Origin of the sequence: Paenarthrobacter sp. CAP02 (assembly GCF_040137855.1) — a bacterium.
In the GTDB taxonomy this organism is placed as follows: Bacteria; Actinomycetota; Actinomycetes; order Actinomycetales; family Micrococcaceae; genus Arthrobacter.
The window spans coordinates 2,666-60,336 of record NZ_JBEEII010000010.1 but is presented as its reverse complement, the minus strand read 5'-3'; the positions used below and the strand labels follow the sequence as shown (position 1 = coordinate 60,336).

The following is a 57,671-nucleotide window of genomic DNA, read 5'->3' as shown; positions in this document are numbered from 1 at the left end:
GATGCCGCGATCCAGGAGTGACAAGCGGGCCACGCCGAAGCCAGGATCCATGCTCATCTCATAGGATCCGTAGCCGTACACCAGTCCGGCGGCCGTGCCGTCCTGCGGAACCGAAGCGTGACGCAGCACCGAGAGCGGGACCCGGATGCCGTCGTCGGCCGTTGCCCATTCGCGGGTGGCGACGTAATCGGTGGACGCATAACCACCGAGGACCGGGCTTTCCTTGCGGAGCTGCAATTGACCGGCGGGCAACCCGGGCGTGGGCAGGACGAAGTCGTACACACGCGAGGGCGTGAAGTAGGAGGTGTAGCCCATGCGAATTACGGGGGCTTCGTAGTCCGAGCCGGAAACGCCCGCGGTGTACAGCTCCTCATCGAAAGCAGGCTCCACGGGGTCGCCCTGCGCCGGCGTACCGAGCCCTGCAAGCGGCAGCACCTGCACCCGTTCGATGGTGTCCTTGCGGATGGACAGCACCAGGTGCGTGGACGTTACGCCCGCGCCGTTGACGCGCACCTGCTCGGAATGCTCGACGACGGTCCGCCAGTCCTGCTGCTCAAGTGGCTTGTCGAGCTCAGCAGGGTCCACCAGGCTCACCATGGAGTTGATGGCGTCCTTGTCGTGGGTTACCAGGAGGGTCTCGCGGCCATCGAGCAGGAATGGCTCTGCCTCGTAAAGAATATGTTCGTCACGGGAGATGACAGTGCTGAGGCCGGCCTCGTAGTCATCGAAGCGGAGCAGCCTTGTTTCGCTGAACTCGGAGCAGCCAATGCTGAGCACCAGGTGGCGACGGTCGGAGGCGAGGTCGAAACCGAGCCACATGGCGACGTCGTCCTCCTGGTAAAGCACCTCGTCCTCGGCGACCGGAGTACCCAGGACGTGCGCTTTGACCTGGTACGGACGCCAGGCGTCGTCCACCACTGTGTAGAACAGGCGGGTGCCGTCGGGGGAGAAAGCCACTCCGTAAAAGATGTTCTCGATGACGTCAGGAAGGAGCTCACCGGTGCGGAGATCCTTGATCCGGAGGGTGAAGCGTTCATCGCCGGCGTTGTCCACGGCATACGCGTAGAGATTTCCGTCCACGGTGACAGCGGCACCACCGACGCTGAAGAACGGCTTGCCCTCGGCTTCAATGTTGCCGTCAAGGAGGATTTCCTCGCCCGGGAGCTCCACTCCGGCCTCCACTGCCGGGGGAGTCCAGTCCGCGATGGGGTCGCCCGAGTTGCTGGCCCGGACGCGGCACTGGATGCTGTACTCCTTGCCCTCCACCGAGCGGCTGTAGTACCACCAGCCGTCTTTCCTGCTGGGCACTGACAGGTCTGTCTCCTGAGTGCGGCCCTTGATCTCACCAAATATGGCTTCGCGCAAAGGTTCCTGGTGCGCAGTGACGGCTTCCTGGTAGGCGTTTTCAGCCTTGAGGTGTTCCACCACCTCTGCCGATTCCTTGTCCCTCAGCCACTCGTAGTTGTCCACGAAGACATCGCCGTGATGCTCGCGGCGAGTGGGCACCCGCTTGGCGACAGGTGGCCCGAGAGGGGTTTCCGGGGCAGTAGCTTCCGGTGCGGAGTTTTCCGGGGCGGCCGAAGGAACGGGAGATGCGTGGCTCATGTGGCAACTCTATAGACGGCCTCCGACAACCAACCAGCAATTTCGCTCAGAGCGCCCGGATGCGTTCGCAGCGAGGTTGGATTCGCGGTAGGGGCCGGTCCACCACGTGGACGGCAAACCGGGATTGGCGTCATGACTTGCAGGGTTCCGCCACTCCATATATTGCGGGCATGTTTTCGTACCCGCTACCTGGATATTTGGAGGCTCAGATGGTTCCGCTGCAATCCCACAGTGTGCACATCGGAAGGAGAGGAGGTCTCCAAGCGCGTCGACATTCAGAGACTTTGCGGCGCTCCCGCGTGGATCTCGAGGTTGTCATCCCGGCTTACAACGAGGCCGCCAGAATTCCAGGCACCCTCCGGCAGACGGCCGATTTCCTGGCTACCCAGCCCTGGTCATCGCGCATCGTGGTGGTGGACAACGGCAGCGTTGATGAAACGGCTGCGGTTGTCCGCAGGATCTCCCGTGAAAAAGGGGGCATGGTACCCATCTCCGTGGTGGGTTGTTCGCGCCGCGGCAAGGGAGCGGCAGTCCGCCGCGGTCTCCTCAGCGGAACGTCCAGGTTCACAGGCTTCTTTGACGCCGATCTGGCCACTCCCCTGGAAACGCTCACTGAAACCATGTCCCATCTGTCCAACGGGGCAGCGGCCGTCATCGCATCCCGCCATGCTCCTGGCTCCACCTTTGTGCGTCCCCAGCACATCGGTCGCCGGATGGGCGGCACGGCATTCCGGGTCCTGACCCGGTCCAAGGTCAAGGGCATCCAGGACACCCAGTGCGGCTTCAAATTTTTTGAACGCGATGCCCTGACAGCTGCCATGGTGCAGTGCCGGAGCACCGGGTTCGCCTTTGATGTCGAGCTCCTTCTTCGGCTCCAGGACAACGACGCCAGCATTATCGAACTGCCGGTGGCGTGGACCGATGGTGCGGAGTCTACGTTCCGCCCTTTCCAGGACGGAGTTGCCAGCTTTGCCTCGGTGCTTCAACTCCAGAAAGCAACACCATGACCTTTGCTCTACCCGACCTGAACTCTCCTTCCCGGCTGGCGGGGAAGCATCTGCTTGTCCTCAACTGGCGCGACATCAAGCACTCACAGGCTGGTGGCGCGGAGCAATACATGCATGAAATCTCCAAGAGATGGGTGCAGCACGGAGTACAGGTCACCTGGTTCACGGGACGCGACGCCGGTCAGTCGGCGGAGGACCTCATTGACGGCATCCGCATTCTGCGCGGAGGCGGAACCCTCTCCATTTATGCGCATTCGGCAATGCGGCTTCTGCGGACCAGTGGGCAGTTTGATGCCGTAGTGGATTGCCAGAACGGAATTCCGTTCTTCTCGCCCTTGTTCCTGCGGCGGGATATTCCGATCATCCAGCTGATCCACCATGTCCATCAGGAACAGTTCCGGACCAAGTTCTCTCCACCCATGGCCGCGGTGGGCCGGTTCCTGGAAAGCTCAGGGGCCAAGTCCGTGTACGGGCAGCGCTCCATCGTGGCGGTCTCTGCCTCCACGCGGTTGGAACTTCGCAAGCTAGGGTTCACCGGACCGATCCACGTGGTGCCCAACGGCACCATTGATAGCCCGCACGAGGTTTCCGCCCGCGCGCTCAGGCCCACCATCGCCGTCGTCAGCCGCTTGGTTCCGCACAAACGGCTGGACCTGCTGCTGGGACAATTCGCAGTGGCCGCAAGGAGCATCCCCAAACTGCGGATGGACATCGTCGGCGACGGGCCGGAACGGGCACGCCTGCAGCAGTTGGCCATGGACCTGGGGCTGGACCATGCGGTGACGTTCCACGGGTACCAGCCCAACGACGTCCGTGACGAACTGCTGGGCAGGGCCTGGCTTACTGCCTCCACCTCGGCCTCGGAGGGCTGGGGATGCTCAGTCATCGAGGCCGCAGCGTGGGGCGTGCCCTGCCTGGGCTTGCGCGTACCCGGTATTAGGGACTCCGTGCTGGACGGCAGGACCGGATGGTTGGCCGATACCCCCAAAGAGTTTGGGGCGGCCTTGGTCGAGGCGTTGTCGGCCCTGGCCGAGCCTGACGCAGCCAGGGACGTTTCCGTGGAATGCAAGGAATGGGCGAGCTGCTTCACCTGGGACCGCAGCACCAGGCTCCTCACCGGTGTCCTGCTGGAGGAGGAAAAGGCACGACGCGAGGGCGGGGACCTGCGCTCCTCGCACTCGGATCTTTCCACGCTGGTTCGTTTCGAACTGCCGGAGGGGGCGGACCTCAGGGCTGTCCTACGGGCAACAGACGAAGTAGCGCTGACGGACGACGGCCATATTTCGGTCATGATGAAAGGCCGTGACGAGTTCGAGGCCTTCGCTGCCCTGAAACAGATTGGCGTGGAGACCGTTGAACTCCGTCCGGCAGGACCCAACACCTTGCTTGCGGGTCCCGGGAGTTCCTTTGCTCCCGTCGATGCCGTAGATGGCCAGTAGCGGGCGGTCCCTACGTGGAGGTGTACCTGGAAAGACCAGTCACTGGCGTGCCCACCAGGCCTAGGGCCGAACGCCGGGACAAAGCGCCCGCTGAGGACGTAAAGATCGCGGAGAACAGCGGCTTCCTTGCGGTCTCGGCGGGGATCGTGGGGGTGGTGAGCTATGCCTGCACCCTTGTCATGGCGAACATGCTGGGGACGGCGGATTACACACTGTTCGCCGCGGCCGCGATGATTCTGGGTGTGGTGGGAATCGTCGCCAATGCGCTGGTCCCGCTGCCCTTGTCGCATGTGGTCGCGGTCCATCCCGAAGGTTCCCGGGAACGGCAGGACGGAGTAGCTTTCTCGGTCTTCGTCTCCTTCCTGGCAGGCCTGCTGGCGGCAATCGTCACCGGGACAGTGACCCTGGCGCTGGCAACGCCTGCGCTGGCGGCCGCAGTGGCTTTGGCTGCCTTGGCAATCTTCATTGTCAATGCGCCCGCCGGATGGTTGCAGGGCGAGCTCCGCTTCAGGTGGTACGCAGCGTCCACCATAGGTGAGGTAGTCCTCAGGCTGCTCTTCAGCCTTCTGGTGATCGTGATGGCGTGGGGTGCCGGGGGAGCAGTCCTGGGCTTCGTCGTGGCGTGTTTCGCGCCCTTGGTGGTGCCACGGTCGTTCTACCGGGACCTCCGTTGGAGGCCACGAGTGCTCCTCGACAAATGGAGATGGGCCGAAACCAGCGATATCGCTTCCGTACTGTGCGTCGTGTCGGTGCTGGTGGGAGTCGATGTCGTGGTGGTGGGGTTCCTGGACAACGGCTCTGCCGCGGCTGCGGGGTTCCAGGCGCTGGCCACCATCGCCAAGGGTCCTGTCTACGTGGCGGCTGGAACGGCTTTGGTGGCATTTCCCCTGTTGCGCACCCCCGGCTCCAGGACAGAGGAGGTGCTGCGTGCATCTTTTGCCTCCTTCGGGCAGCTCGTGGTTGTCGCTTTCGCCATCATCGCCACGGCACCGCCCGTCATGGCGGGCATCATAGTTCCACCGAAATACCACGGTTCCCTCCAGCTGCTGCCGTGGCTTGCCGCCTCGGGCCTTGGCTATGCAGTCCTGATGGTCCTGTCCACCATCCTCCTGGCCATGCGTGCCTATCGCCGTTGCCAGTTGGGATTGGCATGTTCGTGCCTCCTGGTGGTGGGCGGACTATGGGCCGGATGGCAGTTGGATGCAGTCACCGGCCTGGCCGTGGGCTCAGCGGTGGGGGCGGTCCTGTCAGGGGTGGTTTTGGTGGTTTTGGCGTGGCCCGTGCTGACGGAAGCCCGCCCCGCGAAGGGTGCCGGACAGTTCATACTGCTGGCGGCCGGCCTGATCGTCGTCCTGGCAGTTGCTTCCTGGCTGCAGCCCCTGCTGTGGCTCGTCCTGGCCGGAATCAGCGGGGTCGCGGTCCTGGCACACCAACGAAACCTTTTGCCCCACAAGAACGACTTCAGGATGGCCCGGCGTCGTCCGGCCGGTGACCATACCGGTACCTCCGGTCGCCGCTCCACGGTGAAAACACGGCCCACGTGGGCTGCCCGGGCGCTCGCAGGCAACCTGACCGCATTTATCGTGGTGGTTGCCGCAGCGTTCGGGCTCACGTTCAGGTTTGGCGAGGGCATGGAAGCGGCGTTCCAATTTCGCTGGCTGGACGCTGTGATGGGCGCTGTGGGGGTGGGGCTGTGTTTCCTGGTAGCACGCAGGCTGTCGTCAACTGCTGCCGCGTGGCTGGCCGCCGTGGTGGTGATCGTCGAACCGTTGCTCTTGCGCATCGGAAACCCGACATTCCTTGAGGCGTCAGGGATGGTGGCGGCACTCGCGGCGCCTTTGCTCCTCACAGGTCCCGGGGCTGGTGTCCCGGCCGGGTGGCAGTCTTTCCTGAAGCCGGCGGGGGCCGGGGTCTTATTGGGCTATTGCGCCATCAGCCTGGACGTGTCCTTCATCTGGGTCGTGGCCCCCGTGATCGTAGCAACGGTGTGGAAGAGGACCCTTTCGTGGCGCCAGGCCGTGATGGTCACAGGTTTCGCGGTGGTGCTGTACGCGGATTACGTCATGGTGGCGGCCACCCACGGCTACGCCACAGGCCACGGGTTCCAAGGAGTGCCGCGGATTGCCAAAGCGGTGATCGGACTCAGCGGCACGGGGCACGCCCTGCTGGTGTGGTGCGCTTTGGCAGGCGTTGTTTTGTGTTTCAGCGGCCACGCTGGGCGGCGTCTCCTCGGATTGGGTGGCCTGGCGTTGGGGGCATCGGGCGCCTGGTCCGCACTGCTGGGAACGCTCACTGAACAGTTCGTGTACGCAGTTGCGGTGGCTGGTGCAATCTGCGGGGCAGTGATGGTGGTGGAGCTTGCTGCGCGGTTCTCCACGGCCAGCAAGGTCTACAGAACGGAAAGGCAATGATGAGGGTTCTGCATCTGGGTTTTGAGGACCCGCAAATGCCCGGCGCGGGTGGGGGTTCCGTCCGTACCCACGAGATCAACCGCCGCCTTGCAGCGCAAGGTTTCCACGTCACGGTGGTGACCACCCGTTACCCGGGCTGGCAGGAACGGGTCCAGGACGGTGTGCACTATGTACCCATCGGGTTCGGTTCGGGAAGGAACAGGCTGAGCCGCGTGGTGGCGTACGTGGCGCGCTTGCCTTTCGAGGTTCGTCGGCGGCGTGAAATGGCGGATTTGGTGGTGGAAGATTTCTTCGCCCCGTTCTCCACCATGGCCGCGCCGTTGTGGACGGGCCGCCCTACCGTGGGTGTGGTGCAGTGGTTGCATGCCGAGGATAAGGCGCGGCAGTACAAACTGCCTCTGCATTGGATGGAACGCCTGGGTGTCCGGAAGCACCGACGCCTGATCTCCGTTTCGCAAGGAATAGCGGATCGCCTGACAGGCATAAACCCGGACGTCCATGTGGACGTGATTGGTAACGGGGTTGACCCGGCCGCATGGATACCGGAGCCGCGCTTGGGCAAGGATGTTCTCTTCATCGGCCGCTTGGAGTATGGGCACAAGGGCCTGGACCTTCTCTTGGCAGCCTGGAGCCGGTGCTGCGACCATGTCGATGGCGATTTGCTGATTGCGGGTTCAGGCCCGGACGAAGCGCGGCTTCGGGAGGCCATCCGTGATGCGGGGCTCACCCACAGGGTAAGGATGCTCGGCTGGCTTAGTGGCGAGGAGAAGTTCCAGGCGCTCAGCAATGCCCGGCTGGTGGTGGTGCCTTCACGCCATGAGACGTTCGGCCTGGTGGCTATCGATGCGTTGGCCACCGGCACCCCTGTGATCACTTTCAACATCCCTTGCCTCCGTGAAATCGTGCCGCCCGGCGCGGGGTGGCTCGTGGAACCCTTCGATGTGGATGCCTTCGCGGAGGAAATCGCCATCAGATACGCCCAGCCGGGATTGGAACAGGCGGCCGCGCTCGGGCGGGAGTTCGCGACCGGCTACAACTGGGACGCCCTTGCCGCGAAGCAGGCCCAGTCCTACATCGACTCCTTGGCCGCGCTCAGTGACGCCCACACGGATCAGCGCAGACCCACCACCCATGAAAGGGCTTGAATGCCGTACCGAACCAGGATCGAACGTTCGCTGGAAGGCGACGCGCCATGGTTGTTCCTTTCACCCCATCTGGATGACGCGGTGTTGTCCTGCGGTGCGCTCATGGAGGCGCAAGCCCACGGCCGTCAGATCATCGTGGCAACGATTTTCACTGAGGCCGCGCATCGGCCCCATACCAGGGCAGCCCGTTCCTTCTTGCGCCAGTGCACCATCGGCGACGCTGCCCAACTGTACGCGGCCCGGCAAGCGGAGGACAGGGCCGTCCTGGAAGGAATGGGCATCCAGTCCATCCACCTGGGGGAGGTCGACGCCCTTTTCCGGCGCCGCCGCAAGCCCGTACGGCTGGGAAGCAGCGCCTGGGAAAGGCTCCTCCCCGAGTTCACCCACCGCTACCCCACGTACCGGTTCGATATCGCCATGGGCCGGATAGCGAGGGGTGACAGCTCGCTCATCCGGAACCTTCGCTCCGACGTCGCAGAGCTCCTGGTCCGCACCAAAGCCGAGTTGCTCTTTTGCCCTGCGGGAGTGGGCAAGCACGTGGACCATCTCATTACCCGTGAGCTCGGCGAAGGCCACCCGGGCAACCTGGTCCTGTATTCGGATTTTCCTTATGACCTGACCCAGCAACCGGACGAACCCCATATGCAGGGATTGGGCTTCGTGCCGTGGTCGTGGGAGCAGGGGCTGTCCGCGAAGCCGCCTCGAATCAGGGAGTACGCCACGCAAGCTGACGCACTCTTCCCCGACGGCGAAATCCCCGTGAAACCGGAAACGTACTTTGTTCCCGGTGTGATCAACGCTCAGCGGTGAGGGCGCTTGCCAGAGTTACACGGTTCCGGCCGGACGCCTTGGCCGCATACAGGGCGAGGTCAGCCTCGCGCAGGAGCTGCTCAGCGCCGGCCCGATGCCCTTCGTCGAAGGCAGCCACTCCGGCGCTGATGGTCAGGACACCGTCGGGGTCGCCCGAGTGCTCGATCTGTAAACCGTGCACGGCGGATCGGACCCGTTCCAGGATCACGGCGGCGGTTTCCTCTGACTGTTCCCCCAGCACCAGCAGGAATTCTTCGCCGCCAAAGCGGTAGACGCCGTCGGATTCCCGGACTTCGCGGGCCAAGGTGGCGGCGATGGCGACCAGGGCCGCATCGCCTGCTTGGTGCCCGTAGATGTCGTTGTAGCTCTTGAAGTTGTCCACGTCCACCATGGCGAGGCAGTAGTCCTTGGGCGTGTTGCCGGCCGGATTGTGCAGTTCACCGAGGTCTTCGGTCAGCTTGAGCCTGTTGTGCAGCTTGGTCAGGGGATCAGTCCGGGCCTGGTTGCTCAGGGCGGTCCGATACTTGGCCAGGTCGGAGTGCAAGGACGTGATCCGCTGCGCAGCAAGGAGCCGGATGTGCAGGTTGAAGGGGTCCAGGGGCTTGGTGACGTAATCGTCCGCCCCGGCTTCCATTCCCGCCAGCACGTCCTTCCGTGATCCATGCGAGGTCACCAGGATCACGTAGGTGTAGTTGTCATCCTCGGAGGAACGGATCGCCCTGCACAGATCAAGCCCGTTCATGCCGGGCATCATCAGGTCGGTGACTACCGCCTCCGGTGCGTGCGCCAGGTACAGCTCCCAGGCTGAGTCACCGTCCACGGCCACGAGGCATTCGTGGCCCGACTGTTCGACGGCGGCCTTGGTGATCATCCGGGAGATCTGGTCGTCGTCGGCGATCAGTACTTTCATGGAGCTCCCAAGAGTGTGCGCCCAAGGGCATCATTGACCTGGGCGAGTTCCGCCCTGAGTTCGACCAGAAGCCCTGGTCCGGTAGCAGCGATGTCAGGGCCGGCATCGCGCCCGAGCCGCTCCAGGTTCCTGCAAAGATCCGCTGCGCCAACCGCACCAATGTTTGCTGCTGCACCGGCGAGTTTGTGGGCGGCTGCCTCCACGGCAGCGGCTTGTCCGGCGTCTAGGCCGGATTGGAGCTTTTCCAGGGCGCCTTGCGCGTCCTCCCTGAATGCCTTGATCGCGTCGGGCAGCAGGCCCAGACCATCTTCGGGTCCGAGTTCGCGGAGGATCTGCAGCCGTTGCTCATCCAAAACAACAGCGTTCGACGGCGGTGCTGCCGCCGCCTGCAGGGGTTCGGCGTCCGGCACCCAGCGGCCGAGGACTTCCCGCAAGGTGTCCAGGTCTACGGGTTTGCTGACGTAGTCGTCCATGCCGGCGGCGAAGCAGCGTTCGCGGTCCTCATTCAGTGCCCCGGCGGTCATGGCGATGATGGGGATCCGGGAATCGTGGCCCATGCGTGAGCGGATGGCCTTGGTTGCGTCGAAGCCGTCCATGACGGGCATGTGGCAGTCCATGAGGACGGCGGCGTAGGCGCCGGTGAGCGCTGCTTCGACAGCTTGGGCGCCGTCTTCGACGATGTCAACGTCGTAGCCGAGCCTGTTGGCCATGCCGCGTGCCACGAGTTGGTTGACCTGGTTATCTTCTGCCACGAGGAGTCTGCCGGCCCGGTGTTCCTGGGACGGCGATGCCGCAGCTGCATTGGAGGGGGCGGCCGGGGAAGCTGCGCCCATTGTCCTGGTGGACATGACCCGCAGGATCCGGTTGTAGAACTCGGAGCTGCGCACGGGCTTGGTGAGGTATTCCCGGATCCCGGCCGCGACGAGGTCTTGCCTGTCCACCATCATGGTGGATGTCAGCAGGATGATGCCGGGGCCGCCGGAACCGTTGCTTTCATGGTTGATTTGCCGCGCGAGTTCCAGTCCATCGGTGTCCGGCATGCACATGTCCACCACGGCAATGTCGTAGGGTTCGGAGGCTGAGATGGCCGAGCGGTATTCGCGGATGGCGCTGGCGGCATCGGGCACGGCGACGGGCATCATTCCCCAACTGGCCAGCTGGGTTTCCAGCACGAGGCGGTTGGTGGCATTGTCGTCGACCACCAGTACCTTGCGGCCTGAGAGAGAGGCGGGCAGGGCAGCGGTGTCCGACGCCGGGGGCCCGATGGGCAGGTCCAGCACGAACCAGAATTTGCTGCCGTTTCCGGGCTCGCTGTCGAGGCCGATTTCCCCGCCCATGACCTCCGTGAGCCGGCGTGAGATGGCCAGGCCAAGGCCGGTACCACCGTAGCGTCGCGTGGTGGAGGCGTCCGCTTGGGCGAAGGATTGGAACAGTTTGTGGTGGTCTTCGGCGCTGATGCCTATTCCCGTATCCCGGACTTCGAAGCGGAGTGAGGCTTTGTCCTTGTCTTCGCTGAGGACCGAGACCTGGATTTCCACTTCACCGGCCGGGGTGAACTTCACCGCGTTGGAGGCGAGGTTTACCAGGATTTGCCGGATGCGTCCGGCGTCGCCCATGAGCCGTTCCGGAACGGCAGGGTGGCAGTAGGAGATGAGTTCCAGGTTCTTGGCCTGGGCGGCTTCTGCGACTAGTCCGGCCACTTCGTCCACCAAGGCCCGGGGGTCGAACGCATTGACGTCCAGGTCCACCTTTCCTGCCTCCAGTTTGGAGAAGTCCAGGATGTCGTTGATGAGGGTCAGGAGGACCTCGCCGGCGCTCTTCACGCCTTGGGCGTACTGCCGTTGTCCCTCGCTGAGGGGAGTGTCCATCATGAGGGACGTCAGTCCGATCACGGCGTTGAGGGGTGTCCTGATTTCGTGGCTCATGGTGGCCAGGAACTCTGATTTGAGGCGGCTGGCTTCCAGGGCGGCTTCGCGCGCTGCGAGCAGTTCGGCTTCGGCGGCACGGCGTTCGGTGATGTCCCGTGAAATGGTTGCGACGCCCCGGATGCCGGACTCGCTGCGGATGGGGGACAGGGTCACCGAGACGGGGATGGTGGTGCCGTCGCCGCGGAGGCGGAGGGATTCATAGTTGTGCACTTCGCCGCTTTGCGCGGTGTTTTCGAGGGTCATGCGCTCTGTGTCCACCAAGTGCCGTGGAACAAAGAAGTCGCCTTTCCGGCCCAGTGCTTCGGAGGCCGGGTAGCCGAAGATACGTTCGGCGCCGGGGTTCCAGCTGGTGATTACTCCGTCGGGGGTCTCGCCAATGATGGCATCGCCTGAGGAGTTGACGATCGCGCCGAGGCCTTCAAGTTCCGCCGTGCGCTGGGCTACCTTCGTTTCAAGGTCCCGGGTCAGGGTCACATTTTCGACGACGATCAGCACCTGCCGCACGATCACGAAGCCCACCACCACGAGGCCTGTGACCAACAGGATGGGGTCCTCGCCAATGGGGCGGCTGCGGGAGAAGAACACTGCGCTGAAGACGGGCAGGTAGGGGAGGAGTTCCAACGCCGCAGCGTAGATGCGGCCGTCCTTCCGCACGCTGGTGTTTTCGGGGAGGAGCGGGCTGAGTCCTACCAGAAGGAACGCGAGCACCCAGCCGATGGCCAGGGGGGATCCGGTGACACCCGTGATGCCTTCGAGGGTGAAGCGCATGTATGCCAGGTCGGTAATGGCCAGGATCCAGAACCCGAGTCCCATGCTCAGCCAAGGCAGCCTGCGACCGCGGGCGGCCCTCATGGTCAGGACGATTACCACTGACACCATCAGGACGTCGGCAATAGGGTAGGCCATCTGAGTCGCGCGGGCGAAGGCATCCGGGTCTTTGTCGGCCGCCAAAGGCCCCAGAACAGAACTCCATGCGATGAAGAAGGTGGAACTCGCTACGACGCCGGCGTCCAGAATGGTCCGGCGCAGGGGGAGCCGCAGCCCTTGGCTGCGGAGCAGCAGCACCAAGCCAACGGAAACAGGGAGCGCGTACCAAACAAAGCCGATGTCGGCGAGGGACGGGAAAGGATATTCGTGGTTGAGCGTGATGCCGTTGACGGTCCACACGGCCTGGCCGGCTGACCAGAGCGCCAGGCCGGCCACCACGAACCATTGGCCCAGGGTGTTGCCGCGCTTTTTGAGTACGGCGCGGGTGTGGGTGGTCAGCGCGGTGAGTACAGCGAGAAGGATGGCCAGATCGCCGGCGAGTTGCGCCGTCGTCGTGCCTGCTCCGCTGGCCAAACCGACAACCAGCAATGTCAAACACAAAGCGACGGGCACCAGAAAGAGTTGCCATCCCTGCCGCCCGAACGAGCGCTCCTGAAGAACCCCGTGCTTCACTCCTGCCACTGAACCCCTGCCTTCAAAAGTGGCCCCACCAAAAGCGAACAACGCGTCTTGCCTTTGCGCTGAGGAGAGCATACGCCGTACATGCCCAACCAGGCAGCAGGCGAGCGCATTTTGTACGCGCGGGCTGCTCCCTGGTTGGGCTGGCCGGCTCCGGGCAGGGAGTCAGCGCTGTGGCGTGAGGGCTTTCGAATACAGCACTGCGCCCAGGGCGTTGCGCAGGCTCACGGTGAAGACGCCGTCGTTGGCGATCTCGACGTGTCCGAAGTACTGGTTCTCGCCATCGCGCGGTGACTCGCCGGGGAATCGCCCGGCTTTGGAGAACACCACTTCGGGCCCGAACGTTCCGTCCATGTCGTTGGGACCGAACGAACCCGCATTGATGGGGCCGGCAACGAACTCCCAGAAGGGGTCGAAGTCGGTGAAGGATGCGCGTTCGGGGGAGTAGTGGTGCGCAGCGCAGTAGTGGACGTCAGCGGTGAGCCACACTGTGTTCTTTACGCCATGTTTCTTGAAGGCGCTCAGCACGCCGGCGATCTCCAGCTCGCGGCCCAGCGGCGCCCCGTTGTCACGGTTGGACAGGCTTTCCTGGTTCACGGCGCCGTCAGGGACGATGATGCCCAGCGGCAGGTCGGCCGCGATGACTTTCCATGTTGCCTTGGACTTGCGGACCTCCTTGATCAGCCAGTCCACCTGCTCCTGGCCCAGGATGTTGGTGGTGTACGGTTCCTTGCCGTCGGTGTTGGGGGACTTGAAGGTGCGCATGTCCAGGCAGAAGATGTCCAGCTGGGGGCCGCGCGAAATCCTGCGGTAGATGCGCGCGGGCTGGTATTGGCCGGCGTCCACCTTCCCGGGACGCCAGAGTGCAGCGGCGTCGGCGATCGGCATGTTCTCCTGCCATGCTTGGCGGCCCCTGGCGGCAAGGGTGTTGACGTTCCGTTCTGTGTAGCGGGCGTCGTCCAGGATTTGTCCGGGGTACCAGTTGTTGTGGGTTTCGTGGTCGTCCCATTGCGCGATGACCGGGACGTCGGCGAACATGGCGCGCATGTTGGCGTCCAGTGAGTTGTAGCGGTGCCGGCCCCGGAATTCCTTGAGGGTTTCGGCCACTTTGGACACTTCTTCGGTGACGATGTTCCGCCACACCTGGCCGTCTTTTTCGGTGACGGTGGCTGTGATGGGACCGTCGGCGTAGATGGTGTCGCCGGAGTGGATGAAGAAGTCCGGTTTGGTGGCGTGCATGGCTTTGTAGCCGCGCATGCCGCCGAGGTCTTCGTTGATGCCCCAGCCTTGGCCGGCGGTATCGCCGGTCCATACGAACGTTTGGGGGTACGACGACGGGCTGCCGCCTCCGCGGGCGGCTTCAGCGCCGCCGTCGTTCTTTCCGTTCGTTGCTCCGGGTGCCGTGCTGAACGTACCGCGGACCGCTTCGCCGGGCCCGTTCTCGTCTTCGAAAGTGAGCTCCACCGCGAACCGCGTACCCGAGGGAAGGCCGGTGGCTTGGATTTTGGCGGTGAAGTCGCTGGCGTCGGTGGCCAGCGGGCCCCTCAGGGTGCGGCTGAAGCCGTAGGGTCCGCGAAGTATTTCTCCTGCGCTGTCCACGGCCTTGAGGGTGGCTGTCATTCGGCCGGGGCCGGAGGCGCGGGACCAGAGGACGGCGGAGTCGGTGGTGACGTCGCCGGTGGCAATGCCGGTGGGGAGTGTGAGCCTTTTGCGGACCAGGGGGATGGCGGCGTAGGCCGGAGAGGTTCCGCTGGCGAGGCCCGCGAGCGTGAGGCCTGCAAGGGAGGTCTTGACCAGGGTGCGGCGTGTGAAGTCAGTCATGGTCCCACTGTGGCCAGTCCCAGTGAACGGCAGGTGAGTTGGAAGTGGACCTTGACTGAAAACACCCGCTCCGCATATTCTGAACGAACGGTCGGTAATTTATTAGGAGCAACCATGGCATCGCAGAATCTGCAGTCAGTGCCCGCTGAGCTGTCCCCGGAGGAGCAGGAGCGGGAGGCAGCCGGTCAGGCGTATTTTGATCGCATCATTTCGGAGGACTCGCGCATCGAGCCACGCGACTGGATGCCTGCGGCTTACCGCAAGACCCTGCTGCGCCAGATCTCGCAGCACGCGCACTCGGAAATCATCGGCATGCAGCCGGAAGCCAACTGGATCACCAGGGCACCGAGCCTGAAGCGCAAGTCCATCCTCATGGCCAAGGTCCAGGACGAGGCAGGCCACGGCCTGTACCTCTACTCCGCCGCTGAGACCCTGGGCCAGTCCCGGGACCAGATGATGGAAGACCTGATTGCCGGCAAGGCCCGCTACTCGTCCATCTTCAACTACCCCACGATTTCCTGGGCCGACATGGGAGCCATCGGATGGCTTGTAGATGGTGCCGCCATCTGCAACCAGGTGCCCCTTTGCCGCGCCTCGTACGGTCCTTACGGTCGCGCAATGGTGCGCATCTGCAAGGAAGAATCATTCCACCAGCGCCAAGGGTTCGAGATCCTGCTTGAACTCTCCAATGGCACGCCTGCGCAGAAGCAGATGGCCCAGGACGCAGTGAACCGCTGGTACGCGCCGTCGCTGATGATGTTCGGCCCGCCGGATGAGGATTCCCCCAACTCCAAGCAGTCCATGGCTTGGAACATCAAGCGCTTCAGCAATGACGAGCTGCGCAGCCGGTTCGTAGGCATGATGGTGGAACAGGTCCGGGTCCTCGGCCTGACGCTGCCTGACAAGGACATCCGTTTCAACGAAGAAACCAAAAAGTGGGAACACGGACCCCTGGACTGGAACGAGTTCAAGGAAGTCCTGGCCGGCCGCGGTCCCTGCAACTCGCAGCGCATCGAGCGCCGCCGTGAGGCACACGAAGACGGTGCCTGGGTTCGCGAAGCCGCTGTGGCGTACGCCCGCAAGCAAGCACAGAAAGAGAACGCAGCATAATGGCTCCCCACGGAAACCCCGAAGCACCTGCTAGCGCCGCCAGCGACATCAACCGCGAGGCTCCCAAGGTCGCGGCCACCACCGAGCAGCACCAGGAATCGCCGTGGTCGCTCTGGGAGGTCTTTGTGCGTTCCAGCCGTGGCCTGTCCCACGTCCACGCCGGCTCCTTGCACGCCCCGGACGCGGCCATGGCCCTCCGGAACGCGCGTGATCTCTACACCCGCCGCAACGAGGGCGTTTCCATCTGGGTTGTCCCGGCCGAGGCGATCTCCTCCAGCGATCCCGACTCCAAGGGTTCCTTCTTCGAGTCCCCGCAGGGCAAGGACTACCGGCACGCAACGTACTACACCAAGAGCGAAGGCGTGAAGCACCTGTGAGCACTCCAGAGACCACTGACTTCGTCATCGAGGGACACGGCGACATTTCCGTTGGTGTCCACGGAGCCGGCGCATCAGGTGACGGTTCGGCCAGCGCCACCCGCATTACCCCGGGCAACGCCCTGCGCCCCGAGGATATTGCCCTTGAGATCAAAAAGGGCCAGGTCAAGCCCAGCGAGGACGTCGCCCAGTACGCCCTCCGGATTGGCGACGACGGCCTGATCCTCGCCCAGCGTCTGGGGCACTGGATTTCCCGTGCCCCCGAGCTCGAGGAAGACATTGCCCTGGGGAACATCGCCTTGGACCAGTTGGGACACGCCCGCTCGTTCCTGACCTACGCAGGTGCTGCCTGGGGTAAGTCCGAGGACGACCTCGCCTACTTCCGCCGCGAGCACGAGTTCCGCTCGGCGCACCTCTTCGAGCAGCCCAACGGCGACTTCGCGGTCACCATCGCCCGCCAGTTCATCGTGAGCTACTACCATTTTGAGCTCTACTCGGCGCTCGCCGCATCGACCGATCCCACCCTTGCCGCCATCTCCGCCAAGGCCGTTAAGGAAGTGGATTACCACCGCGACCACAGCGCCCAGTGGGTGCTGCGACTGGCCGGTGGCACGGACGAGTCCCGGAAACGCATCATCCAGGGCTTCAAGCTGGTGTGGCCGTACGTGGACGAGATCTTCGAGGACGACGAGCTCACCACCCGTCTCGCCGAGGCCGGCGTCGCTGTCCAGCCGTCCAGCCTCCGGGCAGAATTCGACCGCCTGACCGGCGAAATCATGGCCGAAGCTGAGCTTGAGATCCCTGGCGTTCCGCAGTCCCTGGGCGGCGGCCGCCGCGGCAAGCACTCCGAATTCATGGGCTACATCCTTGCCGAGATGCAGGTCCTGGCCCGCGAACACCCCGGCGCGAGCTGGTGACCAAAATGTCAACGATGGAAAAGACTGAAGAGCAGCGGGCCTGGGACATCGCGTCCACGGTCTGCGATCCGGAAATCCCGGTCCTCACCATCGAGGACCTGGGAATCCTTCGCGGCGTTCAGGTCACCCCGACTGGCGTGACGGGAACGCACGACGGCGGCCCGGCGGGTACCGCCGTCGAGGTCACCATCACGCCCACGTACTCGGGCTGCCCCGCCATGGATGCCATTGGTGACGACCTGCGGAAGGCTTTCGAGCGGGAGGGCTACGCCAGCGTCCACGTGAACCTGGTGTTGTCCCCGGCGTGGACCACTGACTGGATGACCGAGTCCGGCAAAGCCAAGCTGGAGGAATACGGGATCGCCCCGCCCAGCGGCATGGCTGCTGCTGGCGGCCACTCCGGTCCAGTGCGCCTGAGCCTGGCGGTCAAGTGCCCGCAGTGCAACTCGTTGAACACCAAGGAACTCACCCGTTTTGGTTCCACGTCCTGCAAGGCGCTTTTCGTCTGCCAGGACTGCAAGGAGCCGTTCGACTACTTCAAAGTCCTCTAAGGAAGCAGCCATGACCACCGAAACACAGACGGCCAGCCGCCGTCGTGCGTCTTTCCACAACCTGACCGTCGCGGAGGTCCGGCGCCTCACGGACGATGCCATTGAGGTCACGTTCGGTGTACCCGCTGAGCTGGCGGGCCAGTATGACTACCTTCCTGGCCAATACGTCGCCCTGCGAACCACGCTGCCCGATGAAACCGGTGAGCCGCATGAGGTCCGCCGCAGCTACTCGATCTGCGCAGAGCCGCGCAGTTTCGAGGACGGCAGCAGCGAAATCCGGGTGGCCATCAAGAAGGACCTGGGTGGCATCTTCTCCACCTGGGCCAATGCCGAGCTGAAGGCAGGAGACGTCCTGGACGTCATGAGCCCGCAGGGTGCGTTCATTTCACGCCACGGGAAGGACGGCGCGGCCGTCCAGCACAACGTCATGAACTCCATGAACCACCCGGAGGAACTGGCGGGGGAGCCGGGGAACTTCGTGGCGATCGCCGCGGGCTCGGGCATCACCCCGGTGATCGCGATTGCACGCACGCTCCTGGCCGCCAATCCCGAAACAACGTTCGATCTTGTCTACGCCAACAAGGCCGCCATGGACGTCATGTTCCTGGAAGAGCTGGCGGACCTGAAGGACAAGTACCCGTCGCGCCTGGCGCTGCATCACGTCCTGTCCCGCGAGCAGCGCATCGCGCCGCTGATGACCGGCCGGATCGATTCCGAAAAACTGCAGGCCCTCCTTTCGTCCGCGATCCGCTCCGAAGATGTTGACGAGTGGTTCCTGTGCGGGCCGTTCGAACTGGTCCAGCTGTGCCGTGACACCCTCGCCGCCCGCGGCGTTGAGCCAGAGCACATCCGCTTTGAGCTGTTCACCACCGGCCGTCCGGACCGCCCCGAAGGTAACGCCGGCCGACCGGTGGTAGCTGACGAATCTCAGGACACGTACAAGATCACCTTCAAGCTCGATGGCCTGACCGGAGACGTCGCCAGCCCCACGCACGCGCGCGAGTCCATCCTCAACGCTGCCCTGCGGGTCCGCCCGGACGTTCCGTTCGCGTGTGCGGGCGGCGTGTGCGGTACGTGCCGCGCCAAGGTGGTCTCCGGCTCCGTGACCATGGATGAGAATTACGCCCTTGAACAGGACGAGTTGGACAAGGGCTACGTCCTGACCTGCCAGTCCCACCCCACCAGCGAAGAAGTTACCGTCGACTTCGACGTCTAAGGAGTCCCCATTGATCGAGCTCTCCATTGCCAACGGCATCGCCGAAATTGTCCTCAACATCCCGGAAAAGCTGAACTCGCTCAACGAGGACGCGCTTGCCGAACTGGAAAAGGCGTACGACGACGCCGCTGCCGCCGCCGCACGCGGTGAGGTGCGGGCGCTGCTGCTCCGTGGTGAGGGCCGGGCCTTCTGTGCCGGTCGCGATATCGCCGCGGTGACACCCGAATCCGATGATGCGCATGCGTACCTCGGCGGGTTGGTGGAACCGCTGCTGAAGAAAATGGCTGCGTTCCCTGCTCCCACCTTCGCGGCGGCCCATGGGGCGTGTTTGGGTGTCGGGCTGGGGCTCCTCTTGGCCACCGACGTCGTATATGTGGCGGAGAACGCGAAGTTCGGTTCACCCTTTGCCAAGCTTGGCGCCACCCTGGATTCCGGTGGGCACTGGTACTTCACGGAGCGTTTGGGCATGCACCGCACGCTGGACCTCATCTACACGGCTGACCTCATTTCAGGTGCCGAAGCCGTTGCCCAGGGAATGTTCAGCCGGGCGATGCCCGCCGATGTCCTGCTTGAGGAGACGCGGGCAATTGTCTCCCGCGTGGCCTCGGGCGCGACACAGGCCTTCACCGCCTCCAAGGAACTCGTGGCCCACATCCGCGACCAACGCCTGGGCCTCTGGGCGTCCATGGCGGAGGAAAACACCGAGCAGGCCCGTCTCTGCAAGACCGACGACTATGCCGAGGGTTTCAAGGCGTTCCAGGAGAAGCGGGCACCGGTTTTCAAGGGGTAGTGCCGCGGTTCCGCGTTCCGGCGTCGATCCCAGCGGTCTGCTGCAGCCTGTAGCCCGAGATCTTGGTTTCGAGGGAAACCACGGCCATCCCGTTGTCGGTGGTGTTGATGTCCTGGAGTGTTCCGATGGTCAGCGAGGGAGCGATTTTTCCAGTTCCGTTGCAGGGGAAGGACACCGTCGACCCCATGCCCGTGTCACCCCTGGGCATGTCTGCGTAAGGTCCGTTGGGCGGAAGGGCGTACTGGGTGCCTTTCAAGCAAAGGAAGACTTCCGAGGCGGCGACGTCTCGGGAGATTCCATTCCGGGTGTCCACAAGCTTGACGCCGCCGGGGGTTTCAGCCAGGACCGCATCCCCTCGGTTTGACGCTGGAACCAGAGGCTGGTTTTCGTACTCCACGTCGACCGCTTCGGTTTGCCATGCCGCCATCCCGGACAGCGGATCGTACCCCACCGCCTTGGCCTTGGCGTTGGCGAGTTTGCCCGAGGGGTACTCCATGGAACCCTGCGTGTATTCACACCGAACGGGAAGGCCGTCACCGCTGCCGTTCAGCTTGGAGCTGGCTGTGCCTACCAAGTTGGCGCACCAGACATGGGCTGACTTGGCCGTCCAAAGCACTTTGCCGGTGGAAGCTTGGAAGCCCACTGCCTGCTGGTCTGTGAGTTTTACGGAGAATTGCTTGTCCTTCAGCAGGTCGTAGTCATTCTCACCCGTGGGGTTAAGCCCGACCGATCCCACGTAAAGGTCCAGTTTCTCCGAGTACTGAAAATTCCAGCCCAGGTTAGTGGTAGCTCCGCGGCCAAACACCTCTTGGATATCTGCGGACCAGACTTTTTTGCCCTCGTGGACCCTGGCAATGGATTCTATTCCGTTCTCCACCACGGAATAGAGGCCCTCGCCAACCAAACGGTAGTTGCCCGAGAGTGGATTGAGGGTGTCCCCGGAGTCGTCCTGGGCCGTGGCAAGACTGACGCGGTGCTGCCGGGAAAGCTGTGCTTTGGGGTCAAATGCCGTGAAGCACATGTCCTTCTTGTTCTCACACGCGGTAGGGCGGGTTTCGATTAGCTGGGAGTCGCCTCGGTAGACGACCCTTCCGGTTTTGAGTTCCACGGCAACAGGGGTGGTCCACCATGCCATGCCGAAGTTCTCCGCGGGAGTGCCGGCCGGCATCAGGAAGACAGCGGCGGCACTGCCGGAGTCCGTTGTAGTGAGGGCCGGCTCCAGCGGAATACCGGGAGCTCCCAAACCTGGATGAACGGGGTTCGTCCAGAGCTGCCTGCCGTCCGCTGCGGAAAAGGCGTAAGCGGTGATGCCACCCGACGTCTTGCCATAGACCACAGCCACGCCGTCGGCTACCACCGGTTGGCCGATGGGGTCCAAGGGTACTTCCCATGCCGCGACGGTGGCATTGTTGCTGCGTTTCAGGAGTTCGGCGCTGGGCGGTGCCTTCGGGGCTGATGTCATTTTGGGCAGGGGAATGAGGGTGCACGATGCCAGGAAGATGACCACTGCCACTGCTGTGACGGCTAGCCCAACCGACTTGATAAGGGCGAACGGCCGTGAGGTGAGCGAAGAAGTCATGGTTCCCCCAAAAACACGAATGGTTCAGCACCTTCAGGGGGTTCAAAACCAGAAAAGGGCCAGCAAGGCGTGGCTCAGATAGAGAATACAGGGCCAGGTGCCCGCCAGTGCCGATTATCCTTAATTGATGAGTGACATCGCGCATTCCACCATTGCCTTCGAAGGCCATTTCGCCCGCGACTTCCCGGAGCTGGCCATTCCGTGGCGGGCGGAGGAAGCCCCGGATCCTCAGCTGTTGGCGCTTAACGGGCCACTCGCCGTCGAGCTTGGTTTTGATCCGGACTTCCTGCGGAGCCCGGAGGGCGTGCGGCTGCTGCTCGGCAACGCCGTCCCGGAGGACGCGACGCCGGTGGCCCAGGGCTACTCTGGGCACCAGTTCGGCTTTTACTCCCCGCGGCTGGGAGACGGCCGTGCCCTGCTGCTGGGCGAGGTGGTGGCCGCCGATGGGACGCTTCGCGACATCCATCTGAAGGGTTCGGGCCGGACGCCTTTCGCCCGCAATGGCGACGGCCGGGCCGTCATCGGACCCATGCTCCGCGAGTTCATCGTGAGCGAGTCGATGCATGCTTTGGGTATTCCCACCACCCGCTCCCTTGCCGTCGTCGCTACGGGCCGCCCGGTCCAGCGTGAGACGGTATTGCCCGGCGCGGTCCTGACCCGGGTGGCCAGCAGCCATCTGCGGGTGGGAAGTTTCCAGTACGCCCGGGCCTCCGATGACCTGGAGCTGCTGCGGCGGCTCGCCGACCATGCGATCGAACGGCACCACCCGGCGTCGTCCGAGGAGGACAACCGTTACCTTGGCCTCCTGAAAAACGTCATCTCCGTGCAAGCGGAATTGGTGGCCCAGTGGATGCTCGTGGGGTTCGTGCATGGGGTCATGAACACTGACAACATGACGATTTCCGGCGAAACCATTGACTACGGACCGTGTGCCTTCATGGATGGTTTCGATCCCGTGGCCGTGTACAGTTCCATCGATGAGATGGGCCGGTACGCCTACCGGAATCAGCCCGTGGTTGCGGAGTGGAACCTTGCACGTTTCGCCGAAGCAATTGCGCCGCTGATCCACGAGGACCAGGACCAAGCGGTAGCCATGGCCGTTGAGGCCCTGGGTGGGTTCCGGCAGCAGTACAGCGCGGCCTGGTTCAGCGGCATGAAGGCCAAGCTGGGGCTGCCTGAAGAGATTGACGACGGCGTTTCCTCGCCTTTGGTGGACGACGTGCTGAACCTGGTCCAGGAGGCGCGCGCGGATTACACGTCGTTCTTCCGCAGCCTGGGCAAGGCGGCCCGGGGGCAGGCGGAGCCAGCCAGGGGCATGGTGCTGGACTTGCCCGCCTTTGACGCGTGGCTGGTGCGGTGGCGGGCACTTGTGCCAGATGCGGACGCCATGGACGCGGTTAATCCGGTCTACATTCCCCGCAACCACGTGGTGGAGGAGGCACTCGCGGCCGCAACAGCGGGAGACATCGGACCGACGGAGGACTTGCTCGAGGCTTTGGCTTCTCCGTATGAGGAACGTCCCGGCCTGGAAAAATACGCCGCTCCCGCGCCTGACAGTTTCGGGCCGTACCGGACTTTCTGCGGAACGTAGGGGGAAGCGGCGCAGACCCGCTCGCTTCCCCTCACCTGGCAGGGATTGCCTGCTAGCCCCAGATGGCTTTGACCACCATGCCCGGGCCTGCCGCCAAGTGGCTGCCGGTGTGCCCGTCATCCAGGATGCACATGTCTTCCGAGCCTGGGGGGCCCGTCGAGACCAAGCACTCTGTGGCCCTGAAACTCAGGAGGTCTACGGGAAGGTTGTCGCCGATGCGAAGTTCACTCATGATGCCCTTTTCGTTGTCCGGGCGCGGTGTGAGGCTCCGCCCGGTAGCTGGAAATATGGATTTCCCTTGTCGCCGGACTTCATCAGCGAATAACTCCATACTGCCTTGGTCTACCGGGTTCCTCCAAGTGGGCCTTGTGAACCCCTAGTTGATTTTTGTGTCCCGAACGATGGCAATGAGTTCAGCCCGAAGGCTTTCGGAGTCCAGATCGATGCCTTCGAGTACGGTGTTTTCCTGCCCGTGGGACTTGTTCAGCAAGTCCAGTCCCAACTCGGTGATGGACACGAGTTGGCCGCGCCGGTCGAAACGGTTTACCTCGCGATGGATTAAACCCCGGGATTCCAGCCTGGTCAGCAGCGGACCCATGGTTTGGGCTTGCACACGGATGCTTTCGGCCAGCTTGCCCGGTGAGATGGGCCCAGAAGCCGCCAAGGCATCAAGCGTGAGTACCGTTGGATATGTCAGTCCCAAGGGGCGGAGCCGCTCGTTCCACCCAAGTTCCACGAGCCGCGCTGCGGTGGACAGCAACCGGCTTGTTGGCCAATAGTCCATGTCAGGCATTCGGGCCCCCAGCCTCATAAGAATAGTCAGCTTCCTTACTAAGACTACATCCCATGGGCTGGATGATGGATTGTGGGGTCAGGAGAGCTCGAATCCGGAGTGTCCCGTAGTGCGCTCAGCGCTGTGCACATGCAGGGCATGCCGCATCGCCTGGCGGTTTTCTTCGGCCGATTCAAGCTGGCCGGCGACGCGGTAGAGATCGGCGGCCCACTGGAATTCGTCGGCAGCGGAGCGGAAGCGGGCTTCATCAAAGAGCCTCCGACCGATGTGGTGGCGGACGTAGGCTTCCTCTTCCGGTGTCCGCGCTGTCCGGAGTGCCTTCTCATGGAGCACCGCGGCGTCGTGCCAGCGGTACTGGCGCTGCTTCACCTGGGCGAGGATCAGGAGGAGTTCCCGGCGGTCGGGTGAATCGGGGAGAAGCTTGAAGCCCTCGTCCAGGGCCTCGGTGTCCCGTCGGAGCAACGCCAGGTATCGAATGCGCTCCACTGGTGGACACTCGCCTGCCAGGGCCTCGTTCAGGGCGTCGCGGTTGATCACCACGTCGCGGAACGTCGCAGGGTCAGTTCGCCAAAGACTTGCAGTATCTTCCACCGTGATGCCCCCCATAGGACTGTAACGGAGCCAGCTCAGTTGCGGCCTGGGTCATCGGGCCGCAGAAGACTCCATAATCTCACGAACGGTCAGGCCCGCAAGTTCCGGATCAGTGAAGTTGGCTGTCCGGGGGAGTTCTCCGCCATGTGTGGAACGGGACCGTCAGCCCGTCCCGCGTCGGTGAGCAGGCGAATGGTCCGGCCAAGGCGGTCAGTGTCGGCTCCAGCGGCACAACCCGCACCAGTTGGAGTTCCCCGCCGTCAGCCGCGGCCCGGATGGTAAGGGCGTCGCCCGCGCGGCTGATGCGTATGCGTATACGTCCCCCGTTCCAGTCGGGAACGGGTGCCAAGGACCAGTCCGAGAAGCGGTCGGTGACAACCGCGCCCAGCTGCGCGGCGCCGTCGGCGTATTCCACGCCGGCCTTGATCCAGTGTTCCGGGCTGATCCGCACGAAGATGCCCGCCTGATCGAACTGCTGGGAAAACGCGGCCGTGAATTCGACCTCCATGGCACTGTCCTGCGGAAAGGGTGCCAGGAGGGCGTGTTCGGTGTCGTGGATGAAGCCATAGGACGTGATGCGCCAGGCGTCGCTGCCCTCAGCCGCGGTTACCAGAAGGTCCCCTTCCTGTTCGACGACGGCGGCTGGCTGGTTGGTCCACTCGCCGCGGCTCCATGGAATGTCGGTCATCACTGGTCTCCTCGCTGTTGGTTTCGCGCAGCAACCGGCGGGCCCTGGCACTCAAGCCAGGGCCCGCCGTCGTACGTTCCGTTACGGGTGTCCGGGAAGGCTCTGGCAAGCGATCCCGTCACCGTCGCCGTCAAGGCGGGCGATATCACCGTAGTGCGGGTAGTAGTAGTTGAACCAGTCCTGGGCTTGGCGCCACGTGCTGAAGTCCTTGCAGTTCTTTGAGTCGCCAGGATTGGCGGGCTTCGTCGGCGTGACCGGCGGCGGGGGTGTCACCGGGGGCTTCGGCGCGGGCGGCGGCGTCACGACGGGCGGCGGGGGAGGCGAGCAGTTGCTGCCCGTGATCCCGCCAGTGCCACCGTTGACGAAGCGGTACATGAACGCGGCCATCGCATCACGCGCCACCGGCTGGACCGGCTTGTAGGCGCGGCAGCCGTAGCCGATGTCCCAACCGGTGGAGATGCCCTGGGCTGCCAGCCACGTGATCTGCTTGTAGAACTGGCTGCTGACGGGGACATCCTGGAAAGGCGACGTTCCCGGTGCCGTGAAGGCAGGGTTGCCTCCATAGCGGTAGAGGAATGCGGCCATGGCGTCGCGGTTGACGGGGCTGAGCGGACGGAAGGTCTTGGTGCCGTTGGCTTCGGTCCAGCCGGTGGAGATGCCGCTGGCGGCCAGCCAGGTGATTTCCTTGTAGAACTGGCTCGACGGCGTGATGTCACTGAAAGGCGACGTCGCCGGGGGAGTGAAGGCAGGCTTCTTGGCCAGGCGGTAGAGGAAGGCGGCCATGGCGTCACGGTTGACGGCGTTCAGAGGCCGGTAGGTCCGGGTGCCGTTGGCTTCAACCCAGCCGGTTGAGATGCCCTGTGTCGCCAGCCAGGAGATTTCCACGTTGAACTGTGTGGAGGAGTTGACGTCGCTGAAGGTGATCGGTTGCGTGGGGGCCGTGTCAATGGCGATTGCCGGTACGGTGACCTGCGTGGTTCCGCACGAGCCCTGCAGGGTGTTCGAGACCGCCGCGGATTCGGCCGCGTCCATGGTCAGCTGCCAGCGGTATTTCACCAGCACCCAGTCCGTGGCGTACCTGCAGGCGGTTCCGGCCAGCGGCGGCATCCATTCTGCCGGATCACGGTCGCTCTTGGACTGGTTCACGTTGTCGGTCACGGCTTCCAGGCCGACGTCCAGTGTGAGGTCGTTGGCATAGTCACGGCGCTGTTCGGCCGTCCAGGCGCTTGCGCCGGAACCCCACGCTTCGGCGAGTGGGACCAGATGGTCTATGTCGACGTCGGACGCGTTGGTCCACGTCGCCCCGTCGTACCAGGAGTTCCATTGGCCAGTGGCCACTGTGCAGGTTCCGGGATTGAACGTCACCGGCGTGAGCGACTCCTGCTGGAGCACCTCTGACCGGGTGTCGCAGCCGTCGCTGTCAGCGTCCACCCAGTGCTGGAAGAGGTCGCGGTTGTACCCGGTGTTCGTTTCCTGGGTGACAGTCAGTGAAGAGAAAAGTGTGGCGACGCTTGCCGTATTTGAGGCGGTCGCGGTTTGCGGCAAAAAGACAGCCGCCGACATGGTCAGCGATAGGATCGCCAACCACGAAAGTGCCTTAGGCATCTGGGTTCCCCATATTCGATTAGTGCGCTCTGAGCAGCGCATACATCGGATCGTACCGGCGCGGGCCGGCTGATCAGGAACCTCGCAGTGTGTGACGCGGGGGTGTGTCCTCCTGATGGCCGGCGTACGCTGGGCCCATGAAGTCCCAGGTCAGGAGACTGGCTTTGAGCACGGGGATCAGCGTGCCGTGTTTCGTTCAGGGCCGCCTTGATGAAGCGCACGACGACGGCGGCGCACCGTTGCTTTTATTGCACGCCTGGGGCGAATCCTGGCGCAGTTTTGAGCGGCTCATTGCCTCGCTTCCTGATTTACTGCTGGTAGCCCCGGACCTTCGTGGTCACGGAGGTGCGGACAAAACGGACGCCGGTTACTCGCTTGCCGATGTGGCGCGTGATGCTGTGGCGGTCCTCGATGCGCTGGGCATTGGACGGGCGCACGTCCTGGGTTCCTCCAGCGGGGGATACGTTGCCCAACAATTGGCCGTGATGTACCCCAACCGGGTCTCGTCGCTGGTGTTGGTTGGTTCCCCGTTGAGCCTGCACAGTAGGCCCGCCTTCGCTGACGAAGTAGAGGCTTTGGCTGATCCCGTACCGGAATCCTGGGTTCGGGAATCACTGTCCTGGTACCGGCTGCTGCACACTGTGCCGCCTGCTTACATTGAGGACCGGGTCCAGGATGGTCTCTCCATGCCTGCGGCTGTGTGGAAGGCGTCGCTGCGGGGGCTGTATCAGGCCGCTCCGCCGACGGAAACGGGTCATATTTCAGCGCGCACCCTCTTTCTGTGGGGCGCCCACGATCACCTGGTTCCGCGGCAGCATCAGGAGATTCTTGCTGCCCGTATCCCTGGCTCCCTGCTGAAGATTTACGAGGAGACCGGGCATCTGGTGTTGTGGGAATGCCCGGAGCGGGTGGGGGAGGATGTTCGGGGGTTTATCTGAGTTCTTGGATTCCGGGGTGCAGTGAAAAAGCAAACCCCACGAACGGAAGACCGTTCGCGGGGTTTGGTTGGTTTGAAGGCTATTTGTTAGTTGCCCTTTTCGAGGGCGTGCGCGGTGACGTAAGCCCCTAGTTGGTCCTTGGAGAGCGCTCCTGCAATATCCGTAATTGCAGTGGTATCCGCTACGACAATTGACTGCCCATCAGCGGAAGTACCTGTACCGAGAGTGGGTAGCGTGAACATGACGGTGTCATTGGCCCGCAGGTCCTTCATGCCCAGAGCAAGACTGCCGATTGCGGCGGCGTCGAAGCCCTTATCGACGCTGACGAACGGTGACACAGCGCTGACCATGCTGTTTACGGTCACAGGGTTGGTGAGCGTTTCACGGGCGATGGTCTTGCTGATGATGGCTTTCATGTACGCCTGCTGGTTGCGTACGCGCTGGTAGTCGCCATCACTGAACGATTTGCGTTCGCGGACGAAGGCGAGTGCTTCGTCGCCGTTCAGCGTCTGCTTGCCAGCTTGGTAGAAATGGCCCTTCATGGGTCCGGATGCCGGTGCGAACGGGATCTTGACGTCGACTTCCACGCCACCAACAGCATCGGTCAGACCCTTGAATCCTTCGAAGTCCACCATTGCTACGTGGTCGATCCGCTGCTGGAACAAAGACTCAACCGTCTGAACCATGAGCGGCACGCCGCCCAGGGCGAGGGCAGCATTGATTTTCGATTCGCCGTGACCCGGAATATCGACCCAGAGGTCACGCATGAGGGAAACCGCGTAGACGTTCTTACGATCGGCGGGAATGTGGACCAGCATGAGCGTGTCAGCCCGCTGGTCGGTAGCCGTCTGCGTATCAACATCCAACTCGGCAGTGCCGCGGGTATCGCTACCCATGACCAGCACGTTCATCGCCGCGGTGCCGTTGACAGGCTCAGCCTTCTGAGGACGCGTGGATTCTTCCGGGAAAGCGGAGTCGATTTTTGTGGTTCCGGAGTTGAACGTTTGGGCCAGGTTGAAGATGTAGGCGCCGCCAATCAGCCCAGCCACCAAGACCGCTGCCGCGAAACCGAGGAGCACGTTCCGGGCGGTTTTCTTCCCGCTCTTCTGACGTCGGGGACGGGACTCTGCAGAGGGAGTTTCAGTATCTGTCGGGAGCGTCATGTGTTCCTTGGTGTCGGCATCAGCAGAGTCGATTCTATCAAGGGTGTGATTGGGGTTAGCTCAGTGACCTCTCAGCATGGTCGGTTGCCGTACGAATTAGGGGAGCAGGGAATGGAATTCCGTCGCTTTGGCACCCCAGCTATTCGTCACGTTTACCGAGAAGGCCTTGCCTTTTCCAATGACGACTTTGCCAAAGTTGACCGTGATCATATCCAGCTTGGGGTTCATGCCGTGTTTCATGCCGTACGAAGGGTCGAAGCTGTCTGCTTTAGCCGACTTCTCGATCGCTTCTCCGTCTTTATTCGACCAGCTCAATGTGGCCGTACTTCCCTCAAGGTTGAAGCCGACAATCTCAACCTGGTCAGTCCCAGGCTGGAACGTCACGTCTGTGATTATTGGGGTGTTTAGTCCCGTTTCTACCTGTTTTTTGAGAGTTGTTCCGGTTCCTTTGCAGGTGTAATACGAATCCCACATAAAGGAGATGACCTTACGGGCGGTAGCAACTTGTTGTAGCTGCCGATCGATCCGCTCTTTTGTAGTCTGTCCGCGGAGGCTGTCCCCACAGGGATTTTGCTTAGTTGCGGGCGCCATGCCCTCCAAATTTGCCCAAAGGACAGCACCTGTGTCCTCAATTCCCGCTGCTGCGGCTGTGAAGTAGTCCTTGTTGGGTGCGAGATATTTACTGTTCCAGGTCCCTTGGCCAACGATCGTGGCCGCGTAAGGGTCAACTGCGGAAGCTCCCTCACTGGGGGAGAAAGCGCCACCCTTGCCCGTGCCCATTCCATCCTGAATGGCGATGTTGAGCTGGACGCCGGCCGCTGTTTCGGCAATCCGGCGGATTCCCCTACGTGCATCATCTACGCTGATTCCTGATTTATCCACACGCGCGTCAATGTATGGGCTGACAATCGCCTGACGGGTCGGAAGGATGCGATGAATGGCATCGTTTTGGCTCGTGTAGAGAGCAAACACGGAATCGAATGTTGCACTGTCCGTGAGGGGCATCTCGGTGTGGTGGTAGAAGCCGGCCAAGCCCGGCAAATCATTTGCATCAGCTTGGTACTTCAGGAACCGGTCTGTGAAGAGGTCGAAAGTTGCCTTGTAGGAGAAATCGGGTAGATAAGTTAAATCCGTTCGCTTCGCTGGGGCGGGCAGGCCAGCGAAGAACTTCATTCCGAGCTTCGTCGCTGCCCCCGCAAGGGATTTGGAAGGGTCGGTAGAGGAAGCAGGACTTCCACCAGCTACCACGATGTTGTATTTGTTATCGGTTGAAGTGCACGCTTTGCCCGCGTTCGGCAGAACGAGGACCGTGTAGGACTGTCCGTTGTTGGTGACCTGTCTGTCGCCGGGGCACTGCAGCGCTTCCGGGCCCCACTTGCTTGCGTCCAGGAACGTAAAATAGCGCTCAACGCTCCGGGACCCGGCGGCGACTCTGGCGCAGCTGTTGCCGTCGACGAGGCAATCAGCAGGAAGCTCATCGGCTCTCGCTGGCTTCAGGGTGGATCCAAAAGTTATGACGGTGTCGCCCCCGAAAGCCTTGATGTCCTGCAGCTTCCCGAAGTTTGTCGCATCGCGGGAACTGGCCGAGATGAAGTAGCCGCTTATGGGGAAGCCTGGCTCTGCTGCGCCTGAATTTGGAACGTCAGCCGCTTTTGGACGTGCAGTGTCGGACTGCTCCGTAGTGACAATTCCCACCACGCCGGCTCCCACGAGAACAACGGTGAGTGCAAGGAGTACAGATACTAAACGGATGGACGTGCGACGTTCTCTGTTGCTGTCGTTTGACTTCCGGGGTCTCATTTTTTTCCTTGGTATCGGCGTCCGCAGACAAGACCCTAACAAGGGCAGCTGAGGTTGAACCGCTGGGTGGCCCCTCCGTGCTTGGCTACGCGTCCAGCAGGTGGCTTCGCGACCGGAGCTAGTCCATACGATAAACTAATTCGGGTCGCCCTCCGATGGTGGCCGTCCGCGCGCTGTCATGACGTTAGACAGATGAGCATGAGCCGGGGGTGCGGAAGCATCCTTATGAACACAAAACGGGGGAAAGATGGGAAAGGCGATCAGACGCGTTCAAGCCGCAAGTGCCGTCCTGATGCTGGCCATTCTTGGGTTTTTCGGAGCCCAGCCTGCGGTAGCCACGGAGACGAGCCCGGGGCCTAGCACTGAACAGCCTGGGGAAACCCCAAATCCCGATCCTAATCCGATCGATCCCCTCCCAGTCGACCCCGTCCCCGGAAACCCCGTCCCAGTCGACCCACCCGTGATCCCGACGGACCCAAGTCCTGCCCCGACTGATCCGACGCCGGCCCCAGTGCCGCCGCCTGTCGTCCAGCCAGTCGCACCAGTTGCCCCGCCGGTTGTGATCCCGGCTGTACCTCCTGTGGTTTCGTCTGCATCCCCGGAGCCTACGACAACAGCTCCCTCGCCAGAGGAGAATCCGGCAATCGTTGAACCAATACTTCCCATCGAGCCGGAGACGTCAGTGTCACCGGAGCCAACGCCTACCCCTGTAGCGACCAAGACGGCTGCCCCGCCCGTAGTGAGCGCCGACCTTGCCGGTCCTTTGAAAGTAGCGCTGGCTCCAGTAGCTGAGAACAACCCTATTGTTCAGGGAGCGACGGTGTTGGTCCTCCTGTTGCTCGGAGCCGCGTACTTCCGTGCTTTGCGATCCAAGGGTGTTCGTAAGCCCCGCCTCAGTGGCAAATAGACCATGAGTAACTCCCTCCCAGGGGATAGTGCTGAGCTAGACCAGGTTGACGCGCCCCTGCGCCTCATGCTTCTCACCCATTCCTATTGGCCCGAACACAGTCCGCCGCAGCGTCGGTGGGGCGCACTGACCCGCGAGTTCCGCAGTGCGGGTTGGCACGTCGACGTCGTTGCGCCCGTTGCGCACTACCCCAACGGCCGCCGTGACTTGCCCCGGCGGCAGGCAGGTTTTGCATTTAGTCACCAGAAGGGACCGCACGGGGAGACCATCCGTCGGGTTCCCTACCTCCGCCACATTGGTACCTCTTCCGTAGCGCGGCTCGTCGATCAGGTTTTCTCGGCCGTGCTGTCAGTTCCTGTGGGGCTCTCGGGCAAGAAGCCCCACGCTGTCCTCGCCACGGCGCCGAGCCTTCCCACCCTTGCTGCTGGCCTAGTCCTGTCCAAGTTGCGCAGGGTTCCCTTCATTGTGGAAATGCGCGATGCCTGGCCGGACTTGGCACGTGATGCACGCATCGTCCAGGGCAGCGTGAAAGGCGTCGTGGAGCACGTGGTGGAGTTCGTCCAGCGCAAGGCCGATCTGGTGGTGACGGTCACCGAAGGATTCGCGGACACGCTCCGCGCCAGGGGAGTCAGAAACGTCATCACCGTCAGTAACGGACTGGACCTAGGCGCCATGCCGTTCCTTGATCCGCCGCCCCTGGAACGTGATGGCTTTCACGCCCTCTATCTGGGGAACCACGGCAAGAGCCAGCGGCTGGATGTGCTGATCAGGGCAGCCGCTTTGCTGGGCGAGGGCTTCCACCTGACCTTGGTTGGTAGCGGAACCAGCAGGCCGCAACTGGTGAAACTGGCCCGCGAACTGGATGCTCCGGTGACGTTCTACCCGTCCCTCCACGGACCGGCCGTCATGGACAAATATCGTGAAGCCGATACCTGCATCGTTTCCCTCCGGGATGACTGGAAGTCGTTTGAAACCACGGTGCCGTCAAAAACCTACGAAGTTTTGGCCATCGGCCGGCACGTCACAGCCATTGTCCGTGGTGAGGCTGAGCGCATCATCCTGGATGCGAAAGGCGGCGACGTGGTGACCTCCAATGCCGGGGCCGTGGCTAAACTGTGGCGGGAACTGTCGAAGGACCGCGCCAGGCTCTCGGCCGGCAAGAGTGGCAGGGAATGGGTGGAAAATCACGCTGAATACTCCAAGCTTGCGCGGAATTACATGGGTCACATTGCAGAGCTGGTTGGCCAGGGCTCCAGCGCACGCAGCCAGGAGCGTGTGGCATGAGACCCTTTCTGAGAAACATGGTCTTGGCCTTCGGTACGGTCTCGGAGCACCGTTCAGAGGCGCCGTTTGTGCTGGCCCTTCAGGTCCTGCGGCGTCTTCCTTCGAGGATCGTACGGCCGTTGGCGCGTGCCTTCTCGGGCGCACTCCCTGATTCCACGAGTCCGCTTCTGATGATGGCCAGCCATGTTGCCGGTGACGGGGAGGCCTTGCAGCGACGGTTCCGTAACGCACGCGCCGATGTGAAGTCTTCAGAGCACGCCCGCAAAGCTGGCGAGGTGGCTCTCGCAGCAGAGCAGTCCGACTGGGCGGATACCTTCCTGGATCTCGCAGGCTCCAGCCCACAAGCAGCAGCAACCACGGCGCGCCGGCGCTGGTATGCCGGCGACATGAGTGGGGCCGTCCGCGCCCTCGATGGCCAGCCCGGAAACATGGCGAAGCAGCAGCGTCGTCTTTCTGCTGAACTCAACGTCTTTGAGGGGTGGCGACCATCGTTGGACAAGGCTGTCTCGCAGCCCGCTCCGAAGCGCGTACTCCATCTCCTGACGAACTCCTTGCCCCACACCGGTAGCGGGTATGCGCGAAGGACCCATTCGATCCTAACCGCTCAGCAGGCCGCGGGCTGGGACAGCTTGGCCGTTACCCGCATCGGCTACCCGGTCCAGATTGGCGTGCTCACTGCCAAGGACACTGACGTGGTGGACGGCGTGACCTACCAACGACTGCTGCCGGGCAAGCTGGCCAAGACCATGAATGGACGGTTGCAGCAGCAAGCGGAAGGACTGCTGGCCGTTGCCCGCGACTTCCGTCCCAGCGTCATACACACCACCACACACTTCGTTAACGGTCTTGTAGCCCGTGAGGTTGCTCACTCGATCGGCGTTCCGTGGGTCTACGAAGTCCGCGGCCAGCTCGCCGACACGTGGGCGTCCACCCGTGGACCGGAAGCGCGAAACAGCGAACGGTATGGGTTGTTCATGGAGCGTGAGGCCGAAACAATGCGGAGTGCTGACCTGGTAGTGACACTGGGGGAGGCCATGAAAAAGAACATCGTGGCTGCTGGAGTCCCCCCGGAGAAGGTGCTGATCAGCCCGAACGCGGTGGGTGGTGACTATCTCAACGAGCCCATGTGCCACCAGGATGCCCGCAGTGTTCTCGGTCTGGACACCGGACTGCTGTATATAGGCACAGTGACGAGTTTGGTTGATTACGAAGGCATCGATGATCTGGTCACAGCATTTGCGTTGCTCGCGCCGCGACTGCCAAGGTTAAGGCTGCTTGTGGTGGGGGACGGAACTGCTGCTCCGGCACTTCGAAACCAGATGCAGGGGCTGGGGCTCGCGGAAAAGGTGGTCTTCACTGGACGGGTTTCTGCCGGGCAGGCCCGCCTCTACCACCAAGCCTTGGATGTTTTTGTGGTGCCCCGCAAGGATCTGTCTGTAACCCGTTCCGTAACGCCCTTGAAGCCGGTGGAGGCCTTGGCCTGCGCGCGACCTGTGGTCGCCAGCCGGTTGGAGGCCCTGTGCGAGATAGTGCACGACGGCGTCAACGGCCGGGTGGCCGAACCGTCGGATCCAACGGGGCTGGCTGAGGTGTTGGTGGAACTGCTTGAGGACGAAGATTTGCGGATGCGGTTGGGGGCCGCCGGTAGGCGGGGCGTTTTGGCCACGAGGACATGGACAGCGAACGCCGAAGCGTACGGGCGTGCATATGAAACTTTGATGTCTAACGATCTAAGGAAGGCTGGCTGATGTCGGCAAAGAAGGCAGTCTTGCCAGAGCCAGCAATGGTTCAACCATTGGCGGTGGACATGCGACGCCTGACCCGCGTGGGTGCGCGGCCGGGATTCCTGGATTACCTGGTTCAGCTCTGGGACTTCAGGGAGTTCATTTTCTACGACGCACGCGCCCGGGTTCAGAGTGGGACCCGTCGCGACCGTTTGGGCAGCGCATGGCTGCTGCTAAATCCGATCTTCAACGGACTGACGTACTACTTGATGTTCGGTCTTCTGTTGCAGACGGGGCGCGGTATCGAAAACTACATCGGATATCTGGTTATCGGAATTTTTATTTTCCAATGTACTGCGGGGGCTATTACGAGTGGTGCCAGATCAGTGCATAACAACAAATCTGTAGTTCAAGCCTTCAACTTTCCTCGAGCAACTCTGCCGATTGGTGCCAACCTGCGTGAGTTGATGTCCAATGTTCCCTTGATCCTGGCAATGCTCCTAATCATCACATTGGTCCCTCCGGCGGAGGATATTACGTGGTTATGGATACTCATTATTCCAGCCCTATTACTCCAGTCAATATTTAACCTCGGGGTTGGCTTGATCCTCGCACGGGTTATCTCTCGTGTCCATGATGCTACCCATCTTCTGCCGTTCGTTATGCGGGCGTGGATGTATGGATCAGCCATATTTTATTCCTATGAGCGGTTTGTGTCCCATCCAGATATCTTGGCGGTTGTGAAGCTAAACCCGCTTTTCAATGTTATTGATATAATCCGTAGTTGCGTACTATATGCCCAAATTCCGAGTTGGCAGTCATGGGCTACTTTAGGGGTCTGGGCCCTAGGTGTACTCTTGGTCGGCATGATTTTCTTCTGGCGAGGAGAAGAGTCCTATGGGCGCGGCTGAACAAATTTTGGAGGTTGAAGCGTATCCCTGCGTCGTAGTTGATCGTGCTGCGATGGAATACCGCGTGGTTACGGCCGATGGGAACGCGGCCGCCAAAGAGCGCCGGGAAACCAGTTTCCTTCGACGACTGACTCGCCGGCCAAACACAATTACCGTGCGTGCCTTGCATGAGCTGTCGCTCGTTGTCGAACGTGGAGAATCGGTGGGCATTATCGGCCGAAACGGCTCTGGCAAAAGCACTCTCATGAGACTTATTAGTGGGCAGGATAGGCCAACCTCTGGTGCGGTCTTTGCGTCTAGCACCCCGATCATGCTGGGGGTAAATGCTGCGCTCGTGGGTGACCTATCGGGCCACCAGAACGTAGTTTTGGGTTGCCTCGCCATGGGGATGAGCCGCCGAGAGGTAGCTGCAAAATTTGGCAGTATTGTGGAACTCTCTGGACTCCGGGAATCTATCTACCTGCCGATGAAGTCCTACTCTTCAGGAATGGCATCAAGGCTTCGATTCGCTATCGCTGCCAGCATCGACCCGGAAATTTTGTTGGTGGATGAGGCACTAAATACAGGCGATGCTCAGTTTGGCGACAGAAGTAAACGCAGGATGGACCAGCTACGGGAACAGGCCGGGTGTGTATTCATCGTTAGCCATTCCTTGGACACCATCACCAGCATGTGCAGCCGGGTCGTTTGGCTGGATATGGGTCACATGATCATGGATGGCGACCCTGGCGAAACCGTCAGGGCATACCAAGACTTCACTGGAAACCTTGCCAAAGGCAACGGCATCACGGCCGCCAGGATCCGCGATGAAGCCCGTGCCAGTCTGCAAATGACTGAAGTATTGACCAGAAGCAAGATGCGTAGGAGCCGTGCATGATCTATACCGTTGATTATCTGCGTAAGGCTGCTTGGCATTTCCGGGCTGGAGGAATGCGCCAGATGAGTGCCTGGCATAAACGCCAGCGAGCACTAAGCGCTAATAGGGCAGGTACCCGAAATGTCGGTGCGCGCCAATTAACATCCAAGTCGTCGAACACCAATCTACAGCTGAGTTTCCCGGCTTTCGACTATCCATCTATCCCCTCCCGCAGGGATGATCTGACGGTGGGCGTCATCTTGGACAATTTCTCGGCTAAGGCCTTCGCTTACGAATGGAACTTGGTCTTCCTGACGAAGGACCGCTGGCTGCAGCAGTTACAGGAGCAGCGCATCGACTTCCTGTTCGTCGAGTCTGCCTGGGAAGGCAACGGCGGTTCTTGGAAGTATCAACTGACGGGGACCAGCGGGCCCAAGCCCGACTTCCTGAACCTGATGCGCTGGTGCCGGGAAAATGGCGTACCGACTGTTTTCTGGAACAAGGAAGATCCCCCGCACTTCCACGATTTCCTGCCGGCGGCCCGTGAGTTCGATGTGGTCTTCACGTCCGACGAGAACAAGCTTCCGGACTACAGGCAGGCGCTTGGACACAACCGTGTGGACGTGCTGCCGTTCGCTGCTCAGCCGGCGATCCATAATCCCGTTCGCCCAGGGGAGGGCCGCCACTCGCGTGACGTGGCCTTCGCAGGAATGTATTTCGCCCACAAGTATCCCGAGCGGCGTGAACAGATGCGGTTGCTGCTCGACGGCGCCATGGCTGGCTCTGACAGGGTGAAGCACGGACTGGAAATCTTCTCGCGGCAGCTTGGCGGCAATCCGGACTACCAGTTCCCGGAACCGTACGCATCCCGCGTTGTTGGTTCCCTGTCCTACGATCAGATGCTGAACGCGTACAAGGCCTATAAAGTCTTCCTCAACGTAAACTCCGTTGTGGATTCACCAAGCATGTGTGCGCGCCGTATTTTCGAGATCACGGCATCCGGCACTCCGGTGGTAACCATGCCGAGCCCGGCATTGCCCCGGTTCTTCCCTGACGGTGAGATCCACAGCGTGGAAACCAAAGAGGATGCCGAGTTCATCATGCGGGCCCTGATGAGGAGCCCTGAACTCAACGACCGTTCTGTCCATCTCGCCCAGCGGCGGATTTGGGGAGAACATACCTACGCCCACCGAGCCGAAAAAGTAGTCGGACTGGCACTGCCCCAGCGGGTCCGTCCCGTGCAACCGGAGTCGGTCAGCGCACTGGTATCCACCATTCGTCCCCACCAGCTCGAACACATTTTCAAGACCGTCGGATCCCAGCAGGGTGTCGACGTCGAACTGGTGCTGCTGACGCACGGCTTCAAACCCAGCTGGTGGAAGATCTGGCGCCTGCGCCGCAAATACCGTGTCCGCCAAGTGACGCTGCTTCATGAACCCAGGACAGTCAGCCTTGGTAGCTGCCTGAATCTTTGCGTGGCGGCCGCGACGGGCGCCATTCTCACGAAGATGGACGACGACGACTACTACGGTCCACACTACCTGCGGGACCAGGTGAACGCTTTGATGTTCTCGGGTGCCGACGTTGTAGGAAAACTGGCGCACTTCATGTACATCGAGAGCCGGAATGCAACGCTGTTGAGGTTCAACCACATGGAACACCGCTTCAGCCACATGGTCATTGGTGCGACGATCATGGCCAGGAAGGCAACCTTTGAGCGCTTTCCGTTTGAGGAACTCGGGCGGGGCGAGGACACCGCGTTCATGCGCGCGGTCAGCGACGCCGGCGGAAAGATTTATGCGTCCGACAGATACAACTACTACGTGCAGCGCTCGGCTTCGGGGCACACCTGGACTGCCACGGACGACCAACTGCTCGCCTCCGGAGACATTCAGTTCTGGGGCAAGCCGACCGAACACATCACTGTTTAGATATCCAATTAAAAATCGGGGAATATGTTGAACACTATTAATCGCGTGGCAGTCATCGGCCTGGGGTACATCGGCCTTCCAACTGCAGCCATTCTGGCAACCAACGGCATCGAAGTTATAGGTGTCGACGTCAACAGCGGAACCGTGGACGCCGTCAACCGTGGCGAGGTTCCCTTCGTGGAGCCGGACCTCGGCGTACACGTAGCCGGTGCCGTTAGCCAGGGCCACCTGAAGGCCACCACGGAAACGCCTTCAGCCCAGGCATATATCGTGGCGGTGCCCACGCCGTTCCGTGAGGACCGCTCCGCTGACCTGAGCTACATCGAAGCGGCAGCCCGCGGCATTGCCCCGCAACTCCAGGGTGGCGAGCTCCTGATTCTCGAATCGACGTCTCCTCCCGGCGCCACCGAGCACATGGCCAACTACATTCTTGAACTGCGTCCTGACCTCAGCCTGGACGGGTCGGACTCGAGTCCCGCGTTGCTGGTTGCACACTGCCCCGAGCGTGTTCTGCCCGGCCGGGTCATGATCGAACTGGTCACCAACGACCGGATCGTGGGAGGCATGACCCCTGAGGCCGCCGAAGCCGCAAAGGAGCTCTACGCTGTCTTCTGTCAGGGCGAGATCCTGACCACCGATGCTGTTACCGCGGAGATGGCCAAGCTCGTTGAGAACTCCTACCGGGACGTGAACATTGCCTTCGCCAACGAGTTGTCCGTTATCAGCGACAAGCTCGGAATCGATGTCTGGGAGCTTATTCGGCTCGCAAACCACCACCCGCGCGTCAACATCCTGCAGCCGGGGCCCGGCGTGGGCGGGCACTGCATTGCGGTGGACCCGTGGTTCATTGTGGCCGCTGCGCCGGAAGAGTCCCGGTTGATCCGTACAGCCCGCGAAGTCAATGACGCCAAGCCTGAATGGGTTATCGAGCAAGCGAAGGCGGCTCTTGCCGGCCTGCCTGAATCTGCTGAACTGTCGGTGCTCGGATTGGCGTTCAAGGCAAACATTGACGATCTTCGGGAGTCCCCGGCAATCGAAATCGCAGCGCATCTTGCTGATGCTTTGCCGAACCGCCGACTCAACGTTGCGGAGCCCCACATCGGGGCGTTGCCCGGGAAGCTGGCAAACCGTCGCAACGTAGAGTTCTTGTCTGTCGAAGAGTCGATTCAGCGCTCCGAAGTTGTGCTCGTGCTTGTCGACCACGACGCAGTTAAGGAAGTTGGCGCTGAAGCGTTGGACGGCAAGGTGTTGATCGATACACGGGGAACATTCGACGTTCGAGCCCGAGAGGTCTTGGGTAGCCGCGAGGGATGAAAGCAGTCGAGATTGTTGCAGATGGAACCAAGTACTGGCTGAGTCTTCCCGACGCCGAACAGGACTATATCCAGAAGACCATAGCTTCAACGCAGCGTCCTTATGAGGAAGCCATGCTGGTCGACATGGCTGACGTCGTAGAACCCGGTGACTTGGTGCTGGATATCGGGGCAAATTGTGGCAACCACACGTTGTATCTGGCCTGTGTAGCCGGCGCCCAGGTGCATGCTTTTGAACCTGATTCAGAGCTGTGTGCAGCAATCTCGGCCAGTGTTTCGGCCAACGATGCCGATAAACGCGTGACTGTACATCAGGTCGGTGTAGGGGCTTCAGACGGGTTTGGGCGGCTTGTGCAGACTGCCGAAAACAATCGAGGAGCGCAGCGGCTCCAGCGCGTGGCTGAGGACGAGCAAACTGTCGCGATTATTCGCTTGGATGATCTGGCTTTCGATGAGCCGATCCGAGCGATAAAGATTGACGTTGAAGGAATGGAACTTGACGTTCTCAAAGGTGCTAAGAATCTGATCGCGCGTGATCTTCCCGAACTGTACATTGAATGCCAGACTCGACCAGAGTTTGAGAGAATTCACGGATTCTTAGCACAGCTGAATTATCGGTACGTATCGACGTTCAATGCTACGCCGACGCATCGATTTGGGCATGATTCCCTTACAGAGAGTAATGACCGCTTTGAACAAATCGTAAGGCAGCAAATATCTGCAACGTACTACGACCGGAAGCTCATCGCCGACCTCAGGAATTCGCTGACGCAGGCAAATCTGAAGTATCGTGAAGTCACCTCGGCGATGGGTCAGCTGAAGGAACAGCTTCGCGCCAAGACCGATCTCAATGCCCACGAGCAGGAACTGGCATCTGAATTGCAACGGCGCTTAGGTCAAAGTGAAGCCGAGTCAGCCGAACTTCGACGTGACGTCGTGGCAAAAGTTGAGCAGATCGTGAGGCTTAAGGAAAGCCTCGCGGAAAGTTCCAAGGCTGTACGCCAAGCGTCCTCGTTGAAGGAAGAACTGGCGGGGCGGGCGGCCCAGATCGTTGAGCTACGGCTTCAAATTGAGCAAAAGATTATCGTGGCTAGGGAGCAGGACAGCAGGCTTACTGCCGGGGTGCGTGCAGAGGAGCAAGTTGGAATTCTTAAGGAACAACTAGCTAAGAAGGTTTCGCAAGTTCGTGAGCTTGAAACCGACTTGGCACTTAGCCAGGGTGAACTGCACAAGCTGGAGAAATCTTTAGCGGCAAGCATTCGATCCAGGGGGGAGCTGGTAGCAGCGGCAGACATGCGTTCTGTTGTCCTCGCTGAGGTCCGCACACAGTTGTCGCATGAGAGAAAGCGCGTCAAAGGTGTTGAGAAGCTCATGGGGCAGATCAACGCTCTCAACCTTGAGCTTGAATCGCGCTTGTCGGAACAATCCCAGCAGTCCGCTCCATTGGAACGGCTAGCAGTCCTTAGCGAGCGCCTATTGGCAGCGGAGAACGACTTAGCATCGGCCAATAAAGTCACGACTGAACTTGAGCGCGTATTAACAATTGAAAGAGGCCTAGTAGCCCGTCTAAACAAGAGTCTTACAGAGTATCGGGAGCACTCTGAATCGCTTGAGAAGGCCGCTGAGCTTTCCGAGACCCAGCTAACAAATGTTCGCGCGGCACTAGTGAATTCTGTAAATGAGCTGTCCGTTGAGCGCGAGAGAGCATCCAGTCAGGAATCCAAGGCTCAGGATGCGTTGACGGAGCTCGCAAGCCTCAAAGGTGAATTATTGGAAGCTAAAGAGAGGCTGGCCTCAGCGGAGGCTAAGACGAAGCTTCTAAGAGCGAGTGTTACATTCCGCCTCGGCCAAGTTCTGCGGGATGCCGTGAAGTCCCCGCAAGGATTCATTAAGTTGCCCGTCGCCCTAGGACAATTGCTTGTTGATAATGGGCGCCGGAAGTCGGTGAGTGAAACCATGACTTCCCTGATGCCTGCACCCCTGGAGTCCCGAAGCAGTTCTATTTCGACGACCCCGCGCCAGCGCAAGAATAGAGCCGCAGAAATCCGTAGTTCACGGTTGCTTCCTGACAGCCGTGAAACGGAATCTTTGCGGTTGAAGGCACCAACCAACGCAGATAAAACGCGACTGGCGGCGATCATGGATGAATTCACGGTACAGTCCTTCGCGCCAGAGTGCGACCTGCTCGAGCTTTCATTAGGCAATTACCTTCAAGAGCTTGAGAACTTCGATCCCTCATTGATTTTCTTGGAGTCGGCTTGGCGCGGCAAGGAGAATGAATGGGGAAACAAGGTTGCGCAAACGGCCAGTCCAGTACGGGAGATCATTGCGTGGGCTAATGAGCGTCAGGTACCTGTAGTCCTATGGAACAAAGAAGACCCGGTACACTACTCGACGTTCTTGAACACTGCAAAGCTTGTTGACTATGTCTTCACCACTGACATCGACTGCGTGCAAAAGTACAAAAGTGACCTTGGACATGATCAGGTCCACTTCTTGCCTTTTGCATGCCAGCCCTACTTGCATAATCCGCTTGAGCTATACCAGAGGGATCCCGGTTTATGTTTCGCTGGAGCATACTATCGCCGCTACCCGGAGCGTACCAGGGACTTGGAATCTTTCATGGCCAAGATTCCAGAATTCAAGAGTATCGAGATATTCGATAGGAACTTTGGAAAAAGTGATGAGCAGTACGCGTTCCCTGGAGAATATCAAGACTACATAGTCGGAACGCTGTCAAGTTCCGAAATTGATCTGGCTTATAAGGGCTATGATTTTTCGGTGAATCTGAACTCTGTCAAAGAGTCTCAGTCCATGTTTGCGCGCCGAGTTTATGAGCTTCTTGCGTCAAACACGACTGTGGTCAGTAACTATTCCCGCGGCTTGGAATTGATGTTCGGGGACATACCGATTATCTCGGACAGTGGCAGTGCCGTGGTTGACCAGCTGCGTTCTGCAGGCGACTCCCGGACGGGGAGAAAACGACGGCTTGCTGGCCTCCGGAAGGTCATGAGTGAGCACACCTACGCTCATCGGTTGGCATACATTCTGAACGTGACGGGAGTCCAGGCGCCGTCGTCGTTGGTGCCCGCTGTCGAGGTCTTTGGCCTTGTTACCCGAGAAGCCGAAGTAGATGCACTAAGGAAGTCCGTGGCCCGTCAGGTAGGCGTAGAAGCAAAACTACGTTTGTTCACTAGCAACGTGCGCTTGGCTGAACGCTTGCCGGACGTGAACTCCATGTTCGAGCTGCGTGGCCTGTCCATGAGCGATGTTGTGTCGCAGGATTCTCACGTCAGCATCATGCACGCTTCGGACTACTACGGTCCCAATTACCTTTTGGACTTAGCCCTGTCTGGCCGGTATTCATCGGCTTCGGTTGCAGGAAAGGCCACGTACTTCAAGTTCGGTCGAGGCGGGATCACGACTGCCGGAGCTGGCCTCCCTTACACGGGTGTGCAGGTCTTGCCGATGCGTTCTAGCCTGGTGCTGGATCCTTCTGCAGTCAGTGTTCCCATTTTGGAGTGCCTCCTCGGGGCGGATAGTGCGTCATATGACTGCCTCTCCATGCTGCAGACCGAAATTTTTGACTACTGCCGAGCAGGGGTAAAGCTGAAGCAGGAGCAGACCGAATTAATTAAGAGTACGTGGTGCGATGTTGGGATCAGCCTCGATGACTTGAACGTGGTAGCAGACAGTATTTCGGCGGCTGATGTTAGTGTCGATAATGACCATTCTTTGACAGGCAAAGACATGCAAAAGCTGTTTATCACAACTTCTAGGCCCGGATTCGAATCAAGTCTTTCGGGCGATGCATGGAATTTCGAATCATCGCTTGAAGACGGAAAGCATGATTACATTTATGCTGCCGAGTTGCTGGATTTGAAGAAATTGGCCGTCGATGAGAAGCTGGATTTCCATTTTGAGTGTGATCCAGGTCTAAATCTTCAAGTCGCAATTATATTCTACGATTCGAGTGATTCTAAGATAATTGGTTTGGTTCGCGCGGCTAACCAGAATCATACGCTGGAAATTCCAGATGGGGCCACTAGTCTGAAATTAGGTCTGAGGGTCTTTTCCTCTGGGACGAGCGCAATCCGTCGTATTCATTGGCGGCACAAGAATCTGAGGCCGGAGTTCGTCGCCTCACGCGCAGCGAACCTTGTCATTACTAACCGATATCCCTCGAGCGACGATCTATACAAAAATGGCTTTGTTCACACCAGAGTGCGACGCTACGCTCAGGCAGGCGTACCTACGGAAGTCTTTGTTCTGGAAGCAGGGAGCTCTCTGAGATTCAGGGAGTTCGAAGGAATCTCTGTAATCACGGGAAATTCCGAGGCACTCGAGACATTCTTGGCCCAAGGTAACCACCAATCTATCTCGATCCACTTCGTGACAGAGTCAATGTGGGCTGCAGTCCGTCGGTTGGAAAACCGGCCGCACGTAGCAATTTGGGCACATGGAGCCGACATTCAAAGCTGGTCTAGGAGGGCTTTTCTCTATGACAATCCTGCTACCACCGAGGCAGCGAAGTCTGCTAGTGAGTCCAGGATGTCACTTTGGCGAAGCATCTTCGAGGAGGCTCCAGATAATGTTAAGGTCGTTTTCGTTTCTGACTGGTTGAAGCGAACAGCCTTCGAGGATCTGGGAATAGAATCTTCCAAACGCGCTGTAGTCATTCATAACCCGATCAATACCACACGATTCAGTTATGCCAAGAAACCCGTGGATCAGCGACTCAAGGTCCTTTCCATCCGTCCTTATGCTTCGTCTGTCTACGCGAATGATCTGACTGTTGATGCGATTCTTCTCCTGGCTGCTGATCCGCTTTTCCAGGAGATGGAGTTCAGGTTAGTCGGAGACGGTCCGCTATTCGACGAACTAACCAAGCCGCTGGAAGCGTTCGAAAACGTTATTCTCGACAAGCGTTTTCTGACACAGGATGAAATTGCTGAGATGCATCGTGAGTATGGCGTTTTCCTTTGCCCATCACGTATGGACACGCAGGGAGTGTCAAGGGATGAGGCTATGGCCTCCGGTCTCGTCCCTGTAACGACCTCGATTGCTGCTATTCCAGAGTTTGCCGACGATGGATGTGCCGAGCTTGTCGCTCCGGAAAGTCCTGCAGAGCTGGCTGCTGCTTTGTTGCGACTCGCTCAATCAACCAGAACCTTTAAGCGCAAGTCACGAGCAGCTGCCGGCCGGGTCCGCGCTCAAAGCGATGCTTCTCGTGTTATTCCGCAGGAACTGGCAGTTCTGGGCTATGGAACCTTGAGGACGTCGAAATAGTGGCTGCACCTGCTGGGGTCATCGAGGTTTGCGGGCTTTTCACGGTTGACGGTGAAACGGGTTCCGTTTCTTGAAGCTGAAAGGCTCGTAGCCCTGCTGTGAAGGATGTTCTCTACGCATTCATCAAGTCAGGAGCTACGAGCCTTGATCGAGCCTACTTCCCCCCACCCCGATGCTGCCACCGCTATTTCCAACCTGCCCGATTATCGCGTCACCGAAACTGAGGTTCTCGCTTTCGGACAGCGACGGATCCACGTCGTAGCTACCCCCGAGACTGACTGCCCATCGTGTGGCGTGATCAGCACCCGCGTGCATTCTCGCCGCCCACAACGCCTGCGCGACATCCCTTTCGCCGAGCCGGTCGAGGTGGTCTGTGCGAACGGAGATTCTCCTGCGATGAGTACCTATGCCCTCGCCGGACCTTCGTCGAGGAGACCGCCTAGGTTCCGCGCCGGGCACGGTCCAACCGCCGGCTCCGTTCGGCCTTGGTGTCCGCAGTGATCGGATAGGGACGGGCCGCCGCCGAGGCCGCCGCATCGTTCTGTGTCTCGTGGTGGCTGGTCCAGCGGGCTCTGGATTCCGCAGCGCTGACACTGCCCGATGTCGATGCTCTGGCCCCGCGGATGCTCGGCATCGATGAACACCGCTACCGGTCTCTGCGGTTCTTCCGCGACCTGTCACCAACGCCTGGAAACGCTACGAACTGTGGATTACCACCATCGTCGATCAGGACACCGGACAAGTCCAGGGGATCGTTGATGGCCGCGACAGTGAAGGTGTCGGGGAGTGGCTGTTCGCCCGGCCATCGAATGGCGCCTGGGCGTGCAGGTCGTCGCGATCGACCCGTCCGCGGCGTTCCGCAAGGCGCTAAGAATGTGGCTCCCACGCACCGCGGTCTCCGTCTACGCGTTCCACCTGGTCAAGCTTGGCAACGACATGCTCGCCGAAGTCCGGCAGCGCCTGACCCAGCAAGTCCACGGCCGGCGAGGACGCTCCATCGACCCGGTCTGGGCCAACCGTCGGCTGCTCCTGCGCGCCGGGGACACGCCCTCGGACCGGGCGCGCGACAGGCTCGGCAGAGTGTTCGCCACAGACGATACCACCCAGACATTCGGCCCGGCCATCACGACAGAGCAGTAGACGATTCTGGACGCCCCCTTCAAACCCAAAAGTCACGCACCAAGCAAATGAGCCAAGTCAGGACAGGCAGCAGCCGCTGAGTCTCCCGGGCGCGGTCGCGCAACATGATGGCCCGCACCCGGGTATACCTCGGCCAGGTGCGGTCAACGCATGTTAAGAATAAACCGCAGGGAGGGCTCGCGAACCCGCTCGACGGAGCTCCCCGGCACTACGAACCTAGGTTGTGCAGAACGCTCGGGAGCTGCGACCGTCGCGGAACCAGTCAGGTCTCACAGAGCGTTCAATGACCACCTAGAACACCTCCGGGGGTCTGCTCTTTCGACTTCGCGAATTTGGCCAACTACATGCCCCGTTCACTCTTCGAGGCCCGCGGATTAAGAGTTTGATTAGACCCGCTCATAGGCGAGGAACTTGCTTGCAACTGGCGGGCCTTCGAAAAGGAAGACGGTGCGAGCGTGGTCGATCGGAGTCAGAAGCAACATGATTACCAAACACGTTCGATTACGCGTCAGTCAGCCAAAGGGCACCGTGGGAAAGGCGGCGGTAACCCCCTCATCCACCGTCTGTGCCTCGTGCCTGCTTAGAGAGTGTTCCACAATTGTCCGCGCCCGCTCGGGATCAAGCTGGAGGACGGAGTCTTGTTCCAGATGCCGCATCCACAAGTAGCTAGGGGAAGACGAATCCAAGATTAAGGGCATGCGCTGATCGATGGTTGGATGTGATCCAATGAGCGTCTGCTTGGTGATCCCTGAGCTAGCCTCAAAATAACCGATTGTCATAAGTCCGATAGCTATCTTCGGTTCGATGACTCGCTTAAGAGTTGTGACGCGTTCTTGTTCGTAAAGGCCAGTAAATCCTCGGGCCAATGACAGGGCATAGCCAATGTGTTCAGGAGTTAAGTACGGCGCACAAAGCTCGAAGAAGTCGGATGAGAGGACGTCATCGTCATCAAGCCGCGCATCGCCAAACACAACGTCGTTACCTTGTGAGGTCACGCTTAGAAAGTCTTGAACCAGCCCAGGTTCGGTTGGTATACCCGCCTCGTTAACGAGTTCCAGTCTTACGAATGGGAAAGCCTCCGCAGCATTTTCCAACTGCGACAAATACTCGGACGGCAAGTCGCGGGAGTATTGGACGCGATGCAGGACAGGGTTACTTTTGGCCATCAAAGCTATAGCTGGCAAGGAGATGCCAGTAAAGATGTCCAGACGGGGGCCAATACGGGCAGGGCTGTACAAATATTTAGCATATTCTTCAGCGCTGCTAAATCGTGAGCCATTAGATGCATACCAGGCAGCATTCTGGGGCAGAAATAGGCTAAAGCGCGTCGTCAGGACAAGGGCTTTGGTATAGGGATGGTTGGGACCGGCCGGTATCGGTGCCACATCCTCATGTTCAGCCGCCGTGTCGGGTAAAGACAAGCTTGAAGAAGCTTGGTCCACGCTCACCGGCGATGACGCAATAGAGAGGCTTCTTAGGAGTACAACTCCGCTCTCCAGTTGCCACCCGTGCACGGAAATGCCCGTACAGGTGACACCTGCCGGAAGGTCAAAAAACGAGAAATAGGACCGTGTTCCTGGTTCAATGTTGATGTATCTGAAAAATCCTATTGCCGAGTGAGCGGACTTGGCAATGCGGTACTTCGACAAATCAACGTGGTCGGCACCTTGCAACCTCAAAGAGATTAGAACTCTTTTGCTGACTGCTTGATCGTTACGTGCTTCAAACTGCACACCAAAGGAGGGGCCGCCCGTGCTCATTTCGATTCGGGGTGGTGCATCTACTGCATCTCCCCAGGCTTCAACGAAACGACGCGAGTTCGCAGTCGAACTCATCTCAGGTTTTTTTGCATTGCTTGCCGAGTCAGCCGCATGTATAAGTCGGCTGAAATCTGCCACCACCTCCTGATATACCTTGTCTACATAATGATATGGAGCGAGAGTCCATTTATGTGTACGACTCGAGGTGGTGGCAGCCCATGGAAGTTCAAGAAGGAACACGTCCATGTGATTTCGAATAGCTGCTACATAACGGGCAAAGGTATTGTTTGCTTCATCAGGCGTCATTGCCCAGTACCGTCCGAGCACGCCTCCCTCGTCGTCATACATGGACCACGGGAGATTGAAAAGTACAATTTTGGTCTGGAAGCCTTCAGACCGTGCCAACTGAGCAAACCGGTTAACGGCATCTTCCCAGAGAGCAAAGTGCTCATCGGTGCCAAACTTTATCCATGTACGGGTCCCGAGATCGTTCAATAGGCCGCTTTGTACGAGTTCGGTAGATCTCGTGATATATGTGTCAGCTTCAACTTCTAGGACGCCGAGGCGTTCGTCCGTGAGGTCCCAGAATATGAAATCCGCAGTTTTGGATACCTCCGTTAGTGTGCCCAAGACATTGCCGTCAAAGTCTCCCTGCAAGTTCTTGACTTGGAAACGGCTAGTCAGCGATCCTGCAGCTGCATTTGCGAGGAAAGGCTTGTTAACGGCGCTAATTAGAGACTGGCGAGCTGTGTAGCCGAGTAATTCGTTGTTCGCCTTATCCAGAAACTCATAGGCATCACGCGACACGCAACTGCCGTAGATGAAGATTCTTGCCATATTAACTCACTTAGGATTGTTGCGCGTTCTACTGATAGATTTCGCTATTGCTGACTCAAAACAAGGGGAAATTGGAGATTGGCTGCTTAGCGGTCAAAGCTGGCGATACGTTCACCAACTCCAAGGAGCTGCGCTACCGCTGCAACAGTCCTTGCCGCTGCCCTGCCATCGCCGTATGGGTTGACAGCGTTGGCCATGGCATCAAAGGCGTCCTGCTGGTTCAGGAGGCGGTCCACTTCCTTGACGATGGTTTCCTCGTCAGTTCCGATCAAGGAGACGGTGCCAGCGTCCACGGCTTCGGGACGCTCGGTGTTGTCGCGCATCACCAGCACGGGCTTGCCCAGGCTGGGAGCCTCTTCCTGGACTCCACCCGAATCGGTAAGGACTATGTGGGCGAGGGAGAGGAGGCGGGTGAATTCCCCGTATGCGAGTGGCTCCGTGACAACCACGTTTGACTTGCCTTCAAGTGCCGGCAGAACGGCTTCGCGAACGACGGGGTTTTTGTGGGCGGGCAGCACGATGACGAGATCCGGTTCTGCTTCAGCAATCCGGGCCAGGGCTCGCCCGACGCCGCGCATTGCGTCGCCTTGATTCTCCCGGCGATGGGTCGTCACCAAGAGAATGCGGCGGCCGCTGGCAGCGAGATCCTCGAGCTGGGGATCTGAGAACGGTATGTGCTTGTCGACCGTGGTGAGCAGTGCGTCGATCACAGAGTTTCCTGTGACTACGATGTCATCTTCTGAAATGCCTTCGGCCAAGAGATTGGCGCGGCTGACACTTGTTGGCGCCAAGTGAAGACTTGCAATCTGACTCGTGATTTTGCGGTTTGCTTCTTCAGGGAACGGCGAAAACAGGTCGCCGCTACGGAGGCCAGCCTCAACATGGACCACAGGAATGCCGTGGTAAAAAGCTGCTATCGCGCCGGCAGTGGAAGTGGTGGTGTCACCTTGCACGATCACGGCATCAGGCTTGTTCTCGGTGAACAGCTTGTCCAAGCCGTCGATGGTCCTGGTCATAATTGCTGAAAGTGACTGGCGTTGCTGAAGGATGTTGAGGTCGTGATCCGGTTTGATCCCGAAGAGCTCGTTAACCTGGTCCAGCATCTCGCGATGCTGACCGGTGACCGTCACGATGCAGTCGAAGTCCGCTGACTCTTGAAAGGCGCTGACGATGGGAGCCATCTTGATGGCTTCCGGACGGGTGCCGAAGATTGGCATGACGCTGGGCATGGATTTCCCCCGGGAGTGGCGTTGAGTGACTCCCCGATGCTATCGCACCTCTTATCTAGCCCTTCAATTTGTGTGCTGACGGGCCAGATCGCTACTGTCCGAAAATCAGGAGGAGTGCTAGGACAGGAACGATGACGGAGACGAGAATCACAACAGACAGCGCTACCGAGCGCTTTCGGCGGAGAGCGGCGTCGGCGGTTTCCGTCATTCCTTCGGCCATGTTCCGATCAGGACTTGGCGACTTGGCCGCTGGCTTGCTTTGGGCCAACGGCGGTGCCGACGATTTCGGGGGATCGGCGAGGTTTGAGGTTTGGTACCCACCCATCTGACCGATTGGAATCTCGGCCCTAAAGCGGCGTTTGTGGAGATGCCGAGGGGCCGGCATCAATGCCGCCGGCCGGCGGACCGGGTCCGTCACTTTTTACTCCTCAGCTGCGTCCGGGTGAACTATGGCACGTCCAATTCTTGCATTTCGGGGGCGGCCCGCAACATTTGGGGCCATCCAGAGCACAGCTGCCGGAGCCCGCCCGGTGTTCAGGAGCCGCCAAGGAAGCGCTCCGCGACACACGAAGGGACGGTCCCAGTCTTCGGGACCGTCCCCTCGCTGATTCAGCTAGCCGCGGTCTGAGTACAACGCGTCGTTCTTCTGTCCCGAGCCGTTCACCACGTCGATGAAGTAGTTCTTGCCGGACTTCAGGGACGTACTGCCTAGCTTCGCGGTGACAGACTCCAGAAGTGGATTGATGCCCAACTGCTTGCCGTAGGAGGGGTTGTAGTTGGACGCCGTCACTGTCTTGTCGAAGGCTCTTCCGGAGTCATCGGTCCACTTGACTTGGACTGTGCCTCCGCTCAGGTTTTGACCAGTGACCAGCACGTCACCATTGTCGTTGAAAATTGAATCTGTGATGATCGGCGTTGTGCTGCCCGACTTAAGCCGGTCGATCATCGGGAGGCCAGTACCAGCGCAGGTGAAGTATGGATCCCACATGAAGGAGATGACCTTTACTGGCGTGTTTCCGAATTGCTGCAATTGCTTGTCCAGGCGGGCTTTGGTCGATTGACCTCTCGTACTGCCACTATCGCAAGGATTCTGCGACGTTGCCGGCGCCATGCCCTCCAAATTTGCCCAGAGATCAGCACCCGTTCCTTCGATTCCTTCGGCCAGCGCCCAGAAGTAGTCGCGTGTTGGTGCTAAGTACTTGCTTCCCCAGGAGCCACTGCCGACTATCGATGCTGCGTACTGGTCAACATTGTTGCCGCTTTCGCTCCCAAAGAAGGAGCCGCCCTTGCCTGTGCCCATGCCGTCCTGAACGGCGATGGAAAGGTGGACGTCACCCGCGGTGTCAGCGATGTTGGCAATAGCATTCCGCGCCTGATCTACCGTTACGTGCCCGCCGAAGGCGGAACGGGAGTCGATGTAAGGACTTACAACGGCCGAACGGGTTGGCTGATACTGCGCAATTCTGGCGTTCTGCATGCGGTAGAGGGTAAGGACAGAGTCCCATACAGCCCCATCACTGAGTGGCATTTCGGTGTGATGGTAGAAGCCGGCAAGCCCGGGGACGTTATTGACCTTGCCTTGGTAGATCAAGAACCGGGCAGTGAAAACCGACAGGGTGGCAAGATACGAAAGGTCCGGGAGATACGTCGTGGAGGTACTCATGACTGGAGCCGGGAGGCCGGCGTAGTACTGCATTCCCAAGCTGGTGGCGGCCTTTCCCAATGACACGGACATTGAGGAAGAGGTTCCGCCATTAATCACGACTATGTCGTAGCTTCCACTCGGAGAGTTACAGCCGCTTCCTTCAGAAGGCAGGACCATGACTGTGTAGATCGTGGTACCACTTGTGACCGTTCTGTCGCGTGCACATAAGATGGCAGGGGACCCCCATGAGTTTCCATCGGAGTACGTGAAGTAACGCTTCACCTTGACTCCGGACGCGGCAGCCGTCGCGCAGTTGACCCCTGAGATGGTGCATCCAGCGGGGATCGTAGACAGCGTGGCTGGCTTCAGTCGCGAGCCGAACGTAATTACGGTGTCTCCACCGACGGATTTGATGTCGGTCAGCTTCTGCAAATTTGCAGAGTCACTGGTGCTGCCGTAGATGAAGTAGCCGCTGATGGGGAAGACCGGAGCGGGGGCGGCACTAGCTGCTGGTCCGTGAATGAAACCGACGATAAGGATAAAAGCGGCCAGGATTCCGGCAAAGGAACGCCGGGCGTTAGACGTGACTTTGGAGGATGAGGTGGAGGGCGGAAGCCTGAATTTTTCCACGGTGGATCCTTGGGCTCGTAGGGTGAGACCTTTGGACCTATGGCAAAAGAATGTCCTGCATCTTCGGTAAAACTCAAGGGTTTGACCAGAACTTTCAAGTACCCAAAGAGAGTTTCAGAGATCTGGAAATTTTTGACAAATTTTGGGCAAAGATTTTGCTGGGCTTTACACGAAGTGTCATGAGGCTGGGCGCGCGAAATGGTCAGCGACCAGAACACTCCGGCTGCATCCAGACGTCAATCAGGCCGCCCGTTTCCACCACGAACCGGTCCAGCCAGGCGCCCGCAGAAAGGTCGGGACGGGACCCCACCATCTGTATCTCCGCAGGCGTACATTGCTCGATCAATGTACCCGCGCGCATGAGATGGTATTCGGACGTCACGATCGTTACGGATTTCCAGCCGTGCTCCGCAATCAACGAGCGCAGGGCTTCCGCTTCGCCCCTCGTGTTGAGCGGCGAGGGGCGGAAGCACACCAAATCAGGGTCGTCTGGGTTCTCGTCGCACAACGAGTCGCCCTCAACATTGCCCGCAAGACCAGTGGTGGAAACAACGAGGACCGGTATATCCAAATCCTTCTGCAGTTTTTCGGCCGCCGGCAGTCTCTCCTTGCTCATCCCACCCAGGACGACAATCGCGTCGGTGTGGCGGGGATTCGCCTGGGGAGGATCGTAGAAGAACTGGAAGGCGGCAATCAGCCAGAGGAGTGCCGCCAAAAAGCAGGCCGCCACGAAAATGCCAATGACACGCGTGGCGGAGGCTGTTTTGAGGGGCACGGGGACAGTCTAAGGTCAGGAAATGAGCGCTTCCTCCCAGCTGCGGACCACGGCATCGGTTACCTCGTATCAACATCCTCAAAAACAAGGAAAGTCTGCGTATCCAGTACGCCGTCCATGGACTGCAACTGGTCGAAGATCACACGCCGGAGGTGGATGTTGTCCGTTGCCCGGACCAGCAGGATGACGTCGAAGTCTCCACCTACAAGGGCAATGTGGTGAACTTCCGGAATGGCGCGGAGCTCTTCCTTAAGTTCGCGCCATGAGTGTTGCTGAACCTTGAGAGTCACGTAAGCGGAGGAGCGCAATCCTGCCTTAATGGGATCCACCAGGGCAGTGAACTTCGTGAGAACCCCTTCGCCCGTAAGCCGTGCGATGCGCGAGTAGGCGTGGGCCCGGCTGATGTGCACGTTCTCTGCTACCTGCGTGATGGACATGCGGCCGTCCGTGGTGAGTTCGCGGATGATGTCCCGGTCCACCGCATCCAACGGCACTGCCGCCTGCTCTGCCTCGGTCTCGCTCATGGCACTCCAAATCGTCTACAGCACAGGCGCGTTACCCAGCTCACAATTACATTTCGTCTTTCAGGATAGCCACTTTGAACAAGCTCTTCCATGATTTTGGCAAAAGCTGGATACGAAACTTCACTCGGGAACATACTGGAAGCACATAGTGGCTAGAGAAGGACGGACCAATGACGATCCACGCAGACCATTCTGCGCCGGAAACGGCTGTAGAGGACCACGCTGCTGACGTTCGGACAAAATTCGGCATCAGCGTTGAGGACTACATGCTCCCCGCCCGGCACCAGATCCAGATGGTGAACCCTGACGGCACCCTCCGTTCCCATGACGAGCAAGGCACCGAACCCGGCCACGAGTACCCCACACCCAGCGACGCTGAACTGATGGCCGCCTACGAGCAACTCGTCGTCGGACGTCGCGTCAACGATCAGAACTCCGCGCTCGTCCGGCAGGGCCGTATGGCCGTTTACCCCTCAAGCCACGGGCAGGAAGCCTGCCAGGTAGCGGCAGCCATGTGCCTCAGCGAAGGTGACTGGTTGTTCCCGACCTACCGGGACGCCGTCGCCGTCATGACCCGCGGGGTGGATCCTGTTGAGGTTATGACCATCTTCCGTGGCGACTGGCACGGCGGGTACGACCCCAAAGAGCACAAAGTGGGCATCCAGTGCACGCCGCTGACCACGCAACTGCTGCACGCTGTCGGCGTCGCGCATGCCGCCAAGCTGCGCGGTGAAGACACTGTGGTGATGGCCATGTGTGGCGATGGCGCCACCAGCGAAGGCGATTTCCACGAGGCCCTGAACTTCGCCGCTGTCTTTCACCTGCCCGTGATCTTTTTCGTGCAGAACAACAAGTACGCCATCTCGGTCCCGCTGAGCCACCAGTCCGTAGCGCCGTCGTTGGCCCACAAGGCCGTGGGTTACGGCATGGCAGGTGAGCGTGTTGACGGTAACGACCTCGTCGCGCTGCTCGCTGTCATGGACCGTGCAGTGAAGCTGGCCCGTGAAGGCTCCGGCCCGCTGCTGATCGAGGCGCACACCTACCGCATGCAAGCGCACACCAACGCCGACGATGCCACTCGGTATCGCCCTGACAGCGAGGTCGCCGAATGGCAGGCGAAGGATCCGCTGACCCGCATGAAGTCGTACCTTACGGATAAAGGACTGCTGGATGATGCCGCGGACCAGAAAATTGCCGAGCATGCCGAAGCAGTAGCCACCCAGCTCAGGGAAGGCCTGGGGGAGGATGTCCCGGTCCAACCGCTGGACCTCTTCAAGTACGTCTTCTCCAAGCCCACCCCACAGCTGAAGGAGCAGTCCGAACTGCTCGCCGGCGAACTCGCCCGTGAGGAGAGCGCAAAATGACCATCACCACCTCCGTAAACGGCAACGTCAGTGCGGCCACGGCCAGCGCCGCTGCTTCTGCCGCGGCAACCGCCGAAGCGACGGGCCCGCAGAGCCTCACCATGGCCAAGGCCCTGAACACAGCTATGGCAGACGCCATGCGCTCGGACCCTTCCGTCCTGGTTTTCGGCGAGGACGTAGGAATGCTCGGCGGAGTCTTCCGCATCACCGACGGTCTCATGGCCGAGTTCGGTGAGCAACGCTGCTTCGATACGCCTCTCGCCGAGTCGGGCATTGTTGGCATGGCTGTGGGAATGGCCATCAACGGAATGCGTCCCGTCATCGAGATGCAGTTCGACGCCTTCGCCTACCCCGCGTTCGAGCAGATCGTCAGCCACGTGGCCAAAATGCACAACCGCACCAAGGGCAAGCTCAAGATGCCTATGGTCATCCGCGTGCCTTACGCCGGCGGCATCGGGGGAGTGGAGCACCACTGCGACTCCTCCGAGTCCTACTACGCCCACACAGCCGGCCTCAAGGTCTACACGCCGGCCACCGTGGCTGACGGCTACCGCATGCTCCGCGAAGCCATCGATTCCGATGACCCGGTCATGTTCATGGAACCCAAGAAGCTCTACTGGTCCAAGGACCAGGTAGACCTGGGTGCGTTGCGCGCAGAGCACGACGCCGGTACCTCCACCGAGGGCCGCGCGGCTGTGGCTCGTCCAGGCACTGATGCGACGCTCATTGCCTATGGACCGTCCGTCCCCACCGCGCTAGCAGCTGCCGCCGCGGCCGCCGAAGAAGGCCGCTCGCTCGAGGTGATCGACGTACGGACCCTGGTTCCTTTCGATGACGAGACCGTCTGTGCGTCCGTGCGCAAGACGGGACGCGCCGTCGTCATCGCCGAAGCGCACGGCTTCGCCTCTGTGTCCTCCGAGATCGTGGCCCGCGTCCAGGAACGCGCGTTCCACTTCCTGGCCGCGCCGATCCTCCGCGTGACCGGTTTCGACGTCCCGTTCCCGTCTCCCAAGCTGGAGCACTATTACCTGCCGAGTGTCGATCGCATCCTCGACGCCGTCGACGACCTTCAATGGGAGGACTAACCATGAGTTCAGATATGCAGGTATTCCGTTTGCCGGACTTGGGAGAGGGCCTTACGGAGGCTGAACTCGTGAACTGGCTCGTCGCCGTCGGAGACGAGATCCGCGTGGACCAGCCCATCGCCGAGGTCGAAACCGCCAAGTCCATGGTGGAGGTGCCGTCGCCCTATGCGGGCACCGTCGCCGAACTTCACGTTGAGGCTGGCCAAACGCTCGACGTCGGCAAGCCGTTGATCTCGATCGCTCGCGCGGGTGCCGCTCCAGCGGCGCCGGAAGCTCCATCAGCCACCGACGATGCTGTATCAACTGGTGTTGCGACATCGCCTGAGGTTGAGGCGGCCGCCGAGACCTACCGGACCGAGGAGAAGGCCGGCTCCGGCAATGTTTTGATCGGGTACGGCACGCCTGGCGGGGCTACCGGAGGCCGCACCCGTCCGCGGAAGGCGAGCGTCGCCGTGGTCGAGCCTGTCACGGAGGCTCCGGCTCCGTCTCTGGAGGCTGCCCTTGCAGCAACCCGGATTCCTGGGAAGCTGAGCGCGGTCATTTCCCCCTTGGTGCGGAAGATGGCGCGCGACCACGGCGTCTCACTCGATACCATCCAAGGTTCGGGCGCAAGCGGTCTGATTATGCGAAGGGACGTCGAGGCCGCCATTTCGGCACCGTCCACTCCGGCCGCGCCGGCAGCTCCGGCCGCGCCTGCTTCGCCAGTTACCGTTGGTGCCGGGGCTGCGGCAGGTTCTGTAGATGGACGGACTGGCCTCGGCGTTTCGGCCAGGACTCCCGTTCGTGGCGTTCGGAAGACCGTCGCCGCCAACATGACCCGCAGCCGCTCGGAGATTCCTGAGGCCACCGTGTGGGTGGATGTCGACGCAACCGCGCTGCTGGAGATGCGGGCCGAACTGAAGAAGCGTGCACCGCATGACACCCCCGGCCTGCTGGCCTTCATTGCTCGTTTTGTCACGGCTGGGTTAAAAACGTATCCGGCCCTCAACACGCGCTTTGAAACAGCTGCCGACGGATCCCAGGAGATCGTTGGTTTTGAAGGAATCAATCTTGGTTTCGCAGCACAGACGGACCGCGGTCTAGTAGTTCCCTCGGTGCGCAATGCGCATGAGCTGAGTGCCCGTGAACTCGACGCAGAGATCCGCCGCCTCACCGCCGTCGCGCGTGAAGGAAAGGCCACGCCCACTGAATTGGGCTCCGGTACCTTCACGCTCAATAACTACGGAGTCTTCGGGGTTGACGGTTCTGCTGCGATTATCAACTACCCCGAAGTTGCGATGCTCGGGGTGGGCCGCATCATCGACAAACCCTGGGTGGTCAACGGCGAGCTGGCTGTCCGCAAGGTCACCGAGCTGACCCTGGCCTTCGATCACCGGGTTTGCGACGGCGAAACCGCTGCCGGTTTCCTTCGGTATGTCGCGGATGCGATTGAGAACCCGGGCGGGGCTCTCGCGGATATGTAGCTGCGCAGGCACGATACGACAACAACCTGATCTATGGATCAGGTTGTTGTCGCTTAAATCAATCAAATGACTTGTCATAAACGTGTAATTGGCAAAGCGCAAGTCAAGTGTCTGCTTAGAATCTCCCTGGGGGATCAGCTGTGGTCTCCAGCTGTCTGCGATCGGTCGACTCAGGGCTGTTCGCAATATCCTTAGGATTCCCAGAAAAATGCATAAGAATTACCGCGCCCAAACGCTGACCGAGCCTGGAAGTCCCGGACGAGGATTCCAATCGCTCAAGTTGCTGGTGTCAGTATTCTTGTCCGTTGCCTTGCTTCTCTCTCTCGGCGCCCGGGCCAGCTTCGCCGGCACGGCGGATGTTGCGCCGCCTGTGTTGGATAGCGTTTCGATGGTGTCTCCGGCGGTCGTCGGCCCTGGTGATGTGGTGAAGTTTGCTTGGACTGCCTCGGATGCCTCGGCGATATCGCATGTTGAGTTTTGGGCGTATGGGCCGTCCGGAAAAATCAAACGTGTTATTGCCGGGGGTACCGATTCTCGGATCGGTGGTGTAAGCCGCGGCCATTCGTCCATGAGCGTTGATGCGCTGACCTGGCCGGCCGGTGATTGGAGAGTGGAGTTCGTTGCTTATGCCGATGTGGTTGGGAATGCTACGGATACTCGGTACGTTGCCTCGCCTCCGGACTTGTCCAAACTCACCTTCAAGGTAGCTGGGACATCTGCGGATGTTGCGCCGCCTGTGTTGGATAGCGTTTCGATGGTGTCTCCGGCGGTCG

General features: G+C 60.6%; 44 protein-coding genes (1 of these 44 cut by a window edge). 26 read left to right on the top strand and 18 right to left on the bottom strand.

The window, feature by feature from the left end:
- On the bottom strand, positions 1–1,605 hold the 5' portion of the coding sequence (locus tag ABHM97_RS16920; RefSeq protein ID WP_349471599.1) for a S9 family peptidase. Its footprint begins 645 nt before the window's first position; the window shows 1,605 of its 2,250 coding nt (coding positions 1–1,605); the start codon lies at positions 1,603–1,605; the stop codon falls past the left edge of the window.
- 299 nt (positions 1,606–1,904) lie between these two features.
- Here ABHM97_RS16920 and ABHM97_RS16915 point away from each other — a divergent pair, with 299 nt between their 5' ends.
- Genes ABHM97_RS16915 through ABHM97_RS16895 form a run of 5 tightly spaced genes read left to right on the top strand, consistent with a single transcriptional unit; the run spans position 1,905 to position 8,417 of the window.
- Complete coding sequence (locus ABHM97_RS16915; protein WP_349471598.1) at positions 1,905–2,612, top strand: glycosyltransferase; 708 nt, start codon at positions 1,905–1,907, stop codon at positions 2,610–2,612.
- Positions 2,609–4,051 (top strand): glycosyltransferase family 4 protein, encoded by a 1,443-nt coding sequence (locus tag ABHM97_RS16910; protein ID WP_235517311.1) that lies wholly within the window; start codon positions 2,609–2,611, stop codon positions 4,049–4,051. Before ABHM97_RS16915 ends, ABHM97_RS16910 begins: the two co-directional genes overlap by 4 nt.
- Before the next feature lie 47 nt (positions 4,052–4,098).
- Positions 4,099–6,462 (top strand): lipopolysaccharide biosynthesis protein, encoded by a 2,364-nt coding sequence (locus ABHM97_RS16905; protein WP_349471597.1) that lies wholly within the window; start codon positions 4,099–4,101, stop codon positions 6,460–6,462.
- Positions 6,459–7,607, top strand: a complete 1,149-nt coding sequence (locus tag ABHM97_RS16900; RefSeq protein WP_349471596.1) for a glycosyltransferase family 4 protein — start codon at positions 6,459–6,461, stop codon at positions 7,605–7,607. Before ABHM97_RS16905 ends, ABHM97_RS16900 begins: the two co-directional genes overlap by 4 nt.
- Complete coding sequence (locus tag ABHM97_RS16895) at positions 7,608–8,417, top strand: PIG-L deacetylase family protein (protein WP_349471595.1); 810 nt, start codon at positions 7,608–7,610, stop codon at positions 8,415–8,417. It abuts the gene before it with no gap.
- Here the strand turns inward: ABHM97_RS16895 and ABHM97_RS16890 are convergent.
- From ABHM97_RS16890 to ABHM97_RS16880, 3 genes are all read right to left on the bottom strand, one after another.
- On the bottom strand, positions 8,401–9,327 hold the full coding sequence (locus tag ABHM97_RS16890) for a GGDEF domain-containing protein (protein WP_349471594.1): 927 nt from the start codon (positions 9,325–9,327) through the stop codon (positions 8,401–8,403). The two genes, ABHM97_RS16895 and ABHM97_RS16890, sit on opposite strands and share 17 nt — an antisense overlap.
- Complete coding sequence (locus ABHM97_RS16885; protein ID WP_349471593.1) at positions 9,324–12,704, bottom strand: hybrid sensor histidine kinase/response regulator; 3,381 nt, start codon at positions 12,702–12,704, stop codon at positions 9,324–9,326. Before ABHM97_RS16885 ends, ABHM97_RS16890 begins: the two co-directional genes overlap by 4 nt.
- A 162-nt stretch (positions 12,705–12,866) precedes the next feature.
- On the bottom strand, positions 12,867–14,522 hold the full coding sequence (locus ABHM97_RS16880) for an alkaline phosphatase D family protein (protein ID WP_349471592.1): 1,656 nt from the start codon (positions 14,520–14,522) through the stop codon (positions 12,867–12,869).
- 114 nt (positions 14,523–14,636) lie between these two features.
- Between ABHM97_RS16880 and paaA the strand changes: the two genes are divergently transcribed.
- Genes paaA through ABHM97_RS16850 form a run of 6 tightly spaced genes read left to right on the top strand, consistent with a single transcriptional unit; the run spans position 14,637 to position 19,483 of the window.
- Positions 14,637–15,632: a 1,2-phenylacetyl-CoA epoxidase subunit PaaA gene (paaA, locus tag ABHM97_RS16875; RefSeq protein WP_349471591.1), complete on the top strand. Its 996-nt coding sequence runs from the start codon at positions 14,637–14,639 to the stop codon at positions 15,630–15,632.
- Complete coding sequence (gene paaB / locus ABHM97_RS16870; RefSeq protein ID WP_349471590.1) at positions 15,632–16,009, top strand: 1,2-phenylacetyl-CoA epoxidase subunit PaaB; 378 nt, start codon at positions 15,632–15,634, stop codon at positions 16,007–16,009. The genes paaA and paaB overlap by 1 nt, the downstream gene beginning before the upstream one ends.
- Entirely contained in the window at positions 16,006–16,926 is a 921-nt protein-coding gene (gene paaC / locus ABHM97_RS16865) for a 1,2-phenylacetyl-CoA epoxidase subunit PaaC (RefSeq protein WP_349471589.1), read from the top strand. The genes paaB and paaC overlap by 4 nt, the downstream gene beginning before the upstream one ends.
- A gap of 5 nt (positions 16,927–16,931) precedes the next feature.
- The gene (gene paaD / locus ABHM97_RS16860) at positions 16,932–17,477 is read left to right on the top strand and encodes a 1,2-phenylacetyl-CoA epoxidase subunit PaaD (protein WP_502921304.1); all 546 of its coding nucleotides are present in this window, start codon (positions 16,932–16,934) and stop codon (positions 17,475–17,477) included.
- Between the two features lie 10 nt (positions 17,478–17,487).
- Complete coding sequence (paaE, locus tag ABHM97_RS16855; RefSeq protein WP_349471587.1) at positions 17,488–18,693, top strand: 1,2-phenylacetyl-CoA epoxidase subunit PaaE; 1,206 nt, start codon at positions 17,488–17,490, stop codon at positions 18,691–18,693.
- A 10-nt stretch (positions 18,694–18,703) separates the two neighbouring features.
- Positions 18,704–19,483 carry an enoyl-CoA hydratase/isomerase family protein gene (locus ABHM97_RS16850; protein ID WP_349471586.1) on the top strand — a complete coding sequence of 260 codons (780 nt, stop codon included), beginning with the start codon at positions 18,704–18,706 and terminating at the stop codon, positions 19,481–19,483.
- Here ABHM97_RS16850 and ABHM97_RS16845 read toward each other — a convergent pair.
- Entirely contained in the window at positions 19,473–21,062 is a 1,590-nt protein-coding gene (locus ABHM97_RS16845; RefSeq protein ID WP_349471585.1) for a hypothetical protein, read from the bottom strand. The two genes, ABHM97_RS16850 and ABHM97_RS16845, sit on opposite strands and share 11 nt — an antisense overlap.
- A 127-nt stretch (positions 21,063–21,189) precedes the next feature.
- Here ABHM97_RS16845 and ABHM97_RS16840 point away from each other — a divergent pair, with 127 nt between their 5' ends.
- Positions 21,190–22,653: a protein adenylyltransferase SelO gene (locus ABHM97_RS16840; protein WP_349471584.1), complete on the top strand. Its 1,464-nt coding sequence runs from the start codon at positions 21,190–21,192 to the stop codon at positions 22,651–22,653.
- Positions 22,654–22,705: 52 nt separating this feature from the next.
- On the opposite strand, the gene ABHM97_RS16835 is transcribed toward ABHM97_RS16840, so the two are convergent.
- The 5 genes from ABHM97_RS16835 to ABHM97_RS16815 all read right to left on the bottom strand — a co-directional run bounded on the left by ABHM97_RS16835 (position 22,706) and on the right by ABHM97_RS16815 (position 26,330).
- Positions 22,706–22,885, bottom strand: coding sequence for a hypothetical protein (locus ABHM97_RS16835; RefSeq protein ID WP_235517296.1), 180 nt, complete (start codon positions 22,883–22,885; stop codon positions 22,706–22,708).
- A gap of 144 nt (positions 22,886–23,029) precedes the next feature.
- Positions 23,030–23,446 carry a MarR family winged helix-turn-helix transcriptional regulator gene (locus tag ABHM97_RS16830; RefSeq protein ID WP_257371367.1) on the bottom strand — a complete coding sequence of 139 codons (417 nt, stop codon included), beginning with the start codon at positions 23,444–23,446 and terminating at the stop codon, positions 23,030–23,032.
- A gap of 78 nt (positions 23,447–23,524) precedes the next feature.
- A complete protein-coding gene (locus ABHM97_RS16825) occupies positions 23,525–24,052 on the bottom strand; it encodes a hypothetical protein (RefSeq protein WP_257371368.1) in 528 nt (175 codons plus the stop codon).
- A 94-nt stretch (positions 24,053–24,146) separates the two neighbouring features.
- Positions 24,147–24,728: a DUF1349 domain-containing protein gene (locus ABHM97_RS16820; RefSeq protein WP_349471583.1), complete on the bottom strand. Its 582-nt coding sequence runs from the start codon at positions 24,726–24,728 to the stop codon at positions 24,147–24,149.
- Positions 24,729–24,806: 78 nt separating this feature from the next.
- Entirely contained in the window at positions 24,807–26,330 is a 1,524-nt protein-coding gene (locus ABHM97_RS16815) for an S-layer homology domain-containing protein (protein WP_349471582.1), read from the bottom strand.
- A gap of 137 nt (positions 26,331–26,467) precedes the next feature.
- On the opposite strand from ABHM97_RS16815, the gene ABHM97_RS16810 reads away from it, so the two are divergent.
- Positions 26,468–27,268, top strand: a complete 801-nt coding sequence (locus ABHM97_RS16810) for an alpha/beta fold hydrolase (protein WP_349471581.1) — start codon at positions 26,468–26,470, stop codon at positions 27,266–27,268.
- Between the two features lie 86 nt (positions 27,269–27,354).
- Here the strand turns inward: ABHM97_RS16810 and ABHM97_RS16805 are convergent, their stop codons facing one another.
- Entirely contained in the window at positions 27,355–28,431 is a 1,077-nt protein-coding gene (locus ABHM97_RS16805) for an LCP family protein (protein ID WP_349471580.1), read from the bottom strand.
- A gap of 96 nt (positions 28,432–28,527) precedes the next feature.
- On the bottom strand, positions 28,528–30,129 hold the full coding sequence (locus ABHM97_RS16800; RefSeq protein ID WP_349471579.1) for a hypothetical protein: 1,602 nt from the start codon (positions 30,127–30,129) through the stop codon (positions 28,528–28,530).
- 1,012 nt (positions 30,130–31,141) lie between these two features.
- On the opposite strand from ABHM97_RS16800, the gene ABHM97_RS16795 reads away from it, so the two are divergent.
- The 9 genes from ABHM97_RS16795 to ABHM97_RS16760 all read left to right on the top strand — a co-directional run bounded on the left by ABHM97_RS16795 (position 31,142) and on the right by ABHM97_RS16760 (position 45,586).
- Positions 31,142–32,422, top strand: coding sequence for a glycosyltransferase family 4 protein (locus ABHM97_RS16795; protein ID WP_349471578.1), 1,281 nt, complete (start codon positions 31,142–31,144; stop codon positions 32,420–32,422).
- A complete protein-coding gene (locus tag ABHM97_RS16790) occupies positions 32,419–34,170 on the top strand; it encodes a glycosyltransferase family 4 protein (RefSeq protein WP_349471577.1) in 1,752 nt (583 codons plus the stop codon). The genes ABHM97_RS16795 and ABHM97_RS16790 overlap by 4 nt, the downstream gene beginning before the upstream one ends.
- Positions 34,170–35,057: an ABC transporter permease gene (locus tag ABHM97_RS16785; protein WP_349471576.1), complete on the top strand. Its 888-nt coding sequence runs from the start codon at positions 34,170–34,172 to the stop codon at positions 35,055–35,057. Before ABHM97_RS16790 ends, ABHM97_RS16785 begins: the two co-directional genes overlap by 1 nt.
- Complete coding sequence (locus ABHM97_RS16780; protein WP_349471575.1) at positions 35,044–35,934, top strand: ABC transporter ATP-binding protein; 891 nt, start codon at positions 35,044–35,046, stop codon at positions 35,932–35,934. The genes ABHM97_RS16785 and ABHM97_RS16780 overlap by 14 nt, the downstream gene beginning before the upstream one ends.
- Before the next feature lie 227 nt (positions 35,935–36,161).
- On the top strand, positions 36,162–37,844 hold the full coding sequence (locus ABHM97_RS16775) for a glycosyltransferase family protein (RefSeq protein WP_349471574.1): 1,683 nt from the start codon (positions 36,162–36,164) through the stop codon (positions 37,842–37,844).
- A gap of 24 nt (positions 37,845–37,868) precedes the next feature.
- On the top strand, positions 37,869–39,158 hold the full coding sequence (wecC, locus tag ABHM97_RS16770) for a UDP-N-acetyl-D-mannosamine dehydrogenase (protein ID WP_349471573.1): 1,290 nt from the start codon (positions 37,869–37,871) through the stop codon (positions 39,156–39,158).
- Positions 39,155–44,446: an FkbM family methyltransferase gene (locus ABHM97_RS16765; protein WP_349471572.1), complete on the top strand. Its 5,292-nt coding sequence runs from the start codon at positions 39,155–39,157 to the stop codon at positions 44,444–44,446. Before wecC ends, ABHM97_RS16765 begins: the two co-directional genes overlap by 4 nt.
- A gap of 105 nt (positions 44,447–44,551) precedes the next feature.
- Entirely contained in the window at positions 44,552–44,947 is a 396-nt protein-coding gene (locus tag ABHM97_RS21540) for a transposase family protein (RefSeq protein WP_502921303.1), read from the top strand.
- Between the two features lie 285 nt (positions 44,948–45,232).
- Positions 45,233–45,586 (top strand): transposase, encoded by a 354-nt coding sequence (locus ABHM97_RS16760; RefSeq protein WP_349471571.1) that lies wholly within the window; start codon positions 45,233–45,235, stop codon positions 45,584–45,586.
- A 512-nt stretch (positions 45,587–46,098) separates the two neighbouring features.
- Here the strand turns inward: ABHM97_RS16760 and ABHM97_RS16755 are convergent.
- From ABHM97_RS16755 to ABHM97_RS16730, 6 genes are all read right to left on the bottom strand, one after another.
- Positions 46,099–48,183 carry a DUF6270 domain-containing protein gene (locus ABHM97_RS16755; protein WP_349471570.1) on the bottom strand — a complete coding sequence of 695 codons (2,085 nt, stop codon included), beginning with the start codon at positions 48,181–48,183 and terminating at the stop codon, positions 46,099–46,101.
- A gap of 86 nt (positions 48,184–48,269) precedes the next feature.
- Entirely contained in the window at positions 48,270–49,412 is a 1,143-nt protein-coding gene (wecB, locus tag ABHM97_RS16750; protein WP_349471569.1) for a non-hydrolyzing UDP-N-acetylglucosamine 2-epimerase, read from the bottom strand.
- A 91-nt stretch (positions 49,413–49,503) separates the two neighbouring features.
- Positions 49,504–49,737, bottom strand: coding sequence for a hypothetical protein (locus ABHM97_RS16745; RefSeq protein WP_349471568.1), 234 nt, complete (start codon positions 49,735–49,737; stop codon positions 49,504–49,506).
- Between the two features lie 288 nt (positions 49,738–50,025).
- A complete protein-coding gene (locus ABHM97_RS16740; protein WP_349471567.1) occupies positions 50,026–51,687 on the bottom strand; it encodes a hypothetical protein in 1,662 nt (553 codons plus the stop codon).
- Positions 51,688–51,889: 202 nt separating this feature from the next.
- Positions 51,890–52,462, bottom strand: coding sequence for a YdcF family protein (locus ABHM97_RS16735; RefSeq protein ID WP_349471566.1), 573 nt, complete (start codon positions 52,460–52,462; stop codon positions 51,890–51,892).
- A 59-nt stretch (positions 52,463–52,521) separates the two neighbouring features.
- Entirely contained in the window at positions 52,522–52,986 is a 465-nt protein-coding gene (locus tag ABHM97_RS16730; RefSeq protein WP_235517275.1) for an Lrp/AsnC family transcriptional regulator, read from the bottom strand.
- A 170-nt stretch (positions 52,987–53,156) separates the two neighbouring features.
- Between ABHM97_RS16730 and pdhA the strand changes: the two genes are divergently transcribed.
- The 4 genes from pdhA to ABHM97_RS16710 form a co-directional block, all read left to right on the top strand.
- Positions 53,157–54,350, top strand: a complete 1,194-nt coding sequence (pdhA, locus tag ABHM97_RS16725) for a pyruvate dehydrogenase (acetyl-transferring) E1 component subunit alpha (RefSeq protein ID WP_349471565.1) — start codon at positions 53,157–53,159, stop codon at positions 54,348–54,350.
- Positions 54,347–55,435, top strand: coding sequence for an alpha-ketoacid dehydrogenase subunit beta (locus ABHM97_RS16720; protein WP_349471564.1), 1,089 nt, complete (start codon positions 54,347–54,349; stop codon positions 55,433–55,435). The genes pdhA and ABHM97_RS16720 overlap by 4 nt, the downstream gene beginning before the upstream one ends.
- A 2-nt stretch (positions 55,436–55,437) precedes the next feature.
- Positions 55,438–56,898, top strand: a complete 1,461-nt coding sequence (locus ABHM97_RS16715) for a dihydrolipoamide acetyltransferase family protein (RefSeq protein ID WP_349471563.1) — start codon at positions 55,438–55,440, stop codon at positions 56,896–56,898.
- 208 nt (positions 56,899–57,106) lie between these two features.
- Positions 57,107–57,671, top strand: a 565-nt coding sequence (locus ABHM97_RS16710; protein WP_349471562.1) for a hypothetical protein, incomplete at its 3' end; no start/stop codon positions are given.

Coding starts and splice junctions, on each gene's coding strand:
- ABHM97_RS16910 (WP_235517311.1), top strand. CDS start 2,609: ATGACCTTTGCTCTACCCGACCTGAACTCTCCTTCCCGGCTGGCGGGG.
- ABHM97_RS16900 (WP_349471596.1), top strand. CDS start 6,459: ATGATGAGGGTTCTGCATCTGGGTTTTGAGGACCCGCAAATGCCCGGC.
- ABHM97_RS16895 (WP_349471595.1), top strand. CDS start 7,608: ATGCCGTACCGAACCAGGATCGAACGTTCGCTGGAAGGCGACGCGCCA.
- ABHM97_RS16890 (WP_349471594.1), bottom strand. CDS start 9,327: ATGAAAGTACTGATCGCCGACGACGACCAGATCTCCCGGATGATCACC.
- ABHM97_RS16880 (WP_349471592.1), bottom strand. CDS start 14,522: ATGACTGACTTCACACGCCGCACCCTGGTCAAGACCTCCCTTGCAGGC.
- paaA (WP_349471591.1), top strand. CDS start 14,637: ATGGCATCGCAGAATCTGCAGTCAGTGCCCGCTGAGCTGTCCCCGGAG.
- paaB (WP_349471590.1), top strand. CDS start 15,632: ATGGCTCCCCACGGAAACCCCGAAGCACCTGCTAGCGCCGCCAGCGAC.
- paaD (WP_502921304.1), top strand. CDS start 16,932: ATGTCAACGATGGAAAAGACTGAAGAGCAGCGGGCCTGGGACATCGCG.
- paaE (WP_349471587.1), top strand. CDS start 17,488: ATGACCACCGAAACACAGACGGCCAGCCGCCGTCGTGCGTCTTTCCAC.
- ABHM97_RS16845 (WP_349471585.1), bottom strand. CDS start 21,062: ATGACTTCTTCGCTCACCTCACGGCCGTTCGCCCTTATCAAGTCGGTT.
- ABHM97_RS16840 (WP_349471584.1), top strand. CDS start 21,190: ATGAGTGACATCGCGCATTCCACCATTGCCTTCGAAGGCCATTTCGCC.
- ABHM97_RS16835 (WP_235517296.1), bottom strand. CDS start 22,885: ATGAGTGAACTTCGCATCGGCGACAACCTTCCCGTAGACCTCCTGAGT.
- ABHM97_RS16830 (WP_257371367.1), bottom strand. CDS start 23,446: ATGCCTGACATGGACTATTGGCCAACAAGCCGGTTGCTGTCCACCGCA.
- ABHM97_RS16825 (WP_257371368.1), bottom strand. CDS start 24,052: ATGGGGGGCATCACGGTGGAAGATACTGCAAGTCTTTGGCGAACTGAC.
- ABHM97_RS16815 (WP_349471582.1), bottom strand. CDS start 26,330: ATGCCTAAGGCACTTTCGTGGTTGGCGATCCTATCGCTGACCATGTCG.
- ABHM97_RS16810 (WP_349471581.1), top strand. CDS start 26,468: ATGAAGTCCCAGGTCAGGAGACTGGCTTTGAGCACGGGGATCAGCGTG.
- ABHM97_RS16805 (WP_349471580.1), bottom strand. CDS start 28,431: ATGACGCTCCCGACAGATACTGAAACTCCCTCTGCAGAGTCCCGTCCC.
- ABHM97_RS16795 (WP_349471578.1), top strand. CDS start 31,142: ATGAGTAACTCCCTCCCAGGGGATAGTGCTGAGCTAGACCAGGTTGAC.
- ABHM97_RS16790 (WP_349471577.1), top strand. CDS start 32,419: ATGAGACCCTTTCTGAGAAACATGGTCTTGGCCTTCGGTACGGTCTCG.
- ABHM97_RS16785 (WP_349471576.1), top strand. CDS start 34,170: ATGTCGGCAAAGAAGGCAGTCTTGCCAGAGCCAGCAATGGTTCAACCA.
- ABHM97_RS16780 (WP_349471575.1), top strand. CDS start 35,044: ATGGGCGCGGCTGAACAAATTTTGGAGGTTGAAGCGTATCCCTGCGTC.
- wecC (WP_349471573.1), top strand. CDS start 37,869: ATGTTGAACACTATTAATCGCGTGGCAGTCATCGGCCTGGGGTACATC.
- ABHM97_RS16765 (WP_349471572.1), top strand. CDS start 39,155: ATGAAAGCAGTCGAGATTGTTGCAGATGGAACCAAGTACTGGCTGAGT.
- ABHM97_RS21540 (WP_502921303.1), top strand. CDS start 44,552: ATGTTCTCTACGCATTCATCAAGTCAGGAGCTACGAGCCTTGATCGAG.
- ABHM97_RS16755 (WP_349471570.1), bottom strand. CDS start 48,183: ATGGCAAGAATCTTCATCTACGGCAGTTGCGTGTCGCGTGATGCCTAT.
- wecB (WP_349471569.1), bottom strand. CDS start 49,412: ATGCCCAGCGTCATGCCAATCTTCGGCACCCGTCCGGAAGCCATCAAG.
- ABHM97_RS16745 (WP_349471568.1), bottom strand. CDS start 49,737: ATGGGTGGGTACCAAACCTCAAACCTCGCCGATCCCCCGAAATCGTCG.
- ABHM97_RS16730 (WP_235517275.1), bottom strand. CDS start 52,986: ATGAGCGAGACCGAGGCAGAGCAGGCGGCAGTGCCGTTGGATGCGGTG.
- pdhA (WP_349471565.1), top strand. CDS start 53,157: ATGACGATCCACGCAGACCATTCTGCGCCGGAAACGGCTGTAGAGGAC.
- ABHM97_RS16720 (WP_349471564.1), top strand. CDS start 54,347: ATGACCATCACCACCTCCGTAAACGGCAACGTCAGTGCGGCCACGGCC.
- ABHM97_RS16715 (WP_349471563.1), top strand. CDS start 55,438: ATGAGTTCAGATATGCAGGTATTCCGTTTGCCGGACTTGGGAGAGGGC.